Origin of the sequence: Thioalkalivibrio sp. ALE19 (genome assembly GCF_000428605.1) — a bacterium.
Taxonomy (GTDB): Bacteria; Pseudomonadota; Gammaproteobacteria; order Ectothiorhodospirales; family Ectothiorhodospiraceae; genus Thioalkalivibrio.
Genome location: NZ_AUAG01000030.1, coordinates 1 through 42,027, shown reverse-complemented (window position 1 = coordinate 42,027; position 42,027 = coordinate 1). Strand labels below are relative to the sequence as shown.

Genomic DNA, 42,027 nt, shown 5'->3' with positions numbered 1-42,027 from the left:
CGTACGACGCCGGGTGGGCCGGTAATAGACGCTCCGGCGTGGGACCTCCAGCCAGCGACACAGCCGGCTCAGCGATACCGCATGGCCTTCCGCTTCCATCTCCGCCTGCAGCGACCTTACGAGTTCTCCTCGTCGTCGAGCAGGCGCCGCCACTTTTTTAGTGCATAGATCTGCAGGTGGGCCTCACCCAGCGCCTCCCGCGTCTCGCGCAGCTCCGACTCGTACTGCTCGCGCAGATCCTTCGGACGGGACTTGAAGCCGTTCTCCATGTTCTTCTGCGCCTCGTCCATCCAGCTCTCGACGTCGGACACCGCCAGATCATGCTGGCGCGCCACCTCCGCCACCGTGGTCTTGCCCTTGAAGATGTCCCTCACCACGGCCGTCTTGCGCTTCGCCGTCCACCACTTCACCGGTGCTTCTTCGCTCATCATGCCCTCCTGTTGGCCCCACAATAACCTGTGCAGCCGTCGAGGGGGTCACTTCAATTTTCAATCAGGCGATCAGGTAGGAGGTGCTGAAGGCCTGGACGGCCAGCATCTGTCAGCGGATGGATATGTGATAATGCAAATTATACCAACGGTAGGTGGTCAGTACGATTACGACGTAAAGTCCAATTCAGTGGGCCAAGCTGCCTACGGCTGGGGTTACGGTTATGGCATAAGCTTCCCCGTCAAGAGGACAAGTCATTCTTAGAGTCCTCGGCCGTTGAATGGAGCTGGGCGTAGACCACCGGGGGGGGTAGATCACCGAGGGCGTCATGCGCCCGCCCCTCGTTGTAGTCCAGGACCCAGCAGTGGGTGATCTCGCGTTCTCCTCGAGGTCGTTGGACAGGTATAGTTCCAGGACCTCGCTATCAATCGCAGGGAAAAGCTGCCTTTAATCCTCTTAGTAGTACAAGAGCAATCGGAATGTCGTCCTCAAGGTAGACCCGACTATTCGCATCGAATTCTTCGTTCAGGATTGACAGATGCATGTTCGCATCCGCTCTGAGGTCACTAGGGGGGCAATACAATGGGCTGTCACCTTCATGCTGAATGGCAATATTTGCCCACGAATATGCTAAACCCATTCCATGAATCATTAGCCTGAATGCATCGTCATCCTTGTAGCTCTGGTAATCTCTAGCGCTAATTTCGGCACTCGCATTCCCAGGCAAAAACGCCAAATAAAACAACGATAAAATCAGCGGTATAAACACTTTCTGCATTTGTCTGCTCTCCGTCACAATAGATGATTTTTGTCCATGCTTTTTAGTTGCGCAATTGCAGTCGCAACTTAAACCCGTCACCATTCACAAGAAAGTAATGAATTCAGGCCCCCTAAAACGCTGGATGCTCGTATGCACTCATTTCATGCAGCTATGGCTGGCTCAGCCAAGTGGGCCGTGCGCACCTGGGCCGGTATCCGATGGCTATGGCGCTGGAGCAACCAATGCCGGTTGAGCCGCTCTTTGAACGCCGTAAGCTCACAACGCAGCTCCTCGGCGGTCTCGAACCGCCGGATCCGCAGCAACTGCTCTGTGTGGGTACGGATGAAACGCTCAGCGCTCTCGTTCCCCTGCGGCGAGCGCGCTAAGCTGGGACTCGACTCGATACGGTGAAACACCACTTCGTTTTGGCAATGGCCACTGATGTACTGCGGCCCGTTGTCGTGGCGCAGAGTCAGCCCCATGGCAACCTCTTGCCTCAATGCTCCCGAATGCCCTGATAAATCGGCTCCAGCGCCTCGTGGCGCGTGCCGGGGCGGGCAGCATGAATACCGACCACGTCGCCCACGAAGAGATCGATGGCCACGAAGATGGTCGCCATCATCCCCTCGCCAGTCAACGCCTGCGTCGCGTCCGTTCCCCGCATCTGGTTGGGTGCCTCGGAGATGATGGTGCCATGGTGGACCTGCAGCCCCCAAGCCGTCCCCTGTCGATGAGGGGCCTGCAGTCCATGGTCGGGCAGCAGCCGAAGCAGTCGTTTCTGGCAGATGGCTACATCCAGGCCCTTCAGCCGCGCCCAGAACTTGCGGCAGCCCTCGCCGGTTATGCCCAGTGCCTCGGTATCGCGAATCACCCCCGCGCACCAACGCCAGCAGTGTTTCATCTGGAACAACCGACGGGTGCGCCGAGCGTTGAGGTGTGCTCGTGCTCACCGAAGCCGCTCGGCGGGCATACACCGTCGATCGGGGTACGTCCCATAGCCGGCATAGCCGAACCTTGCCATACGGCCGGCGTGCGGAGATCGAGCAAGCACGGATTATGGATTCGATCTCCGCTTCCCTTCATGCCGGCCACCAGCTTCTCCAGCAGTTTCTTGTCCTTTGGCAGCTCGCCGACCTTGGCCTGGAGCGCCTTGCGCTCCTGCTCCAAGGCCTCGACTCGCGGATCGCTGCTACGCCGCATGAGACCCGAAAGGCCCCTCTCCAAGAACGTGTCGCGCCATTCCGAATGAAACGAGGCCGGCGGCCCGGTCTCCCGTGTCCACTCATCCAGACTTTCGCTCCGCAGCAGCCTCAATACCACCTCCTGCTTGCACTCGGCTGACTAACGCTTTTCCTCGCTCATGAATACCTCCTCTCGTCAGACTAACCTGATAACTCTGGTGTCCAGGATAATCCATGGGCAACCCAACAAGACGCAGCCAGGCGGCATTGGTGTATTGGCACCCACCGGTTCTCGTGCAGGGGAGCTTACGGTCACAGACACCCAACAGGCCGCCCCGGCCCAATGTCCTTCCAACAATGCGTTGGCGGACCAAGGGCCCGGATGCAAAGCCATTAATCAGTGCTTATCTAGGGAGGGCCGCAAGTAAGGGTATCATGTCGACTGTGTATTGTTTGGTGGAGAGATGCGCCCACCATGTTTCCAGCTTGAGTCTGTTGTTATTCTGATTTAGGGTTTCCGCCGACAACATATGAAGGGGATGGAGAATGAGGTGGAATGTTACTTTTGAGCAGGGTGGCGAATCTCATAGCCGTGAGCTCTCGGCCCCGAATGCTCGTGCTGCGGAAGTGATTTTAAAACAGAGCTATCCCGATGCGTCGGTGGTCGAAGTGGAACCGCTGGACGGTGAGGCGGACGCGGCAGCGGTAAAGTCAGGTCCGCAATCAGGTGATGGAGGCGATCCGGCTGAAGAGGCGTTGCGGGCTCGAGACGCGCTCGGCCCAGCTCTGAATGTTATCGGATTCATTGTGATCGCCATTGGCGTGATTGGAGGATTTGTCAATGCTGCGCACCTTCCGGAACAAGCGAGTGGGCTGGCAATTGTGGCGTCGGTTCTCAGCGTTTGGTTCTATGGTGTGGTCAGTGGCCTTCTGATCCTCGGAGTTGGGGCGATTGTCACCTATCTGCATCGCATTCAGGCGATGATGGCGCGCGATCGGCTGCAGTAATGCAACAAATGTAGAGCTCGTAGGCTTGTCTCATGCGGTGGGGCAGTGCCTATAGCTGGCAGAAACGTGGCGATGATTACGTCATCTTCTCATGGTGTTCTTGGGCCCAGGCGAGGAAAATTGCGAGCTGCACTGCGTACGGGCTGAGCGAGACGGCTTTCTGTGCGTCGGGATGGAAGGTGACGATGACTTCACCTCGGGCGGCGGTAGCTTCCCGGGATGGGTGGCCCATCCGACCGTGCTCGATGGATAGAAGGTGGCCAACCTTATGACGCCAATGCTGCAACTGCTCCGACGGATTCGCGGCCCGGGAGCCGGGTTTGGCGGTGTGATACCCGATGAACAGCTCCCGGAGCTCCAGATGGTCCAGCAGACGTACCCAGCGTTTGAGGTCGGGTACGCTTTTGAGCTGGAGCGTCAGTAGTGGGGCTGTGGGGACCATGGCGTGGGTGAAAGTGTCCAGCAGTTTTTTTCGGTCGCGTGGCGTCAGCGCGGGCGTCTGTTCGTTTCCATACAGGTAGGACCAGGTCGTTTGGAAGGTTGGACGCTCGTTGACATGCGGCGGTGCGAGCAGGCAGTCGGGGTCATCAGGGCGGCTGCGGCGCAGGCGGAGCTCCTCGGGAAGGGTCCGAAGCAAGGCCGCGTAGCGCTCGAGGGTAGGTCTGTCCCACGGAAATGCGAATTGGCCGGTCGGGGACCCGGTGGAACACTCGGTCTCGTTGATGGCCCGGATCAGGAGGCATGCCCGGTCCAGTGGGTCCGCGGGTTCCTCCATCGGTATGGGAGTGCCGCAGTGGGTGCCGGCCGCCGTCCGCTCCCGGAGTTTCGTCAGGGACGAGCCCGAGGGCAGTAGACCGTCGGTGATGCGGTCCATGGCCTCCGCCGGGGTGCCGAAGTTCGTCTCCCGACGAACTTCACGGATCCGCGGCGCGCTCCGCCCGGTGATCGCCTCGATCTGTCGGGTGTCGAGTCCGTCGATCATGCGGCGGACGGCACGTCCGAGAATATCGTCCAGGGTGTGGACGTAATGCTCGATGGTGATCTGGGTGTCGGAATGGCCCATAAGCCGCGAGACCAGACGCAGCGTCCGACGCTGCGTGGGGCTTTGGTCGCCAATGAGTTCGCGGCGAAGCTTTCGGGGATCGGTCGGGGCCGCCATCGAACGGGCCTGTGACCAGGGAGGGAGCGGTTCCTCGCCTTCGCCTTCCAGTTCCCAGAAGTGTAGCAGCGTTCGGGATGCGAACGAGTGGCGCAGATGGTGAAAGCGGATATCGGGATCGCCCGTCACCTGGGTCATGGCCCGGGTTGCCGCATCCAGAAGCTGATCGTTGGGGCGTATCGGCCCGCGGTCTGGCAGCGCGAACAGTGGCGCATCTTCGGACCCATCCGGCTCGGCCCGTCGGTGCTCCTGCCATCTCGTCAGCCGTTGCAGTAACGCCTCCGGCAACATGGCGTGAAGGGGTAGGACGCGCTGCGCGTTGCCGCTCTTGAGCAGACGCAGGCCGTTCGGCCGCACCAGCAGCGAGTATTCCGGTGGGCTTTCGACGTCGCCAATCAGGATGCCCGCGGCCTCACTGCGACGTAGACCGCCGTAAAATCCCAAAGCCATGATCAGGGTTAGCACGGTGCCGACCGCGGGATTGTCACGGTACAGCTCGTCCACCCAGTCGAGGGTGCGCTGAAACAGGGCCTCGTCCAAGTAGTTGGCGTCGGGCGGGCCGTGGGTCACAACATGCTGCGGCGACTCCAGCGTCTCCAGCGGGAGTGGCGACCGGGAGTGCGCTTCCATCAGGAATTGATGGAAGCTGCGAAGGCCTCGGGCCACGCGTTTGCGGCTGCGCGCGTTCGGCGTGTCCTCAAGGGCGCTGGTGTAGAGTTCGATGAGATCGTCCGCCGTGAGGTCTGCCGGATCCGTATCGCCAAGCTGACCGGCGATGCGGCCGGCTACGGCGTTGTAGAGTTCATAGACGGTGCGGCGCCGCGGCTTTCGGCCCGCTCGTGCGGGTGTGCACAGCCGGTTTGCGACCCAGTCGGCGAGCCGCCGGACACTCGGGAGCAAGGGTAGGGGAGTCCGGCCCCCTGTCGGGTTGGCGGTCGGATGCGCCTCGATCCAGTCGCGAATGGGCTGTGGATCCGGGGGATCGTTTTTTCGGATCAGACGGGTGAGATCGAGCAGTTGCGCGGGCCAGGCTTCATGGCCGTGCGGGTCGGCGTCTTCCTCCGTCGTGGCGCCTTCTGCAGGAGCAGAGCCGTTCTCCGAGATTTCGGACCGATGGCCCGGCTCCGTGGCTCGTGGAGGCAATGAAGTCCGGATCCGGTCCGGTGGAAAGATCAGTCGTTCATGCACGCTGACCGGAAGTGACGTGGCCACCCGCTCACCCGCGGCGTGGGCGAGGAGGTACGGCGGGACGTAAAGCGCCAGATGAAGGCGGGCGACCTTCTGCAGTTGACTCCAGTTGCGCGGGAGCTGGTCGGAGAAGCCCAGCGTCTCGGCGCATTCCCTGATCCAGCGGTAGAGGAGCGGCCCGTCCGCCCGCGTCCCCGGAAGGCCGGGAGGCAGGCCTTGGTTTCCATCGCGGACGAGCAGATGGCGCGTGATCGGGTCCGGATACCAGCGCAGGTGCAGTGGCATCGTTTCGTCCTTGAGATGGTGATACAGCTCCATCCAGTGGTGGTGTGCGGGAGCCTGATGGAGAGAGTGGCCGAGAGCCCAGAGCCACCGCGGGCGCAGAAGGCCGCCGAAGAGCAGGGCGCTCAGGAAAATCCGGCCCCACCGGGCCTGAATCCGTTCCGGGTCGATCGGAGAGGCGAGTTGGTTCAGAAAGGTGTCCACCAGGTCCTGATGGCGGACCATGTCGAGAAAGTCATGGTGCTGGAACGGCGAGGAAGGCGCCGGCGGTAAAGGGACGGGCAGGTCCGGAATGACGATCCGCCACCGACCGACGCGGTTGCCGGTATCGAGGATTTCGGCGACGCGTCGCTGGGCAACGAAGCTGCGGCCCGCAGGCGCCTCGGCGCGGACCTGTAACATCAGTGTGCGCGTGTCGCTTTTCGTCCACTCGAGGTCTTCGGGCGGCTCGACCGAGGTGAGCCTCGGGTATTGCTCTTTGAGGATGCGCCAGACGCACAGGAACTCGTCACCATCCTGTGGTTCCTCCCGGGTCGCTTCGGTGGGATCGGGCTGGCGTTCCCCGATCGGGTTCCAGAGGTGCCTCCAGCCGGCCCAGATCGCGCGAAGATCGTCGTCGAGCCCGCCGTCGCCCGGTTCGCCAGACATATCGCTCATGGCGCCACAACCCTGTAGCCGATGTCCTGCATGAGTCTGTCCAGATACGGACGGATCGCCTTTCGGTAACGGACCGGATCGAACGCGGAGGGAGCACCCCAGGGTTCCTCGCCGTAGCTCCAGTGGCCGAGATGCGTGTTGATGATCGTGGCCGGACAGCCCTGAGCGGTGAGATAGCTGCGCAAAAGGTGACGGCCGGCGTTGTCGAGTGGCCAGGCGGCGGGGAGCACGCGATTGCATTCCTCACGCAGACGTCTGCCCGTCAGTTCCACGGGGACCCAGGTCGTCGGATCCTCGGGATCCCCGGCGTCCAGGAAAAAACAGGTGGAGCGAAGCGCCAGTTCATACTGATCGCTCTGATATGCGCTCCGATCCCGGTGCTTGGTGGCGGGGCAGGTGAGGCTCGTGGGCAGCCCTGGAAACGTGGTGAAAAGGACGACCAGGTGCTCCATGTAGGCCTCGATCTGCTGGATCACCTCGGGCGGTAGCACCACGAGTCGGGCATGGGACCCATCCGACCGGTCCTTCTCCTGCAGGGCGATGGTCCCGGTGGCGTGGTGCCGGGCCGAAAGGTCCGGAACCGGCGTCCGGATGGCGCGACCGCCCACCGCCAGGGTCAGTCCGAGGGCGGTGTACGCCGTCATCAGGTTGTGAGCGTTCAACCAACCCGCCGCATCGCGACGGTGGGGCGGGCCTTGGCTGTGGAGTCTGCCGCTGAGTTCAGCAATCAGATCCGAAATGGATTCGGCCCGAGGTAACCGATCATTCCCTGTCCAGCTCTCCGGGATGGCGGTGCCTGGCGCGCGGTAGTTCCAGAGTCTTTCGTACGAGTGGTCGCGTTCTTCATCCAGTCCGCTACCCGCGAGCGCCGTTTCCAGATGCTCATGGTAGATACGCGCCAGCTCCCCACGTTCCCACGCCGTGTAGAAATGGTGGGTCCGGGCGAGCGGGTCATCGGTCCCGAATAGCAGGGCCGGCGCAAGATGCTGACCTTCCTCGGCCCAGGCGAACCAGCTTGGCATGATGGTGGCCAGATTTTTGAACTGACGCCATCGTGGTTCCACCCCGGCCTGTTTCAGACGCGGGACGATGTGACTGTCCCACAGTTTTTCGTACGTGCTTTCGTTGTGGGTGAAGTGCCGTTGGGTCTTTCGGTCGGAAGGCGTGCGGTTGAGGTGCTGGCCAACCCCGAGGATGTCCTCGAAGACAACGCGGGGCCAGTGTTCGATCGCCTGCTTTCGCTCTTCCTGGGCGAGTGGATGTCGGGGCGGAGGGTTGTAGGGCCGCATCCACATCCGGTAACCGGGGTTGTACGCCAGCTTGAACTCCGCCGGCAGTTGGCTTATGCCGTCGACGCACTGGGTTCTCCTGACGGTATCGGGCGGGGACCCGGTGACGAGGGCGATCGCCGCGAGCAACACCGTTTCGCGACGTTTGTTCCGCTCTTCGCGTCGGCTTGCCGGCTCGTCATGCGGCCCATCAACGGAGGCCTCGGAAAAAACTGCTTCGAGGGTTTGAAGAATCCGGTGGAGCTGGGTAAGCCGGATCCGTCGGAGCTCAACACGAAAGCGCTGGCTTTCCATCGCGATGCGCCGGCCTATGCTCCGCGCCCGGGCATAGACCGATCCCAGAGGTGGCAGATCCTTCAGATCGAGCGGTGTCCGATCCTCACCCGGTTCATGGCCGAGTATGGCCTCGAACGTGATCTCGGCGCCTTCATCAACCTCATACTCTTCCGGCGCGAGTCCGCTGGTGAGCAGCTCGTTCTGGTGTTCTTCGCTTGGAACGTGGCGGTTTGCCCGGTATTCGTCGGTGCCCCAGCTCGCCTGGAGCAACCGATTGTCTTGGTGGTGCTGGAATCCATGATGGTCCGGCTCCATGGCGTCGACGTCCCGACCGCGTGGCGAGCCGGTTCTTTGGCCCCCAGATCTGCCGGTCCGGGTCCTTTCGGAGATGCCTCGGAAGGGCAGGTCGTGCGCCAAGGCCATGATCTCGGCCAGGTACCCGCCGTACTGCGTTATGAGAGTTTGGCGCTTGTCGGCGGCCGGTTGGCTGTCGGATGGCGACGCCTGTTCCTTGATCTCGAGGAGTGTTTCCGCAAGCCTTCTGGGGTCCTCCCGCACGTGACGGACCTTGAGGATCAGCCAGCGGAATGTCGGCTCATGGGCCCATCGGACCACCCTGCTTGCATGGTATGGGTGCTGATCATGACGAGGGCGCAAGCCTCTCAGGTACAGCAGGATATGGGCAGCCAGCAGATGGGCCTGTAGCCATTTATAGGTGTCGGGCTCGGGACCTTCTGCATCGTCATGGACGTACCAAAGGGCGCACCAGACCGGATGGGTCGTCAGTATCCCTGTGAAAGGGTGCTGCACTCGTTCTCCAGGCTTATCTTCCCGATACAGGTGCGTAGCCCCCGACCACAGGGGGTCCCCGCGCGGAATGGCGCTTAGGGCGTCATGCCATTCGCGTAAGACGTCCACCGCGCCGCCCCCTTCTTCCCCTGGAAGGAGCTTCTGGACCCGGGGAAGAAGGTGACCGAGGTTCTGCGCGATTGGACACACTCCGGCCAATGAATCGGGCATTTGTAGAAGGGGGCGGACTCGTTCGACCAGGTTCTCCGGGGCGGGGTGGTTGATACGTCGCAGCGCCCCGTAGAGGTTCTCCACCTGGGAGTCGGAGAGAAGGACCTTTTCACTTCCCGCCATGGCCGTACCGATCTCTGCAGTGGCTTTTGTAGGTGGACAGCGATACACCGAGGAAGCGCGCGATCTCGGGTTGGGTCGGCTGCCTACCCAACATGATCGGGAGTACTCCATCCGTATGTGCGGTCTGCCACCGTTTCGGTAGCTCCGCGCTACCTGAATGTTCGACGGTCGGGACGAGTAGATCGTCGACCGCATGCCTCAGATCGCTATCGGAGTCCGGAGCACTCAGGACAGGGATTTGTTCGTCCGCCGACAGGCACGCTTTCGCGACGCTGAGGCTTGGTATGCCGGCGACCGGACGGTAGACACTCTTCCCGTGGGCGGTGTCCGGCACGGCGATGATGGGGCGCTGAATGAGGAGTTCCTTCACCGCGTCGGCCGTGAGGCTGGGCGCAACCGGTATGGGAGGGCGCATCGTCACCGGGTCGTCCAGCAGCTCGCCTACAGGCACTCGGATCCATCGTGGCAGGGAGCTTGGCATAGCGCCCTCGTAGCGATCAGGTGGTGCTCAGTCTGTCAGGTCAGGATTCGGCTAGCAATGCGATGGCTCTAGAGCCTTTTCGAAAACAGAATTGTGGATTCCTGTGTGACCCAGGATGACCCTAAATTCCAAGAAAGTCGATTATGGCGGGCTTTTTGGGGCTTGTGGGGCGGGGGGTCAGGGGCTTCCGCGGACCATGTCAAGGTGGTGCAACCAACTGAGCTACGCGCCTGTCGTGTCCGAGACGCGTATTCTACAGCGTCTTTAGGGTGTGTCAAAGGATGCTGTAAGTCGATGATTCCTTGAGCTCCTTCGTGCGGAACATGTCGCGTTGACCACGGACGTCGGGTTGCAGTCCGGTCATCGATCGCTCAGCTTTTGCGGCTGCCGTAGGTGACGACGGACTCGATGCGTTCGGCGCGTTCGGGGTCGAGGACATCGGTCCGGGCAAGGGTGGCGGCGTCGGCGTTGATGACGTCGCGCACGCTGCCGAGGCTGCGCAGCAGGTCGCGGGCGTCGTCCGCGGCGACCCCGGGCAGGCCGCTGAGGATGAATTCGGCGACCTTGCGCCGATTGTCCGACTCGGCCTCACGGTCGACGGGATCCGGCTCGATCTGTGCGTTCAGGCCGGTCAGATAGATGAGCATGCCGCTGTTGTCGGCATCGGGGCTGGGCAGCACGCTGATGCCGAGGGCGATGGTCAGGTGGGCCAGGGCGCGGTGGATGTCCAGCGCCTGCTGGTAGAAGCGGGGCTCGTACAGGTCCCCTTCGACGATGTAGATCACCTGCCGGTAGTTGGCCTTCAGTTTCGCGGCGTTCTCCCAGAGGCTCTTGTCGACCACGCTCAGGACCATGTCGGCCGCGGATTTGCGTTCGATCACGACGCCGTTGGGCAAGACGTAATCGCCCACGTCCAGATCGGTGAATTCCAGTTCCACGCCCTCCAGCTCTTCGATGCGCTGGATGATCTTGCCCTTTTCGCGCTTGTCGACGCGGATTGGCAGATGAAGGTTTTCCATTGGGGACTCCGATTGTGTGACCCGCACGCAGTCTAGGCGGAGCGGAGGGGGTAACTCGCAATCCCTCATGCAGTCTCGGATACCGGCCGGGTCCTTGTATTCAGGAAATCAGTCGGCCCCGGCGGCACGGAGCTGCTGGTAGACCTCGTCCGATTCGCTGATGTGGAAGTTGTCGTCCAGAAAGTCGTAGGCAGTCTGCCCTTCCTTGTTGGTCAGGCCGGGGTCGGCGCCGAGCGCCAGCAGGGCCTCGACCATGGACGGAATGTTGTGGGCCGCGGCGTCCATGAGGGGAGTGGAGCCGTTTTTGTCCCGCGTATTGATGTCTGCGCCGTGCTCGACCAGGGTCTCGACCATGGCCGGGTCGTCGCGCAGCGCGGCCTGCACCAGGGACGTCCAGCCGTGTACGTTGCGCACCTCGATGTCCGCGCCGTGGTCGATGAGAATGGTGGCCACTGCCGGCTCGTGTTGTGCGGCGGCGACCATCAGGGCAGTCCAGCCTTCTTCGTCCCGCGCATCGACTTCGGCGCCGTGTTCGATCAGGGTCTCGATCATGGCCGGTTCGTTGTTCCCGGCGGCGACCATGAGGGCGGTGCTCGCAAAATCGTCCTGCGCGTTGACGTCGGCACCCAGTTCGATGAGGGTCTCGGCCATCGCCGGTGTCTGGTGCTTCGCGGCGTCCATGAGCACCGTCCAGCCAAAGTCGTCCCGCCCTTCGACGTCGGCGCCCTGGTCGATCAGAAACTCGGCCATGGCCGGTTCGTTGTCTGCGAGTGCGAACATCAGGGGCGTGACGCCGTTATCGTCCCTTGCATTGACGTCGGCACCCGCCTCGAGCGCAGCCGTGGCCTCTTCGGGAGTGCCTTGCGTCGCGGCCTCGAAAAGCCGGTCCGTTGGGTCGGCAGCAAAGGCGGTTTGCAGGGACAGGGCCAGGAGGGCGCCCAGGGTGATGGTCGGCAGCAGGGGGCGTTGGGTACGGGACATCCTTCTCTCCTTTGAATGACGCGGTTCCGGGACACCCGGGCAACTGTCGCGCCCCCCGGGTTTGGCGGAAATACGGTGAGATCGATCATGCCACATCCGGCGGCGCATCGCCGCTGAGCGCATCCCGCAGGGCTTGGCACTTCCACACCTGGTTGCTCGAAAGGCTGAACGCCCTGACCCGTGGACGTGATGCAGAAGCATTTCTGGCGCACTACCGCAACAAATACCACGGAGGACCGGACCAGCCGCCGATCCGGATGGCCGTGGGAGACGATGGCTCGCTGGTTCTCGACCAGACCCGAGCGCTGCAGAATGTGATTGACGGTTACACCTGCGTCCGAGAAGGCGACGTCGCGGTGGCGAAGATTACTCCGTGCTTCGAGAACGGCAAAGCCGCCATCATGCGCGGTCTCACCAATGGGGTCGGGCTTGGCACGACAGAACTGACCGTGCTTCGGCTACGAGGCCCGGTTACCACGAGCAGCTAGCGATGATCGAGGAGCAGCGGCGGCTGATCGAGTCGAAGCAGTCCCCCTGTCTTTCAACCTGCAGCGACCTTACGAGTTTTCCTCGTCGTCCAGCGATGCGCCGGCCTGTTCGAGGAAGCGGCGTACTTGCTCTTGCCGGCGGAAGGCGCCCTGGCCCGATCTGCGCGTTCGCGTGAGGGGGATGGATTCCCCGGATTTCAGATAGATGACTGGCCTGTGGGCGGGTTTGCTATGGCCGGAACGCTGTGACCTCGACCAGGTCGTCTCTACGGCCACCCGGCTGATGTCCTGCAAGGGGATGTCGCGGATCTTGCCGGGGCTCCCCGGCTGCCACCAGCGCCGTTCGGCGACCTGTAGCTGGTTAACTCCGGGCGGCAGCCACAGGGCCACTACATTGCGCTGGAACAGCAGCAGGTAGAGACCCAGCACGCTCATCGCCAGGGGCATCCACAGGCCGAACGTGACCTGGTGGCTCATGTGGAAGTCTCCGCCCTGACGGACATCGTCGAGGCCGGTGTTGACCTCGTCCACGATGGATTGAACGCCGGATCGGCCGCTCCGGCTGTAGCCCAGGATATCCACCGAGCCGTCGTCCAGCTGCAGGTTGGCGGAGTAGGTGCGGTCGCCGTCGCTGTTCCGACTCTCGCCCAGTGTGGCCTGCTGGATCTCGTCCAGGGGGTAGCGGCCCTCGGTGGATTCATGGATGCCGAACGGGGCCGATCGGGTGAGTTCGCAGTAGCGCTCCTCCGCCCCGCAGGCGAGATGCGTGCTGCGGCCGAACGTGGTCAGGAAGATCACGCTCATCACGAGCACGAAGAGCCCCATGAGCGGAGTGCTCCAATTCTTGAATACCAGTTGGTTATCCACGGTTTCGCTTCTCCTTGTGGCTGGCCTGAGCATGTGCGTCGGGGCGTGGCGTGAACCGCACCATCGACCGAACAATGAAACCGGATGTCAGCCCGGCCGAGACACCTCCGTTTGGAGGGGGCGACATTGCCTGACGGCCTTTGATGATCTCACTCGAAATCCGGAACCCTCGGGGTTTCGTTCAGGCGCTCGGTCGGATTCGCCTCCGGTAGCAACACAGTCGTGCGTCATCTTCCGCGGCGGCCGACGGTGCTTGAGATTCGGAGGAGGCTGCGGTAGAAAGACCCTGTAATGGAAGAGGTTGTGTGATATGGATATCGGGGAGGAGCGTCGATGAACATCAATATCCACATGTTGATCGGCGGCGTGTTGGCGCTGCTGGTAGTGCTGTGGGTTTGGCAACGGCGCCGTCTGCTGCGGCGTGCCGAGGCCGAGCAGGCCGAATGGCAGGCACAAAGCCGCCAGGTAGACGCGATTCAGGAGGCCACGAAGGAACGGGAAGACGTCGCCAACCGGCTGGCGGAGCTGGAGCGATCCGGCTGCGACGAGGACGCCCTGAAGTCCCTGCGCGTCGAGCTGGAGGCCATCGACGTGCGATTGACGGAGCGGCTGGAAGCGATGACCGGCCGTAGCGAAGGCGCTGCAGCTGGAAAGCCTCGCGGCTGACTACGATGCCCGTGCGAAGCCTGTGTCGATACGGGCTGTGCACATTCGGGGATGTCGACAGGTTGCGGGCCCGGGATCGAGTCCGGGTGTCTTTGGGTCCGCCCCCCGCCTGTGGGATACTCCCGCACCTAACCGCCCGAGCATTATCCATTCCGGAGGCAAACCGTGGACGAGAATCGCAAGAAGGCCCTGACGGCCGCGCTGGGTCAGATCGAGAAACAGTTCGGCAAGGGTGCCGTGATGCGCATGGGGGACCGCCAGGCGGTGGATGTGCCCTCGATCTCCACCGGTTCGCTGGCGCTGGACGTGGCGCTGGGTATTGGCGGCGTGCCGCGCGGGCGCGTGGTCGAAGTCTACGGGCCGGAATCCTCGGGCAAGACGACCCTGACCCTGCAGGTGGTGGCCGAGGCGCAGAAGGCCGGCGGTACGGCGGCGTTCGTGGACGCCGAGCATGCGCTGGACCCGACCTATGCCGAGAAGCTGGGCGTGAACGTGGATGATCTGCTGGTCTCGCAGCCGGATACCGGCGAGCAGGCCCTGGAGATCGCCGACATGCTGGTGCGCTCCGGCGCGGTGGACGTGGTGATCGTCGACTCGGTGGCGGCGCTCACGCCCAAGGCCGAGATCGAGGGCGAGATGGGCGATTCGCACGTCGGTCTGCAGGCGCGCCTGATGTCGCAGGCGCTGCGCAAGCTCACGGCCAACATCAAGCGCTCGAACACGCTGGTGGTGTTCATCAACCAGATCCGCATGAAGATCGGCGTGATGTTCGGCAGCCCGGAAACCACCACCGGCGGCAACGCGCTCAAGTTCTATTCCTCGGTGCGCATGGATATCCGCCGCATCGGTGCGATCAAGAAGGGCGACGAGGTGATCGGCAACGAGACCCGCGTGAAGGTGGTGAAGAACAAGATGGCGCCGCCGTTCAAGGAGGCGCATTTCGAGATCCTGTACGGCGAGGGGATCTCGCGCGTGGGTGAGCTGATCGAGATGGGCGTGAAGGAAGGCCTGATCGACAAGGCCGGGGCCTGGTACAGCTACAACGGCGAACGTATCGGGCAGGGCAAAGAGAATGCCCGGCAGTTCCTGAAGGACAACCCGGACAAGGCCGAGGAGCTCGAACGCAACCTGCGCGAGCGTTATCTGCCGTCGGCCGGCGGCAAGGGTGCGGACGACGCCGAGGCCGCGGTCGAGGATGCCGAAAGCCCGTCGTAAGGGCGGGGCGCCGGTCGACCCGGCCGATCCCGAGGCGGCCCTGGAGGCCGGGCTCAAGCTCCTGGTGCGGCGCGAACACGCTGCACCGGAGCTCGCGCGCAAGCTGGCGGAGCGCGGCTTCGAGCGGGACGCGGTGGATGCCGCACTGGAGCGTGCGCGCGAACTGGACTACCTCAACGAGACCCGTTACGCCGAGTCCATGGCGCGCCACCGGGTCGGGCAGGGCTATGGCGAGCAGCGCATCCGTGCCGAGCTCGCGCACAACGGGATCGATGGCGACACCGTGAGCCTCGCCATCGAGGCGCTGGAGGTCGACTGGGTCGAACAGGCCCGCGGCCAGCTCGAACGGCATTTCCGTCATCCCCCCGCGGCCCGCGAGGACGAGGCCCGCATGCTGCGTCATCTGGCCGGTCGCGGCTTTCCCGGCGATGTCGCCCACCGGGCGCTGGCTGCCTGGAAGGACGAGGCCCCATAGGACGCAGGACGCAGGAGGCCAGCCCTCTGGCCGATGGGGCATTATTGACGTCGAATCGGCCAGGGGGCTGGCCTTCTGCAGCATGGCCCGAGGCTGCGGGCGGCAATACGCGGGTCCGGGGCGAGCGTGATACGATTCCGCTTTTGACCCCATACCCGACCGGACACGCATGAAGAGCGCCGAAATACGCCGGAGTTTCCTCGATTTCTTTGCGCAGCACGACCATACCGTGGTGCCGTCCAGCCCGTTGGTGCCTGCCAACGATCCCACCCTGCTGTTCACCAACGCGGGGATGGTCCAGTTCAAGGATGTGTTCCTCGGCCGCGAGAAGCGCCCGTACAGCCGCGCGGCGACCAGCCAGCGCTGCGTGCGCGCCGGCGGCAAGCACAACGACCTGGAGAACGTGGGCTACACCGCCCGGCACCACACGTTCTTCGAGATGCTGGGCAACTTCTCGTTCGGGGACTATTTCAAGCGCGATGCGATCCACTACGCCTGGGATTTCCTTACCGACGTGCTGGGCCTGCCCCCCGAGCGGCTGTGGGTCACGGTCTACGAGACCGATGACGACGCCTACAACGTCTGGGCCAACGAGATCAAGGTCCCGGCCGAACGCATCATTCGCATCGGCGACGATCCGGACGGTGGCTCGGACAACTTCTGGCAGATGGGCGACACCGGGCCCTGCGGTCCCTGCACCGAGATCTTCTATGACCACGGTCCGGAAGTGGCGGGCGGACCGCCCGGTTCGCCGGATGAAGATGGCGATCGGTACATCGAGGTCTGGAACCTGGTGTTCATGCAGTACGACCGCGACGCGGACGGCACGCTGAATCCGCTGCCCAGCCCGTCGGTGGATACCGGCATGGGCCTGGAACGTCTGTCGGCGGTGCTGCAGGGCGTGCATTCCAACTACGAGATCGACCTGTTCCAGGATCTCATCGCCGCGGCGCGGCGGGTGACCGGCGCGCAGGAAGCCGATTCCGCCTCGCTGCGCGTGATCGCCGACCATATCCGGTCGATCGCGTTCCTGATTACGGACGGCGTGCTGCCCTCCAACGAGGGGCGCGGCTATGTGCTGCGGCGCATCATCCGCCGGGCGGCGCGTCATGGCTTCCAGATCGGCTCCGAGGATGCGTTCCTCTACCGCCTGGTGCGCCCGCTGATCGACACCATGGGCGAGGCCTATCCCGAGCTGGTCAAGGCCGGCGAGCAGGTGGAGAAGGTCCTGGAGAAGGAGGAGCGCAAGTTCCTCGAAACCCTCGACCACGGCATGAAGATCCTGGAAGAGGACCTGAAGGATCTGCAGGGACGGGTGATCCCGGGCGAGACCATCTTCCTGCTCTATGACACCTACGGCTTCCCGGTGGACCTGACCGGCGACATCGCGCGCGAACGCGGCCTGGAACTGGACATGGCCGGTTTCGAGGCGGAGATGGAAAAGCAGCGCGAGCGGGCGCGCGCCGCCTCCCGCTTCAGCATGGATACCGGCAACCTGCCGGGGCTGGAGGACCACACGACCGAGTTCTGCGGCTATGAATACCTGGAGGGCGACGGCCACGTGCTGGCGCTGTTCCGCGAGGGCGAGGCCGTGGACCGCCTGGAGGTCGGCGAAGAGGGCATCGTGGTGCTTGACCGCACGCCGTTCTACGCCGAGTCCGGCGGCCAGGTGGGCGACATCGGTACCCTGTCGGGCTCCGGCGTGCGTTTCCAGGTGCAGGACACCCGCAAGCAGGCCGCGGCGCATCTGCACGTGGGCCAGGTCCGCGCCGGCACCCTGGAGGTCGGTCAGAGCCTGTCCGGCTCGGTGGAGGGGCCGCGGCGCGAGGCCATCAAGCGTCACCACTCCGCCACGCATCTGCTGCACAAGGCCCTGCGCGACCAGCTGGGCGATCACGTCCAGCAGAAGGGCTCGCTGGTGGACTCCGAGCGCCTGCGGTTCGACTTCACCCACATGGAGCCGCTGACCACCGAGCAGCTGAAATCGATCGAGGATCAGGTCAACGCCGAGATCCTGGCGAACGAGGCCACCGACACCCGCATCATGGACATCGACTCGGCCATGGAGTCGGGTGCCGTGGCCCTGTTCGGCGAAAAATACGGTGACGAGGTGCGGGTGCTGAAGATCGGTTCCTCGGTGGAGCTGTGCGGTGGCACCCACGTGGAGCGCACCGGCGACATCGGGCCGTTCCGGATTACGGTCGAAGGCGGGGTCGCCGCCGGGATCCGCCGCATCGAGGCGGTGGCCGGCGAGGTGGCCCTGCGCTGGATGGACCAGCAGCTGGGCCATCTGGATGCGGTGGCGGACCGCCTGCGGGCCGGCCGCGCCGACGCCCCGGACAAGGTGCGCCAGCTGCAGGAGCGCAATCGCGAGCTGGAGAAGGAGATCGAACGCCTGAAGGGCAAGCTCGCCAGTCAGGCCGGCGACGACCTCTCCAGCCGCGCGGTGGAGGTCGACGGCCTGAAGGTGCTGGCGGCCCCGGTGGAGGGCGTGGAGCCCAAGGCCCTGCGCGACATGGTCGATCAGCTCAAGCAGAAGCTCGGCCGTGCCGTGGTGGTGCTGGGCACCGCCACCGAGGAAGGCAAGGTCTCGCTGGTCGCCGGGGTCACCAAGGAGGAAACCGACCGGATCCGCGCCGGCGATGTGGTCGGGCGCGTGGCCGCTCAGGTCGACGGCAAGGGCGGTGGCCGGCCGGACATGGCCATGGCCGGCGGGCAGAGCCCCGATAAACTCGAGGCGGCGCTGGCCTCGGTGGAGGACACCGTTCGCGAATTGCTGGGCTGACCAAATTCCGGATTGGAAGGGCGGGTTTGCTTTGGATGCATCCCGATTTCGTGTTTAATGCGCCGCCTTCGGGCCGGACAGGGATTCTGCAATGGCGTTGCTGGTACTGAAATTTGGCGGCACCTCGGTCGGGACGACCGAACGCATCCGGGCGGTGGCCGAACGCGCGCTGCATCTGCGCGAGGAGGGCCATCAGCTGGTGATCGTGGTGTCCGCGATGAGCGGCGAGACCGATCGCCTGCTGGGGCTGGCGAACGAACTCAACCCGCGGGTCGACGGGCGCGAGCTGGATGTCCTGCTGTCCACCGGTGAGCAGGTCACCATCGCCCTGCTGGCGATGGCACTGGAGGCGAAAGGCTGTCCGGCGCGCTCCTATACCGGTGCCCAGGTGACCATCCGGACCGATAGCGCCTACAACAAGGCGCGGATCCGCAGTATCGACGACGCCCGCGTGCGTGATGACCTGGAGGCCGGCCGCATCGTGGTCGTGGCCGGCTTCCAGGGCGTGGACGAGGACGGGGCGATCACGACCCTGGGGCGTGGTGGCTCCGACACCACGGCGGTGGCGCTGGCCGCGGCCTTGAAAGCGGACGAATGTCGCATCTATACGGATGTGGACGGAGTCTACACCACCGATCCGCGACTGGTGCCCCACGCACGGCGCCTCGAACGAGTGACCTTCGAGGAGATGCTGGAGATGGCGAGCCTCGGTTCGAAGGTGCTACAGATCCGGGCAGTGGAATTTGCGGGCAAGTATAACGTCCCCTTACGTGTCCTTTCGTCGTTTGGCGAGGGACCCGGGACACTCATCACCACGGAGGAGGATGCAGCGGTGGAACAGGCGCTGGTCGCGGGAATCGCGTTCAATCAGAACGAGGCGCAGCTGACGGTGGGCGGCGTGCCGGATCAGCCCGGGGTCGCGCATCGCATCCTCGGGCCGGTGGCGGATGCCAACATCGAGGTGGACATGATCGTGCAGAACGTCGGCGAGGACGGCCGCACGACCGATTTCACCTTCACCGTGCATCGCAACGACTACGAGAAGGCGCTGGAACTGCTGCAGGGGGCAGCGGACGAACTGGGCGCCCGCGAGGTCTCGGGCGACGTCCATATCGTCAAGATCTCGGTCGTGGGTGTCGGCATGCGGTCGCATGCGGGTATTGCCAGCCGGATGTTCGAGGCCCTGTCGCGGGAAAACATCAACATCCGGATGATCTCGACGTCGGAGATCAAGATCTCGGTGGTCGTGGACGAAAAATACCTCGAACTGGCGGTGCGTGCGCTGCACGATGCCTTTGAACTCGAAGAGGAGCCAGCCGGTCTACCAAAGGAGCAGGGGTGACGACTCAATCAACGGATTCCGGGCGACCGACCTCGTCCGACACAGGTACTGTGGAGAAAAGCATGCTCATACTGACGCGTCGGGTGGGGGAGACCCTCATGATCGGCGATGACGTCTCCGTCACCGTTCTGGGTGTGAAGGGCAACCAGGTCCGGATCGGCATCAATGCGCCCCCGGACGTGGCGGTTCATCGCGAAGAGATCTTTCAGCGGATTCAGGACGAAGATTCGGAACACGGCTCCGGCGACAATCGCGGGAACGAGTGACGTCCGACGCTGCGATCTCCGTGCGGCCCGAATGAAGGTAAAATCATCAATTCGGGGCCGCGCGGGCTTTCATTCCGCGGCGTGAATCCGTATCCTCTGCACCGCAGTTACGGAGAGTTGGCCGAGTGGTTGAAGGCGCTCCCCTGCTAAGGGAGTATGGGTCAAAAGCCCATCGAGGGTTCGAATCCCTCACTCTCCGCCAGAACGCAAAAGGCCCGCACGGCAAGTGATGCTCGTGCGGGCCTTTTTTGTGGGCACGTAAGCCGGGATCGGTCAGTTCATCGCGCGGCGGCGTTCCTCACGCTGATAGAACAGCAGGGCGACGTTGATGGCACGTTCCAGGCGGGCCGACATCTCGATGATCGCGCAGCCGGCATACGAATGGCCTTCGCGAGTGGAAGGGCGCGAGTTGGCCAGTTTGACGGCGCCGGAGACCCTTTCCTGCACGTCCGGGAGCAGCAGGTTGGTGAATTCCAGGCGGCTGCCATAGGGGATCTCCTGCAGCACTTCATTCGGCAGTTCCACGCACATGCCTTCGGCTGAAAGGTCCACCACCGATCCCTCGATCGGTTCTTCGTGCATCTCGCCCTGGATCTGCAGGGTCGGGCGGTTGCTCAGGGGGATATGAACGCGGAAGGTCTCGCGACGCTGCAGGTATTGCAGTTCGGCGGGATACGGACACTCGTAGAGGTCTCCCGGCGATTCGCTCACGATCTGGCGGACCTCGGTGGTAAACCGCACGGCCACGCCGCGCAGGGTCGCGAAGACGCGCAGGGGCTGGCCGGGCCGGATCCGCTGGTGGAGGGAAGGGGGTTGCAGCTGGTCGAGGTAGAGACGTCGCGCGTCGGCATCCAGACGGATCAGCGCCGAGGTGTACAGCGGGCCGCTTTCTTCCAGGCGGATACTGACCAGGGTCAGGCCATGGTCCAGGTCGCGCAGGATCTGGCCGATGCGTTCCGGGGTGTCGACGGTATAATCGTTGTCATCCATGAGGGCACGTCGCGTCCGAAGTGGGTTCGCGCATCATACACCCTGTGACGGAGTTCACGCCTGTCCGGACCAACCCGGGCTCAGGCGCGGGTGATGGTCTGGCCGGTGGTACGACGGTGGCGGGCCTTGCCGTAGGGATCGTAGGTCGTGGCCGGGCCGCTGTCCTCGCCGCGCAGGATCTGCATGGACATCTGCACCCGGCGCTGGTTGCGTTCGATCAGCCGGGCATTGCCCTGGTTGAGTTCGTTGCAGCGTTCGATCGTCGCCCGCAGCGCCTGCCAGCGGTCATTGAGGTGCTCCCCTCCCTCCAGCCGCGCGAACAGCCGCGCCACCCCTTCCGGGGTGAACTCGGCCCCGCGGGCCTCGATCCATTGCTGCTGTTTGCGGGTTTCGGTTTCCAGTGCCTGCAGCAGTTCCTGCTTGCGCTGGACCGCGGCCTGCAGCCGATCCGGTTCGCGTGACTCAATGGCCCGGGTTTCCTCCAGCAGGATATCCTCCAGCCGTTGTCCGAGACGGATGGATTCCTCCAGGGAAGGACGAATTCCGGTTTCGTCGGTCACCATCGGATCACCGCAGCAGGCCTTCGATTTCCATCATGCGATCGGCCAGCTCTTCGTTGTCGATCGGGTAGTTCCCCTGAGCGATCGCCTCGCGGATCTCGGCCACCTTCGCCTCGTTGAACGGTGCGGCCTCGCTGGCTTCGCCGCTGCCGTTCATGGCCTGGGCGGCGCCGGTCAGGGTGACGGCGTCGCCGCTGGCGGCATCGCCATTGCCGGCGCGATCCACCCCGTTACCGCCGGTGCGGGCGTCGTCGTCACGGCCGCGGACTCCGCCGTTCTGGCTGTCGGGGCGCAGGCCGTTGATGTTGGGGCCTTTGATATCCATGACTTTGTCCTGTCGTTTTACTGGTCTACCGCGTGTATCGGCCGGAATGCCCGAAACTGTAGGGTCGGTTGCGGGATTTCCGTCACATTTTACTACAGGGCGACGCGAACCGTGCCCGATGGCTGGACCTCGCCCTCGATCTCGCGTCCGGAGGAGGTGTTGCGCACGCGGATCCAGTCGCCGGCCGTGGCGTCCTCCAGGGCTTCGCCCTGCATGCGGATAGTGACGCTGCCGCTGTTGGCGAGGATGGTAACGCGCTGGCCGCGCTGGATCACCTGACGTTCATTAACGTGCTGCTGGCCGATGACCTGGCCCTGGCGAATCGCGCGGCGGGTCTGCAGACCGACCACCTCGGATGCGTCCTCGAAATAATGGCTGGCCTGGCGCGACGTCTCGATGCGCTCCATGCGCAGATCGCCCGGCCCCAGGGTCTGCTGGCGCGACAGGTTGCGGCGGGCCACCACCACCTCGGCGTGGCGTTCCACGGTGGCCGGAACGTACACCGACCAGGTCACCGGCCCGGGACAGCGGATGTTGACCGCGGTATTGCCCCTCGGGCGGCCGCCGGGCGGCAGCGAGGCCTCCAGGGGTTCTTCGCAGCGCTTGAGGCGCAGGCGGTCGTCGACATGACCGAGTTGCACCTCCACATCGTCGCCGTTGTGGTCCCCAAGCTGCTGGTGCAGGAACCGTTCCGCGCTGTCACGAATGTTCTGCACCGGCTCGATCTCCGCTTGCGCGGTCGGGGCGAGGAGCGCGAGCATCAGAAGAAGCGCACCCCCGCTGCGGCCCGGGCTGCGGTACGGGAGCAAAGCCTGTAACTTGAAAAGGTGCATGTCCGGTCACCGTTGACCCTGTGTCTTCGTCACGGAATACATGCAGATTCTGTGCCATGGCATCCGGCGCCTGTCCTGCGCGTCCGATGCGTGGTTCAAGCTCCCGCCGGCGCGGCCGTTAGCAGGGAGAACAACCCAGGGGGCGAGAACCGTGAGTCAGTTTATTGACGACGTGAACCAGCGCACGCAGATGGTCGGGCAGAACCGGATGGAGCTGCTGCTGTTCTATCTGGGCGGCACGCAGACTTTCGGGATCAACGTGTTCAAGGTGCGCGAGGTGATTCCGCTGCCGCAGTTGCGCCAGATTCCCGGGTCCGCCGGGGTGGTGCGGGGCGTCACCACCCTGCGCGACAAGACCGTGCCGATCATCGATCTGGCGCGGGCGATGGGCATGCAGTCGACGCGGGCCGGGGCGGACGGGCAGCAGAAGGTTGTGATCACGGAGTTCAACCGCTCGGTGCAGGGCTTCATGGTGTCGGCGGTGGATCGCATCGTGAACGTCAACTGGGACCAGGTGAAGTCGCCCCCGCGCGGCACCGGTCGTGAGTCGTTTCTGGTGGCGGTCACCGAACTCGACAACAAGCTGGTGGAGATCATCGACGTGGAGCGCGTGCTGTCGCTGGTCAATCCGTTGCCCACCGAGGTGTCGGAAAGCGTGCGTTCCGCAGTGGCCGAGCAGACACCCGAGCGTCGGGAAATCGTCATCGCCGACGACTCGGTGGTGGCCCGCCGCCAGATCGAAAGCGCCATCCAGGGGCTCGAGTGGCCCTACGTGCTGTGCAAGGACGGGCGTGAAGCCCTGGATTACCTGGAGGAGAAAGCCGCCGAGGGTCCGATCCACGACACGGTCGAGCTGGTGATCTCGGATATCGAAATGCCGCGCATGGACGGTTACACCCTGACGGCAAAGATCCGCGAGAACGAGCGGCTGCGGCCGCTGCGGGTGCTGCTGCATTCCTCGCTCAGCGGCGAATTCAATACCGACATGGTGCGTCGGGCCGGTGCGGATGCGTTCCTCTCCAAGTTCAACCCGGACGAACTGGCCAGTGCGATCCTGGAACAGATCAACAAGACCGCCTGAGATGTCGGTGGTTGCCGGGGGCGAACGGTTGCCGGCCCGGCCGGGGCGGGTGGCCGGCGCTTGCCGCCCCTTTGCAGGCTGCGGACTCCCGCAAGGCCGCCTCGAAGCCCTATACTGTGGCGGCATGGAATCATCGAACCGAACAACCAGCGGACGGCGGACGGGCCCGGCACGCGTCAAGGCGGAGATGTGTGCGTGATCGATTCCCGTGACTACGAAGAATTCGCGCGCTTTCTCTCCGAGTGCTGTGGCCTGGTGCTGGGGGACAGCCGCCAGTACCTGGTGTCCAGCCGGCTGTCCCGCCTGCTGGATGAATTTGGCTACAAGGACGTGCCGGAACTGCTGCACGCGCTGCGCAAGGCGCCCAGCCCGAAGCTGCGCACGCGCGTGATCGACGCGATGACCACCAACGAAACCTCCTGGTTTCGCGACGGTTTTCCGTTCGAGATCCTGCGCCACGTGATCCTCCCGGAGCTGGCGTCCACTCGGTCGTCGATCAAGGTCTGGTCGGCCGGGTGTTCCAGTGGCCAGGAGCCCTACAGCATCTCGATGGTGGTCTCGGAATGGGAGGCCTCGCGCCCGCGCCGGGTGGTGCCCGTCAGCATTCTCGGCACGGACCTGTCCGAGGGCGTGCTGGAAGACGCCCGCAAGGGAGTCTATGACGGTCTGAGCATCGTGCGCGGGCTGAGCGAGTCGCGGCGGTCCCGGTTCTTCCAGACCGTGCCCGAGGGGCACAAGATCATCCCCGAGGTGCAGCGCCGCTGCCGGTTCCAGAAACTCAATCTGGTCGACAGCTACGCGGCGCTGGGCAAGTTCGACATCGTGTTCTGCCGTAACGTCCTGATCTATTTCTCCGCCGAGACCAAGCGTCAGGTCCTTGACGGTATTGCGAAGCAGCTTAACCCCGGTGGCTATCTGTTTCTTGGCGCTTCCGAGACGGTCGGCCCCTACAGCAAGGCCTACGAAACCGTGCGCACCGAGTACGGTTCGGTCCTGCGTCTGAAGGGCTGAACCCCGCCCGCGCCGGGCCTGCAACGGGCCCGGCGGTCGTTTCCGACGCGGTGATTCGCCGCGTGGCCGACCGCGCGCCGGCGTCCCTCCCAATCCTTTTCCCCTTTTGCCGGCAGCCAATGGCACGGCGATTGCATCGTCGTGGTCAGGCAACGGATGCCCGCCATGCGCGGGCCGGACGGAACGGGATGAGCATATCGCTGGACAAGGCACTCGGGATTCTGCCGGAGTCGGTGAACCTGCGTTCGCAGCGCATGGAGGTTCTGAGCTCGAACATCGCCAATGCCGACACCCCCGGCTACAAGGCGCGGGACCTGGATTTTCGCAGCCAGCTGGAGGCGGCTTCGGGGGGTGGTGGCCAGCTGCAGCTCAGCAAGACCCGGGCCGGTCATCAGGATCCGGGGACGGCCGCCGCGGGCACCGGGGCCGAGCTCAAGTACCGCATCCCCTCGCAGCCGTCTCTGGACGGCAACACCGTGGATCCGCAGATGGAACGGGCCGCGTTCGCCGAGAACTCGGTCAAGTACCAGAGCAGCCTCGAATTTCTCAATCGCCGGGTTTCCGGCATTCGCGATGCCTTCCGGGGCAATCGCTGAACCTGACGGGAGGCCACTGCCGTGAGTGATCTGTTCAATCTGTTCAATACCTCGGCTTCGGCGCTGACGGCACAGTCGGCGCGGCTGAATACGGTGTCTTCGAACCTGGCCAACGCCAACACGGCGGCCGGCAGCGCGGAGGAGGCCTATCGCGGGAAACACGTGCTGTTCCAGGCGGCGATGGACCAGGCCAACCGCGACGGTACCGCGACGCCGGTGCGGGTGGCCGGGATCGAGGAGTCGGATGCCGAGCCGCAGATGCATTACGAGCCCCATCACCCGAAGGCAAACGACGATGGCTACATCTTTCGCCCGGCGGTCAGCGTGGTCGAGGAGATGGCCAACATGATGTCGGCCTCGCGCAATTACGAAGCCAACGTCGAAGTCATGGACACCACCCGCCAGTTGATGATGCGCACGCTGCAGATGGGCGGACAAGGCTAGGAGACCGGAAATGAACGGATTGACACCCGACATGCTGGAAGGGGCGGGGATTCGCACTGACCGCCAGGCCCAGCGAGACCGTCAGGAGAAGGAAGGCGGGCCGGATCAGCTGGGACAGGAGGACTTCCTCAAGCTGATGACGACCCAGCTGCAGAACCAGGACCCGTTCGAGCCGATGGAAAACGGGGACTTCATCGCGCAGATGGCGCAGTTCTCGAGCGTCACCGGGATTCAGCAGCTGAACGAGTCGTTCGAGGGCTTCGCCCAGTCGATGGGTCAGAACCAGGCGGTGCAGGGCGCCAACCTGGTCGGCAAGGACGTGCTGGTGCCGGTGGAGTTCGGCCAGCTGGGCCCCGAGGGCGGCATGAGCGGCGCGTTCGAACTGGGGGCCTCGGCCGAGTCGGTGGAGGTCGAGATCATGAACGGGGCCGGCGAGCGCGTGCGGCGCATGAATCTCGGCGCGATGGGCGCCGGGCTGCAGGACTTCCAGTGGGATGGCATGACCGACAACGGCCAGCGCGCGCCGGCCGGGGTCTACGAGGTACGGGCGACCGCGCGCAGCGGGGAGCGCACCGAATCGCTGGAGACCTTTCTTAACCAGCGCGTGGACAGCGTCTCCATGGGCGGGGAGAAAAACGGCCTGGCACTGAATGTGCAAGGCGTGGGCGAGATCGATTTTTCGGACGTACGCCGGATTTCCGGCTGACGCCCGACACAAAAACAACCGGAGGAACGGAACATGCCCTTCAACATCGGATTGAGCGGACTGAACTCGGCCCAGGCCGATCTGGACGTGACCGGCAATAATGTCTCCAACGCCGGGACCACGGGGTTCAAGCAGTCGCGCGCGGAGTTCGGGGATGTCTACGCCCAGTCGTTCGGCGGCACCAACCAGACGACCGTAGGCGCGGGTTCGCGCCTGCTGGCGGTGACCCAGCAGTTTACCCAGGGTCAGACGGAATTCACCGAAAACGGACTGGATCTGGCGATCGACGGAGAGGGGTTCTTCCAGCTCAATGACCGTGGCAACACGGTGTACAGCCGCGCCGGAGAATTCCAGGTCGATCGCGACGGGTTCCTCGTCAACAGCCAGGGCCAGAACCTGCAGGGCTATGTCGCCGAGGACGGCGATGCGGAGCCGGCGGATCTCGGCGGTACCCCCGGCAATCTGCGGCTGGACACGGGCGAGGGCGCGCCGCGGCGCACCGAGGAGATCGACGCCCAGCTGAATCTGCGTTCCGACGCCGAGGTTATTGCGGGTGGTTTCGAGACCGACAACGGCGCGGCCGTGCCGGACAGCTACAACTTCTCCACTTCGCTGACGGTGTACAACGGCCAGGGCGAGGCCCAGGACGCCGAGGTGTATTTCACGAAGGTGGATGACAACGAGTGGGAGGCCTACGTCGCGGTCAACGGCGAGGTGGTTAACGAGAACGATCCCAAGGAGCTGGTTTTTGATGCCAACGGAGAACTGGATTTCGACGAGATGCCGGATGACGATGCGACGTTCACCTTCGATCCCGGTGATGCATTTGATGACGGCACCGAGATCGAGATCGACTTTGCCGGCACGACCCAGTACGGCACCGATTTCGGTGTCAGCGACCTGAGCCAGGACGGCTATGCCCCCGGCACGCTGACCGACATCGACATCGACAACGAAGGGGTGGTGTTCGCGCGTTACAGCAACGGCCAGTCGGACGTGCTGGGCCAGGTGGTGCTGGCGAACTTCGACAATCCCCAGGGCCTGGAGCAGCTGGGCAACAACAACTGGGCGGAGACCTTTGCTTCCGGCGGGCCGACGGTCAATGCCCCGGGAGCGGCCGGTACGGGATTGCTGCAGGCCGGGGCCCTCGAGGCCTCCAACGTGGATATCGCACAGGAGCTGGTGAACCTGATCACCGCTCAGCGCAACTTCCAGGCCAATTCCCAGACGATCTCCACGGCCGACACCGTGACCCAGACCATCATCAACATCCGCTAGGGCGGTAACCGGAGGATCCTGCGGGAGGCCGAACCATGGATCGTTTTCTCTACATCGCGATGTCGGGGGCCCGGGAGGTCGAGCACGCCCAGGCCGTCAACAATCACAACCTGGCGAACGCCAATACCGACGGCTTCCGGCAGGCACTTGCCACCGCGGACACCGTCCCGGTGCGCGGCCCGGTCTACGACACGCGCGACTACGTACAGGTGGGGAACGAGGCGGCCGACTTCTCTCACGGGACGCTGCGCAGTACGGGGCGTGATCTGGACGTGGCCATCCAGGGCGAGGGCTTCATCGCCGTGCAGGGGCCGGACGGGCAGGAAGGCTATACCCGCGCCGGCAACCTGCAGGTGGATGGCTTCGGTCTGCTGCGCACCGCGGACGGGATGCAGGTGATGGGTGACGGCGGGCCGATCGCGATTCCGCCGGCGGAGAAGGTGGAGATCGGCACCGACGGGACCATCAGCGTCCGGCCCCAGGGCGCCCCGGCGGATGCCCTCGCGGCGGTGGAGCGCATCCGTCTGGTCAATCCGGATGTCGAGGATCTCGAACGGGGCGAGGACGGACTGTTCCGCCTGCCGGACGGTGAAGAGGCCGCGGCAGACGCGGACGTGACGCTGGTATCCGGCACGCTCGAGAGCAGCAACGTGAACACCGTCGAGGCGCTGACGCGAATGATCGAGCTGTCGCGAACCTTCGAGACCCAGATCAAGATGATGGACACCGCCAACACGCTGGAACAGAGCAGCAACCGGCTGCTCGGCATGGGCTGACCGGGATGATCCCGACGCGGCCCCGACTGACAGGAGAAACGCCATGAACCAGGCACTGTGGATCGCCAAGACCGGACTCGACGCGCAGGACACGCGCATGTCGACCGTGGCCAACAACCTGGCCAACTCGAGCACCACCGGCTTCAAGAAGGACCGGGCGGTATTCGAGGACCTGATCTACCAGACCGTGCGCCAGCCGGGCGCGCAGGCGACCCAGGATCAGCAGCTGCCTTCGGGCCTGCAGATCGGCACCGGCGTGCGCACGGTCAGCACGGAAAAGATGTTCGAACAGGGCAACCTGCAGCAGACCGAGAACTCGCTGGACGTCGCCATCGAGGGCGACGGTTTCTTCCAGGTGCTGATGCCCAACGGTGACATCGGCTATACCCGTGACGGCAGCTTCCAGGTCAATTCCGACGGCCAGGTGGTGATGTCCAACGGCTATCCGCTGCAGCCGGGCCTGTTCGTGCCGGATGATGCCGAGTCGATCGACATCGGCAAGGACGGCACCGTGACCGCGCGCATTACGGGACAGGCCGAACCGGTGGACCTGGGGCAGATCCAGCTGGCGGACTTCGTGAACCCCGCGGGCCTGGAGGCGGTGGGCGAGAACATCTTCAAGGAGACCGCGGCTTCCGGCGTGGCGCAGCAGGCCAACCCCGGGCTCAACGGCGTGGGCACGGTGATCCAGGGCTCGCTGGAGACCTCCAACGTGAATATCGCCGAGGAGCTGGTGAACATGATCGAGACCCAGCGGGCCTACGAGGTCAACTCCAAGGCCATCTCCAGCGCCGACCAGTCGCTGCAGTTCATCAACCAGACCATCGGGTGATCACATGAACCGCGCGACGCTTCCCCTCGCTCGCTGGCTGGCTCCGCTGGCCCTGGTCCTGCTCGGCGGCTGCGCCAGCATGCCGCACGACACCACCCCCGGCGATGCGCCCGAGTATCACGCCGTGCAGCCGCCGGAACCGGTCCCGCAGGCCCAGAACAACGGCAGCATCTATCAGGCTTCGCATTCGCACGGCCTGTTTACCGATCCCAAGGCTGCCCGGGTCGGCGACATCCTGACCGTGGTCCTGGCGGAGAGCACCGACGCGCAGAAATCGTCGTCCACCAGCACCAACAAGGACTCGGACCTGAATCTGGGGACCCTGGAAGCCTTTGGCGGCGAGGCGACCCGTGGCGGGCGGCCGCTGTTCGGGGTGAGCAACAACAGCTCGCGCGGCTTCGACGGCGGCGGCGATTCGAGCCAGAGCAACCAGCTGGAGGGGGAGATTACGGTCACCGTGGCCGAGGTCCTGCCCAACGGCAACCTGGTGATCCAGGGCGAGAAATGGCTGGGTATCAATCAGGGCGAGGAATACGTGCGGCTGCGCGGGATCGTGCGGCCGCAGGACGTCAATGCCGACAACACGGTGCTGTCGGGACAGGTGGCCGACGCCCGGATTTCCTATGGCGGCAGCGGCTTCATTGCCGACAGCAACACCCCCGGGTGGATCACCCGTTTCTTCAACAGCCCGCTGTGGCCCTTTTAGGACGAGGTGGACATGAACGCACAAACGCGCAACGGGTTTCGTGAGGGGATCCGCGAACGGATGCGTCAGGTCGCGTGGCTGGCGGGCTCCGCCGGTTTCCTGGTGGCCCTCGGGCTGCAGGGTGCGGCCGCGCAGACCGCGATCCAGCAGCAGGCCATGGCACAGCAGCCGCACCACGGCGGTTCGGGCATCGTCGAGCGGGTGAAGGACCTGGCCAGCGTGTCCGGCGTGCGCGAGAACCAGCTGATTGGCTACGGCCTGGTGGTGGGGCTGGACGGCACCGGTGACCAGACGACCCAGACCCCGTTCACGGTGCAGAGCCTCAACAACATGCTGACCCAGCTCGGTCTGACCCCGGACGAGGGGGCCAACCCGCAGCTGCAGAATGCCGCGTCGGTGATGGTGACCGCGGACCTCCCGCCATTCGCCAAGCCGGGCCAGGAGATCGACGTAACGGTGTCGTCCATGGGCAATGCCGATTCGCTGCGCGGGGGCACCCTGCTCATGACCCCGCTGAAGGGTGCCGATGGCGAGACCTACGGCATCGCCCAGGGCAACCTGATCGTCGGCGGCTTCGATGCCGAGGGCGGCGACGGGTCGAGCATCACGGTCAACGTGCCGAGTGTCGGGCGCATCCCCAACGGGGCCACGGTGGAACGTGAGGTGCCGACCGCGTTCGCCTCCGGCGACACCGTGACCCTGGATCTCAACCGGCCCGATTTCACCACGGCCACGCGCCTGACGGAGACGGTCAACGAGACCTTCGGCGCGGGCACCGCTCGGGCGCTGGACGGTTCGTCGGTGCAGGTTCGGGCGCCGTCGGACCCCAGTCAGCGGGTCAGCTTCGTCGCGGAACTGGAAAACCTGCCGGTGGAGCGCGGCGAGGCCCCGGCCCGAGTGATCGTCAACTCGCGCACCGGCACCGTGGTGATCGGTTCCAGCGTGCAGGTATCGCCGGCCGCGGTGTCGCACGGCAGCCTCACGGTGACCATTACCGAATCGCCGGAAGTGGTGCAGCCGCTGCCGCTGGCCCCGGGCGAGACCGCAATCCAGCCGGAGACCGACATCGCGATCGAGGAGGAGAACAACCCGATGTTCCTGTTCGACGCGGGGACCTCGCTGGACGAGATCGTGCGTGCGGTGAACAACGTCGGGGCGGCTCCCAGCGACCTGGTGGCCATCCTGCAGGCCCTGCGCGAGGCAGGCTCGCTGCGCGCGGAGCTGGTGGTGATCTGATGATCGGGCCGAGCGGAGAAAGCCGGATGCAGGCGCAGTCGGCGATGGCGTCCGATCCGTCGGGGCTGCACGAGCTCTCGCGAGCCGCGCGCGGCGGGGGTCGCGAGGGCATGGAAGCGGTCGCGCGCGAGTTCGAGGCGATGCTGGTCGGCCAGATGCTCAAGCAGATGCGCGAGGCTTCGCTGGGCGACGGGATCTTCGAGAACGAACAGACCGAAATGTATCAGGAGATGTTCGACCAGGAGGTCGCGCGCTCGGTCAGTCAGGGTGAAGGTCTCGGGCTGCGCGAGGCGTTGATCCGTGACATGGAACGCAATGCACCCACCGATCCCGAGGTCCTGCACGATCCGGAACGCCAGCAGAACCTCGAGGCGCCACGGCGCAACGAGAGCCTGACCCCCATGCAGCCGCGCGGGGACGGGGAACGGCCCGCGGCGCCTGCGGATGAGTCGGATGCGTTGGATGGGGCGGGCCCCGGCGGGACGGCGGAACAGGCCGAGGCGGGGGATGCGCCGCGGTCGATGCCGGAGGCGGCCGGGGGAGCCCCGGTCGACTGGCCGCCGCGCAATCCGGACGAATTCCTGGAAAAGCTCGGGCCGGCGGCTGAACGGGCCGCGGCCGAGCTGGGTGTGGATGCATCGGTGCTGCTGGCGCAGAGCGCGCTGGAAACCGGCTGGGGGCAGCATGTGCCCAGCCGTACGGACGGCGAGCCCAGCTTCAACCTGTTCGGCATCAAGGCCGATCGTTCGTGGAGCGGGGAGGCGGTCTCGGTGGGTACCCTGGAGTACCGCGACGGTGTGGCGCAACGCGAACAGGCTCGTTTCCGCGCCTATGACGATCCGGAACGCTCGTTCGCGGACTACGTCGACTTCATCCGCAGCAATCCGCGCTACGAGCGGGCCCTGCAGGCAGGCGACGACGCGACCTACGTGCGCGAACTGCAGGCCGCGGGTTATGCCACGGATCCGCGCTATGCCGAAAAGATCCTGGATCTGCGTGACCGGGTGGCGCAGGCCCGCGAGCCGGTCCATGCTCAAGTCTCGGCCGGCGCGGCCGATAACCCGGTCGAGGGGTGAAGCATGCATAACACGGATCGCGTACAACAGGGTTGCCACCGGCCACGGAGGATGGCGTCATGAGTTCCCTCAACATCGGGACGTCGGGGCTGCTCGCCTATCAGCGGGCGATCAGCACCACCAGCAACAACATCGCCAATGCCTCCACCGAAGGCTACTCCCGGCAGTCGACCTCCCTGGCGAACCGGCCGCCGCAGTTCCTGGGCGGCAACTTCCAGGGGCAGGGCGTCGAGGTCGACAACATCCGGCGGATCTCCGACCAGTTCGTGAACAACCAGCTGCGGGATGCGACCTCGGAGAACGCGAATGCCGAGACGCGGGTGCAGATCGCCAACCGGATCGACAACCTGCTGGCGGACGAGGCCTCGGGACTGCAGCCGGTGCTGCAGAGCTTCTTTGATGCGGCCCAGGATGTCAGCAGCGATCCGACTTCCAGTTCCGCGCGCGAGGTATTCCGCACCGAGGCCGAATCGCTGGTGGAGCGACTGGGTTCCATCGACAGCCGCCTGCAGGAACAGCGCCAGATCGTCAACGGCCAGATCGAGACCGGGGTGCAGGAGGTCAACGACCTGGCCGATGCCCTGGCCGACGTGAACCGTGCGATCGTCTCGGGTTCGACCCAGGGCACGCCCAACGACCTGCTGGATCAGCGCGACCGGCTGATCAATGACCTCGCGGAAAAGGTCGACGTGCGCACCGTGGAGCAGGATGACGGGGCTCTGAACGTGTTCGTCGGCAACGGCCAGGCGCTGGTGCTGGGGGGCGATGCGCGCGAACTGCGCGCCGAACCGCTGTCCGGCGATCCGGAACGCCTCGACATCGGCGTTGCCAGCGGCGACGGCACCGCGAGCATCTCGCGGTTCATCCGGGGTGGCGAGCTCGGCGGCCTGCTGGAGATGCGCGGTGGCATGCTGGATGAGGCGCAGAACACGCTGGGCCAGATCGCGCATGCGGTGGGCGAGAGCTTCAACGAACAGAACCGGCGCGGGCTGGACCTCAACGGCGAGCAGGGCGAGGCGATCTTCGGCCTGGGCGAACCGCAGGTCTGGGGAGCCGGGGATCCGAAGCCGGAGAGCAACCCCGAGGTGAGCATCGCGGACGCCGGGGCTCTGACCACCAATGACTACCGCCTGCGACGCGACGAAAACGGAGATTACGAGCTGCGTCGGCTGCCGGACAATCGGGTCATTGATGACGATGATTACGAAATCGACGATGTTAATGACGAGATCCGCGTGGATGGCATGGTCATCGACGTCGGCGAGCTCGAAGACGATGGCGTCACGGGGGAGTGGCTGATTCAGCCGACCCGTAGCGGCGCCAGTCAGATGGAAGTCCTGATGCAGGACGGCGACGAGCTCGCCGCCGCGGCGGCGCTGCGGGCCCGGGAGGGCGACGGGAATCAGGGTGATGCCACGGTGAGCTCGATCGCGGCTACGGATCCGGATTCCGAGGCGTTCGACGGCAGCATCGACGGTCTCGAAGTGAGTTTCAACGGTACCGAGTTCGAGCGGGAGGGCGGCGGCACCATTGATACGGAGGAAGTGGATGATGGCGTCTACCGGGTCAGTGGCGACGGCTGGGAGATGGAAGTCCGCGGAACCCCCGAAGATGGCGATGCGTTCCAGGTGTTCACCAACGAGAACCGCGAGGGTGACAACCGCAACATGCAGGCGATGAACGCGCTGGCCGAGGAGGACCTCGTCGAGGGGCGGCGCAATTTCGGTGACGCCTACAACAGCCTGATCGCCAGCGTTGGCACGCAGACCCGTCAGGCGCAGGTGGCGGAGGAGTCGGCCAGTGCCCAGCTCGATCAGGCGCGCGAACAGCGCGAGGCGGTGTCCGGCGTGAACCTGGACGAGGAGGCGGCGGACCTGCTGCGTTATCAGCAGGCCTATCAGGCGTCGGCGCAGGTGATCCAGATCGGCAACAGTCTGTTCGACAGCCTGCTGGGCGCGGTGCGTGGCTGATGCCCCCGCACGCGGGCAGCAATGACAAGAAGCGAACGGGATGCCACGGCATTCGGGGATGAAACGATGCGTGTATCGACGACCCAGATCTTCCAGACCGGAATCGACCAGATCCAGCGTAATCAGGCGGAACTCAACCGCACGTCGCTGCAGCTGGGCTCGGGGGAGCGCATCCTGACGCCCTCCGATGATCCGAGCGGGGCGACCCAGACCAACCAGTTCGAACGCATCATCAAGGCCACCGAGCAGTACCAGCGCAACATCGACAATTCCCAGCCGCGGCTGCAGCAGCAGGAATCCCTGATGCAGTCGGGAACCGATGCCCTGCAGCGGGCGCGCGAGCTGGTTATCGCCGGCAACAACGACAGCCAGACCGACGAGACGCGGCGCTACCAGGCGAACGAGCTGCGCCAGCTGCGCGACGAACTGTTCGAGATTGCCAACACCCGCGATCCCAACGGCGAGTACATCTTTGCCGGGACCAATTCGCTGGAGCAGCCGTTCAAGCAGGATGGCGAGGGGACGGTCCGTTACGAGGGTGCCGAGGGCACTGGCAGCGTGCGTGAGGTCGAGATCTCGCCGACCCGAACGGTCCCCGTCGGCGATACCGGCGCCGACGTGTTCATGAATATCCCGGAGAACGATGGTCGCACCACGGCCGATGTAACCAACCGGGAGGCGGACAGTCTGCTGATCGTCGACAAGGCCGAGGTGTACGACGTACGCGAACTGGATCGGGAGGACTACACCATCGAGTTCGCAGAGAATGGCGCCGGCGAGATGACCTACAGCGTGCTGGACGAGGATGGCGACGCCATCCAGGGCCGGGACGGGGATCTCCTGGAGGATCAGCCGTTCGTGTCGGGTGAATCCATCGATTTCGCCGGGCGTTCGGTGACGATCAGCGGGGATCCGGCCGACGGCGACGAGGTGGTTTCGCGGTCGGCCGAAAACAAGGACGTCTTCTCCACGCTGGACGACATCATCGCCGCGCTCGAGGAAGGGACCGGGACCCGCGAGGCTCGGGCCAATCTGGCCACCGCCACCAATACGGCCCTGGCCGACATGGACGCCGCGCTGGGAAACTTCAACGAGATCCGGGCCGACGTGGGCTCGCGGCTGAAGACCATGGACGACCAGAGCGAGCTCAACGAGGACCGGCTGCTGGATCTGGAGACCGCCGTTTCGGAGATCCGCGATCTGGACTATGCCGAGGCCATCAGCCGCTTCAACCAGCAGCAGGTGGCGCTGCAGGCCGCGCAGCAGACCTACAGCGAGACCAGCCGGCTGTCGCTGTTCGATTTCATTTGACGCGCCGCGAGCCCGGGCCGATGATGCCGGCGGACCTTCCTCGAGATCCCTGACATGGCTCAACGTGATTCCTCCGGCAAGGGTGTGGCCGGCTCCACCGGCCGCCCGCCGCGCTATCTTCTGATCCTGCTCGGCCTGGCGATCATCTGGGCGGGCTTCTGGGGCTGGGTGCAGTTGCAGTCCGGCGAGCCGAAGTCCGTGGAACTGGATGTTGTGGAGCAGGAGGCGCTGGACGAGAAGCTGCAGGCCCTGGAACGTACGCGTGAACCGGCGCGGCCGCGCCCGGATGCGGATCGCGGCGAGGCCATGGTGGACCTGGACGATCCCGATACCGAACCGCTGGTGCCCGAACTCTATGAAGAAGAGCCGGCTGCCCGGCGCATCTCGTTCTCCGAGCGCGAACTCAACGCCCTGATCGCCCGTGATCCGGACCTGGCCAACCGGGTGTCGGTGCGGCTGACGCCGGGGCAGGTCAGCACGCGCGTGCGCGTGGATGTCCCCGCGGACGTACCGCTGCTGGGCGGGCGCACACTGAACGTCAATTCCGGCGTACATTTCGAGACCACCGAAGACGAAGGCGTGCGTGCGCGCCTGGTCGGGGTCAGCGTGGCCGGGATCCCGCTGCCGGATGCCTGGCTGGGCGGGCTGAAGGGCGAGGACCTGCTGGCTCTGGAACCGTTCCGGGGACTGGGCGCCGGGATCGAGTCGGTGGAGGTCGACGAGGGGGTGATGACCCTGCAGCTCGCCCCCTGACTCTTCCGGCCCGGACGGATCAGGCCCTGAAGAGTCAGGTGATCACGTCGGGGCTCCGGCGTCCGGTCAGCCCGGGGATATCGCCCAGTTCGCCGGCGGCGTCGATCAGCGGCCGCAGCACTTCCTGAGGATCCAGGTCGAGCCGCTCCGGGGCGGTTTCGTGCTGTTCGATGTACAGGCGCAGCGTTGCTCCCTCCGTGCCGGTGCCCGACAGCCGGAAGACGATGCGCGCGCCGCTCTCGAACATCACCCGCAACCCCTGGCCCTCGGCCACCGAGCCGTCCACCGGATCGGTGTAGGCGAAGTCGTCGGCGGCCCGGACCGTCTGTCCGGCGAGCGATTGCCCCGGCAGGGTGGCCAGCCGGTCGCGTACGCGCTCCATCACCGCCTCGGCGTGTTCGCTGCGGATCCCCTCGTAATCGTGCCGGGTGTAGTAGTGCCGGCCGAAACGCTCCCAGTGCTCGTGCACGATGCTCTCGACCGACTGCCGGCGCACGGCGAGGAGGTTGAGCCAGAACAGGACCGCCCACAGGCCGTCCTTCTCGCGCACGTGGTCGGAACTGGTGCCGAAGCTCTCCTCGCCGCACAGGCGGATGCGCCCGTCGTCCAGCAGGTTGCCGAAGAACTTCCACCCGGTGGGCGTCTCGTAGCAGGGGATGCCCAGGGCCTCGGCCACGGTGTCCACCGCCTGGCTGGTGGGCATGCTGCGGGCGACGCCGCGCAGACCATCGGCGAAGGCCGGGATGTGGTGGGCGTTGGCCGCCATGATGGCGAGGCTGTCCGACGGGGTGACAAAGAAATGGCGCCCGAGGATCAGGTTGCGGTCCCCGTCGCCGTCGGAGGCGGCACCGAAGTCCGGGGCGTCGCGGCCGAACATGGCCTCGCGAAGCTGCCGTGCGTGGGTCAGGTTGGGGTCGGGGTGGCCGCCGCCGAAATCGCCCAGCGGTTCGGGTCGCAGGAGACTTTCCGGGGCCGCCCCCAGGCGTTCGACCAGCAGGGTTTCGGCATACGGGCCGGTGATCGCGTGCATGGCATCGAAGCGCAGGCGGAAATCGCCGGCCAGAAGCTCGCGGATGGCGTGGAAATCGAACAGCTTGTCCATCAGCTCGGCGTAGGCGGCGACCGGATCGACCACTTCCACGTCCATGCCGTTCAGGGTGGTCGCATGCAGGTGATCCAGATCCACGTGCACTGCTTCCTTCAGGATGCGGTAGTGGGTGATCGCCTGGCTGCGGGCGTGGATGGCGTCGGTAACCGAGGGCGGAGCCGGGCCGCCGGCGGCGGTGTTGAACTTGATGCCAAAGTCGCCCTCCGGCCCGCCCGGGTTGTGCGAGGCGGACAGGATCAGAGCGCCGGCGGCGCCGCGGCTGCGGATCAGATGACTGGCGGCCGGTGTGGACAGCAGGCCGCCGCGCCCGACCGCCACCCGGCCGATGCCATTGGCGGCGGCCATGCGCAGGATGGTCTGGATCGCCTCGCGGTTATGGAAGCGTCCGTCTCCCCCCAGCACCAGTTCGGCCCCTTCCAGCGCGGGCTGGCTGTCGAACACGGACTGGACGAAGTTCTCCAGATAATGTGGCTGGCGGAAGCGGGTGACGCGCTTGCGCAGGCCGGAGGTGCCGGGTTTCTGGTCTTCGAACGGATGGGTGGTGACGACGCTGATGTCCATGTGGTCCGCTGCTCCCTTGGCTTTGTTCCGACGTTAGCAGAAACCTCCGGGGGTGTCCGCCCCGGGCACGGGGTCGCCGGACGGTGCTGGCGCAGGGCTGTTAGACTTCGCCGCCATGTTGCTGGACAGCCGTACCCCCGCGTATCTCCAGCCGCGGCCGGTGACCTTCGCCGCGTTGATGGAGCTCTACGAGGACAACTATCTGCAGTTGCGCCGCCTGTGTCCCGATCCCGCCGCCGTGGGCGGACGGGCCGTCTCGCGCGTGGACGGGGCCCTCGATCTCCATCTGGAGGTGCTGGAGCGCACCCGTTATACCACTACGCTGCGCCTGACCTACCGCTTCGGCGAAGGCGACCGGGTGCGCGAGCAGCCGGACGTGCGGGTGCGCATGTTCCACGACGCCCGCCAGGCCGAGGTGCTGGGGCGCTACTGCCGCAGTACCGGGGAGGACCGGATGATCGATACCCTCGCGGGTCAGCCGGGCCTCGGCTGTCGCTGGCGGCACAACCGCTTCCTGTACAAGTGGCTGCGCTACTGCCTGCGCCAGGGGCATCGCTTCGTGGCCGACGGCTCGGCGGCCCCGGCCGCGCCGGTCAGTGGCGAGACCCCGGAGGTCTGAGCGCCGCCCGGGTCATCCCGGGGAATAGTCCAGCGGCAGCGCGGTGCGGTCCAGCACCCGGCGCAGCACGAAGCTGGAGTGCACGCTGTCCACCCCCTCCAGCCTGGTGATGCGCCGCAGCAGGAATTCCTGATAGGCATCCATGTCCGGGACCACCACCTGCAGCATGTAATCGGCCGCCTGGCCGGTGATCAGGTAGCACCGCTGCACCTCTGGATAGGTGGCGACCGTTTCCTCGAAATGGGCGAAACGTTCCGGGGTGTGCCGATCCATGCCGATATGGATCAGCGCGGTCAGTTCCAGCCCCAGACGCCGCCGGTCCAGCAGGGCCACGCGCTGCAGGATGATCCCCGCATTCTCCAGCGCGCGCACCCGGCGCAGGCAGGGCGAGGGACTGAGCCCCACGCGCTCGGCCAGCGCCTGGTTGGAGATGCCGGCGTCCTCCTGCAGGATCTCGAGGATGCGGCGGTCGTAGCGATCGAGGCGGTGCAGTTCGTTTTCCATGAGCCGAATCTTGCGCGCAAGCGTCATCCGGCGCAATCCCGTGGCGAAAAAGAAGCGGCATGGGGGTAATTCGCAATTCCCTGCGGCGAACTCTGCGTTATTCTGTTGTCCCAACAGGAAAGCCGTAAGCATCCGTATCAGGAGACCGATCGTCATGAGCTTCGATCACACCAAGTACGCCCCCTTCCCGCCGATCGACAAGTCGGACCGGCGCTGGCCCGCGCGCCGCACGACCGCGGCCCCGCGTTTCTCCGCGGTGGACCTGCGCGACGGCAACCAGGCGCTGGTGCACCCGATGAGCGTGGAGCAGAAGATGCGCTTCTTCGAGGTGCTCGTGGACATCGGGCTCAAGGAGATCGAGATCGGCTTTCCGGCCGCCTCGCAGATCGACTTCGACTTCACCCGCCGGCTGGTGGACGAGCAGCGCATCCCCGAGGGCGTGTACGTACAGGTGCTGACCCAGGCGCGCGAGGATCTGATCGCGCGGACCTTCGAGGCCCTGGAGGGCGCGCCGCGCGCGGTGGTGCACGTGTACAACTCCACCAACCCGGCGCAGCGCGAGCAGGTGTTCCGCATGGACCGCGACGGCATCCGTGGCATCGCCGAGAACGGCGCGCGCTGGGTGCGCGACTACGCCGCGAAGTACCCGCAGACCGACTGGATCTTCCAGTACTCGCCGGAGAGCTTCTCCACCACCGAGCTGGACTACGCAGTCGAGGTGGTCGACGCGGTGACCGCGATCTGGCGCCCGGATCAGGGCCAGAAGGTAGTCATCAACCTGCCGGCTACGGTGGAGTCGGCCACGCCCAACGTGTTCGCCGACCAGGTGGAGTGGTTCTGCGATCACGTGCAGCGGCGCGAGCACATCTGCGTGTCGCTGCATACGCACAATGACCGCGGCACCGGCGTGGCCGCGGCCGAACTGGGCCTGCTGGCCGGGGCCGACCGCCTGGAGGGCACGCTGTTCGGCAACGGCGAGCGCACCGGCAACATGGACCTGGTCACCGTCGGCATGAACCTGTATTCGCAGGGCATCGACCCGACCATCGACCTGTCCGACATGGAGCGGTTGATGGAGGTGTACAAGGAATGCACCGACATGCCGATCCATCCGCGCCATCCGTGGGCCGGCGAGCTGGTCTACACGGCCTTCTCCGGCAGCCACCAGGATGCGATCCGCAAGGGTCTGGCGCATTACCGCGAGCATGGCGGCCACTGGAACGTGCCCTACCTGCCGATCGACCCGGGCGATCTGGGACGGCGCTACGAAGAGGTGGTGCGCATCAACTCGCAGTCCGGCAAGGGCGGCGTGACCCACGTGCTGGAGCGCGACTACGGCATCGAGCTGCCGCGCTGGCTGGCGGTGGAGTTCGCCCGCATCGTGCAGCAGGACGCCGAGACTTCCGGCGAGGAAGTGACCTCGCAGCGCATCCACGAGCTGTTCGAGAAGCACTACCTGGCGCCGGTGCCGGGCTGGGATCTGGTGCGCTACGAAATGGAGAAGGAAGGGCCGGTGGTGCGCCTGGATGCCACCGTGGGCCCGCCCGGACAGGAGACCCGCCTGAACGGGGCCGGTCACGGCGCGGTCGAGGCGCTGGCCGAGGCGCTGCACGCCAGCCGCAGCGTGGAGGTGCGCGTCAGTCATTTCGACGAGCACGCGGTGGAGGCCGGGACCGAGGCGCGCGCGATGGCCGCGGTGGATGTCTCGGTGGACGGCGAGCGCTCGGTGGGCGTGGCCCTGGGCGAGGACACCACCGCCGCGACCCTGCAGGCGGTCCTGAACGCCGCCGGCCGGCGCCTGGGCAACGAGGCCCCGCGCATACCGGATGCGGTGATGGCCGCGGCCAGCGCCTGACCGCCCGGCGCAGACGGCCCGAGCGATCGTGGCGCCGCGGTCGCAGGGGCTTCATGGCGGACCCCGTGTCGCACGAGCGGCACGGGGTTTTTTGGTGATCTGGCGCCTGTGTTCCGGTGAGTGGTCTACCTTCGATGAAGCGGCCGAGGGCCGCGCAACGGCGGGAGGTGGAACATGAAACGGTGGATTCTGTTTTTGCTGCTGCTGGGCTGGACTCCCGGCCTGATGGCTTCGCCACCGGATGCGACGCAGGAACCGGAGCTCGATCGCGAAACGCTTCAGCAGATGGTGCGGCACAGCGCCGAGGTGTTCCGGATCGAGGACGGGGTGAGCGTCGAGGAGGCGGTGGAGTCGATGCAGTTGCGGGCCAATCTGCGCAACTTTCAGGAAGTGGCGAACCTGCCGCTTTCCGAGCAGGTGACGGCCATGGGCGGCGAGGGCAACTACATGCGCATACTGGCGTTCTGTGATGCCCTGATCGCCAATCAAATGGTGCAGCACGACATCATCTTCGCCAGTTTCCTGCCGTGTCGCATCGCGGTGGTGGAGGACGACGAGGGCCAGGGCTGGATCGTGACCACCAACATGGACATGATGCTGCATGCCACGGATCTGCCCGAGGATCTGGAAGAGGTCGCGCGCGAGGTGAGAGACACCATCTACAGCATCGTCGAAGCCGGCCGCACCGGCGATTTCTGAGCATGAGTCGACGGCCACGGCGGGGTGCGCGTTGCCCCGCCGTGGCGTAATGTGGCGTTCATGCTTTTTCTCTACACTCCCCGCCGCGATGAGCAAGGCGGCTCCCAGGGAAACACTGATCCATGTACACGCTTGCGTTGGCACCCCGGGTTTTCCGAGACAAGGCGCGGTGCGCAGCCGGTAGTGGTTCTACCGGCAAGGGCCGCAACGCAGGATCGGGGAACCCGGGGTGCCAACCCC

Annotated in this window: 41 protein-coding genes and 1 tRNA gene; 26 read left to right on the top strand and 16 right to left on the bottom strand. The window is 65.1% G+C overall.

Translation table 11 applies throughout. The features are described 5' to 3' along the window. Nucleotides 1–116: 116 nt before the first annotated feature. The 5 genes from F787_RS0112070 to F787_RS16150 all read right to left on the bottom strand — a co-directional run bounded on the left by F787_RS0112070 (nucleotide 117) and on the right by F787_RS16150 (nucleotide 2,503). Complete coding sequence (locus F787_RS0112070) at nucleotides 117–428, bottom strand: transposase (RefSeq protein ID WP_028492336.1); 312 nt, start codon at nucleotides 426–428, stop codon at nucleotides 117–119. 425 nt (nucleotides 429–853) lie between these two features. Further along, nucleotides 854–1,207 carry a hypothetical protein gene (locus F787_RS16815; protein WP_155989610.1) on the bottom strand — a complete coding sequence of 118 codons (354 nt, stop codon included), beginning with the start codon at nucleotides 1,205–1,207 and terminating at the stop codon, nucleotides 854–856. Nucleotides 1,208–1,350: 143 nt separating this feature from the next. Then, nucleotides 1,351–1,671 (bottom strand): hypothetical protein, encoded by a 321-nt coding sequence (locus tag F787_RS16160; RefSeq protein WP_051246141.1) that lies wholly within the window; start codon nucleotides 1,669–1,671, stop codon nucleotides 1,351–1,353. Nucleotides 1,672–1,685: 14 nt separating this feature from the next. Next, nucleotides 1,686–2,090: a hypothetical protein gene (locus F787_RS16155; RefSeq protein ID WP_155989609.1), complete on the bottom strand. Its 405-nt coding sequence runs from the start codon at nucleotides 2,088–2,090 to the stop codon at nucleotides 1,686–1,688. Then, entirely contained in the window at nucleotides 2,087–2,503 is a 417-nt protein-coding gene (locus tag F787_RS16150; protein ID WP_028492335.1) for a hypothetical protein, read from the bottom strand. Before F787_RS16150 ends, F787_RS16155 begins: the two co-directional genes overlap by 4 nt. A 413-nt stretch (nucleotides 2,504–2,916) precedes the next feature. Here F787_RS16150 and F787_RS16810 point away from each other — a divergent pair, with 413 nt between their 5' ends. Continuing rightward, nucleotides 2,917–3,378, top strand: coding sequence for a hypothetical protein (locus tag F787_RS16810; protein ID WP_155989608.1), 462 nt, complete (start codon nucleotides 2,917–2,919; stop codon nucleotides 3,376–3,378). Between the two features lie 76 nt (nucleotides 3,379–3,454). Here the strand turns inward: F787_RS16810 and F787_RS0112045 are convergent, their stop codons facing one another. The 4 genes from F787_RS0112045 to F787_RS15690 form a co-directional block, all read right to left on the bottom strand. Next, nucleotides 3,455–6,664, bottom strand: a complete 3,210-nt coding sequence (locus tag F787_RS0112045; RefSeq protein WP_028492334.1) for a site-specific integrase — start codon at nucleotides 6,662–6,664, stop codon at nucleotides 3,455–3,457. Further along, nucleotides 6,661–9,039: a hypothetical protein gene (locus F787_RS16505; RefSeq protein WP_231373437.1), complete on the bottom strand. Its 2,379-nt coding sequence runs from the start codon at nucleotides 9,037–9,039 to the stop codon at nucleotides 6,661–6,663. The genes F787_RS0112045 and F787_RS16505 overlap by 4 nt, the downstream gene beginning before the upstream one ends. A 1,185-nt stretch (nucleotides 9,040–10,224) precedes the next feature. After that, nucleotides 10,225–10,872, bottom strand: a complete 648-nt coding sequence (locus F787_RS0112030; RefSeq protein WP_019590392.1) for an ERCC4 domain-containing protein — start codon at nucleotides 10,870–10,872, stop codon at nucleotides 10,225–10,227. A 108-nt stretch (nucleotides 10,873–10,980) separates the two neighbouring features. After that, nucleotides 10,981–11,853, bottom strand: a complete 873-nt coding sequence (locus F787_RS15690; RefSeq protein ID WP_019571075.1) for an ankyrin repeat domain-containing protein — start codon at nucleotides 11,851–11,853, stop codon at nucleotides 10,981–10,983. Between the two features lie 11 nt (nucleotides 11,854–11,864). Between F787_RS15690 and F787_RS17205 the strand changes: the two genes are divergently transcribed. Further along, nucleotides 11,865–12,341, top strand: coding sequence for a hypothetical protein (locus F787_RS17205; protein ID WP_231373436.1), 477 nt, complete (start codon nucleotides 11,865–11,867; stop codon nucleotides 12,339–12,341). 69 nt (nucleotides 12,342–12,410) lie between these two features. Here the strand turns inward: F787_RS17205 and F787_RS0112010 are convergent, their stop codons facing one another. Further along, on the bottom strand, nucleotides 12,411–13,208 hold the full coding sequence (locus F787_RS0112010) for a hypothetical protein (protein WP_026331510.1): 798 nt from the start codon (nucleotides 13,206–13,208) through the stop codon (nucleotides 12,411–12,413). A gap of 333 nt (nucleotides 13,209–13,541) precedes the next feature. Here F787_RS0112010 and F787_RS0112005 point away from each other — a divergent pair, with 333 nt between their 5' ends. The 7 genes from F787_RS0112005 (at nucleotide 13,542) to F787_RS0111975 (ending at nucleotide 20,159) form a co-directional block, all read left to right on the top strand. After that, nucleotides 13,542–13,874, top strand: coding sequence for a hypothetical protein (locus F787_RS0112005; protein WP_028492331.1), 333 nt, complete (start codon nucleotides 13,542–13,544; stop codon nucleotides 13,872–13,874). Between the two features lie 165 nt (nucleotides 13,875–14,039). Continuing rightward, nucleotides 14,040–15,089, top strand: coding sequence for a recombinase RecA (gene recA, locus F787_RS0112000; protein ID WP_019022264.1), 1,050 nt, complete (start codon nucleotides 14,040–14,042; stop codon nucleotides 15,087–15,089). Then, complete coding sequence (locus F787_RS0111995; protein WP_028492330.1) at nucleotides 15,070–15,564, top strand: regulatory protein RecX; 495 nt, start codon at nucleotides 15,070–15,072, stop codon at nucleotides 15,562–15,564. The genes recA and F787_RS0111995 overlap by 20 nt, the downstream gene beginning before the upstream one ends. A gap of 169 nt (nucleotides 15,565–15,733) precedes the next feature. After that, complete coding sequence (gene alaS / locus F787_RS0111990; protein ID WP_028492329.1) at nucleotides 15,734–18,349, top strand: alanine--tRNA ligase; 2,616 nt, start codon at nucleotides 15,734–15,736, stop codon at nucleotides 18,347–18,349. Between the two features lie 91 nt (nucleotides 18,350–18,440). Further along, a complete protein-coding gene (locus tag F787_RS0111985) occupies nucleotides 18,441–19,691 on the top strand; it encodes an aspartate kinase (protein WP_028492328.1) in 1,251 nt (416 codons plus the stop codon). 62 nt (nucleotides 19,692–19,753) lie between these two features. Beyond that, nucleotides 19,754–19,957, top strand: a complete 204-nt coding sequence (gene csrA, locus F787_RS0111980; protein ID WP_019022261.1) for a carbon storage regulator CsrA — start codon at nucleotides 19,754–19,756, stop codon at nucleotides 19,955–19,957. A gap of 111 nt (nucleotides 19,958–20,068) precedes the next feature. Then, a tRNA-Ser gene (locus F787_RS0111975) sits at nucleotides 20,069–20,159 on the top strand. Nucleotides 20,160–20,230: 71 nt separating this feature from the next. On the opposite strand, the gene F787_RS0111970 is transcribed toward F787_RS0111975, so the two are convergent. The 4 genes from F787_RS0111970 to flgA form a co-directional block, all read right to left on the bottom strand. Then, nucleotides 20,231–20,947: a flagellar brake protein gene (locus F787_RS0111970; RefSeq protein WP_024328322.1), complete on the bottom strand. Its 717-nt coding sequence runs from the start codon at nucleotides 20,945–20,947 to the stop codon at nucleotides 20,231–20,233. A gap of 80 nt (nucleotides 20,948–21,027) precedes the next feature. Beyond that, nucleotides 21,028–21,510 carry a flagella synthesis protein FlgN gene (locus tag F787_RS0111965; RefSeq protein WP_028492327.1) on the bottom strand — a complete coding sequence of 161 codons (483 nt, stop codon included), beginning with the start codon at nucleotides 21,508–21,510 and terminating at the stop codon, nucleotides 21,028–21,030. A gap of 4 nt (nucleotides 21,511–21,514) precedes the next feature. Then, nucleotides 21,515–21,832 carry a flagellar biosynthesis anti-sigma factor FlgM gene (flgM, locus tag F787_RS0111960; protein WP_018871227.1) on the bottom strand — a complete coding sequence of 106 codons (318 nt, stop codon included), beginning with the start codon at nucleotides 21,830–21,832 and terminating at the stop codon, nucleotides 21,515–21,517. Between the two features lie 92 nt (nucleotides 21,833–21,924). Then, the gene (flgA, locus tag F787_RS0111955) at nucleotides 21,925–22,593 is read right to left on the bottom strand and encodes a flagellar basal body P-ring formation chaperone FlgA (protein WP_028492326.1); all 669 of its coding nucleotides are present in this window, start codon (nucleotides 22,591–22,593) and stop codon (nucleotides 21,925–21,927) included. Between the two features lie 223 nt (nucleotides 22,594–22,816). On the opposite strand from flgA, the gene F787_RS0111950 reads away from it, so the two are divergent. The 14 genes from F787_RS0111950 to F787_RS0111885 all read left to right on the top strand — a co-directional run bounded on the left by F787_RS0111950 (nucleotide 22,817) and on the right by F787_RS0111885 (nucleotide 36,441). Further along, the gene (locus F787_RS0111950; protein ID WP_028492325.1) at nucleotides 22,817–23,746 is read left to right on the top strand and encodes a chemotaxis protein; all 930 of its coding nucleotides are present in this window, start codon (nucleotides 22,817–22,819) and stop codon (nucleotides 23,744–23,746) included. A gap of 195 nt (nucleotides 23,747–23,941) precedes the next feature. Next, on the top strand, nucleotides 23,942–24,757 hold the full coding sequence (locus tag F787_RS0111945; RefSeq protein WP_019022256.1) for a protein-glutamate O-methyltransferase CheR: 816 nt from the start codon (nucleotides 23,942–23,944) through the stop codon (nucleotides 24,755–24,757). 188 nt (nucleotides 24,758–24,945) lie between these two features. Further along, on the top strand, nucleotides 24,946–25,353 hold the full coding sequence (gene flgB / locus F787_RS0111940; protein ID WP_019570793.1) for a flagellar basal body rod protein FlgB: 408 nt from the start codon (nucleotides 24,946–24,948) through the stop codon (nucleotides 25,351–25,353). A 21-nt stretch (nucleotides 25,354–25,374) separates the two neighbouring features. Continuing rightward, nucleotides 25,375–25,797, top strand: a complete 423-nt coding sequence (gene flgC / locus F787_RS0111935) for a flagellar basal body rod protein FlgC (RefSeq protein WP_024328327.1) — start codon at nucleotides 25,375–25,377, stop codon at nucleotides 25,795–25,797. 10 nt (nucleotides 25,798–25,807) lie between these two features. Further along, on the top strand, nucleotides 25,808–26,503 hold the full coding sequence (locus F787_RS0111930; protein WP_028492324.1) for a flagellar hook assembly protein FlgD: 696 nt from the start codon (nucleotides 25,808–25,810) through the stop codon (nucleotides 26,501–26,503). A 33-nt stretch (nucleotides 26,504–26,536) separates the two neighbouring features. Continuing rightward, nucleotides 26,537–27,781 carry a flagellar hook protein FlgE gene (flgE, locus tag F787_RS0111925; protein ID WP_028492323.1) on the top strand — a complete coding sequence of 415 codons (1,245 nt, stop codon included), beginning with the start codon at nucleotides 26,537–26,539 and terminating at the stop codon, nucleotides 27,779–27,781. A gap of 35 nt (nucleotides 27,782–27,816) precedes the next feature. Beyond that, nucleotides 27,817–28,557, top strand: coding sequence for a flagellar basal-body rod protein FlgF (gene flgF, locus F787_RS0111920; RefSeq protein ID WP_019570797.1), 741 nt, complete (start codon nucleotides 27,817–27,819; stop codon nucleotides 28,555–28,557). Between the two features lie 43 nt (nucleotides 28,558–28,600). Then, nucleotides 28,601–29,389: a flagellar basal-body rod protein FlgG gene (gene flgG, locus F787_RS0111915; RefSeq protein ID WP_019022250.1), complete on the top strand. Its 789-nt coding sequence runs from the start codon at nucleotides 28,601–28,603 to the stop codon at nucleotides 29,387–29,389. A gap of 4 nt (nucleotides 29,390–29,393) precedes the next feature. Next, on the top strand, nucleotides 29,394–30,095 hold the full coding sequence (gene flgH / locus F787_RS0111910; RefSeq protein ID WP_028492322.1) for a flagellar basal body L-ring protein FlgH: 702 nt from the start codon (nucleotides 29,394–29,396) through the stop codon (nucleotides 30,093–30,095). A 60-nt stretch (nucleotides 30,096–30,155) separates the two neighbouring features. Further along, on the top strand, nucleotides 30,156–31,331 hold the full coding sequence (locus F787_RS0111905; RefSeq protein ID WP_028492321.1) for a flagellar basal body P-ring protein FlgI: 1,176 nt from the start codon (nucleotides 30,156–30,158) through the stop codon (nucleotides 31,329–31,331). Beyond that, complete coding sequence (gene flgJ / locus F787_RS0111900) at nucleotides 31,331–32,407, top strand: flagellar assembly peptidoglycan hydrolase FlgJ (RefSeq protein WP_028492320.1); 1,077 nt, start codon at nucleotides 31,331–31,333, stop codon at nucleotides 32,405–32,407. Before F787_RS0111905 ends, flgJ begins: the two co-directional genes overlap by 1 nt. A 59-nt stretch (nucleotides 32,408–32,466) precedes the next feature. Further along, a complete protein-coding gene (gene flgK / locus F787_RS0111895; RefSeq protein WP_028492319.1) occupies nucleotides 32,467–34,377 on the top strand; it encodes a flagellar hook-associated protein FlgK in 1,911 nt (636 codons plus the stop codon). A 66-nt stretch (nucleotides 34,378–34,443) separates the two neighbouring features. Continuing rightward, the gene (flgL, locus tag F787_RS0111890; protein ID WP_028492318.1) at nucleotides 34,444–35,688 is read left to right on the top strand and encodes a flagellar hook-associated protein FlgL; all 1,245 of its coding nucleotides are present in this window, start codon (nucleotides 34,444–34,446) and stop codon (nucleotides 35,686–35,688) included. 54 nt (nucleotides 35,689–35,742) lie between these two features. Then, nucleotides 35,743–36,441 (top strand): hypothetical protein, encoded by a 699-nt coding sequence (locus F787_RS0111885; protein WP_028492317.1) that lies wholly within the window; start codon nucleotides 35,743–35,745, stop codon nucleotides 36,439–36,441. 34 nt (nucleotides 36,442–36,475) lie between these two features. On the opposite strand, the gene F787_RS0111880 is transcribed toward F787_RS0111885, so the two are convergent. After that, nucleotides 36,476–38,110 (bottom strand): alpha-D-glucose phosphate-specific phosphoglucomutase, encoded by a 1,635-nt coding sequence (locus F787_RS0111880; protein ID WP_028492316.1) that lies wholly within the window; start codon nucleotides 38,108–38,110, stop codon nucleotides 36,476–36,478. 115 nt (nucleotides 38,111–38,225) lie between these two features. On the opposite strand from F787_RS0111880, the gene F787_RS0111875 reads away from it, so the two are divergent. Then, nucleotides 38,226–38,729 (top strand): DUF1249 domain-containing protein, encoded by a 504-nt coding sequence (locus tag F787_RS0111875; protein WP_018871210.1) that lies wholly within the window; start codon nucleotides 38,226–38,228, stop codon nucleotides 38,727–38,729. A 12-nt stretch (nucleotides 38,730–38,741) separates the two neighbouring features. Here F787_RS0111875 and F787_RS0111870 read toward each other — a convergent pair whose 3' ends face one another. Beyond that, nucleotides 38,742–39,233, bottom strand: a complete 492-nt coding sequence (locus F787_RS0111870) for an Lrp/AsnC family transcriptional regulator (RefSeq protein ID WP_019022242.1) — start codon at nucleotides 39,231–39,233, stop codon at nucleotides 38,742–38,744. Between the two features lie 154 nt (nucleotides 39,234–39,387). Between F787_RS0111870 and F787_RS0111865 the strand changes: the two genes are divergently transcribed. After that, nucleotides 39,388–41,088 (top strand): 2-isopropylmalate synthase, encoded by a 1,701-nt coding sequence (locus tag F787_RS0111865; RefSeq protein WP_028492315.1) that lies wholly within the window; start codon nucleotides 39,388–39,390, stop codon nucleotides 41,086–41,088. A 174-nt stretch (nucleotides 41,089–41,262) separates the two neighbouring features. Beyond that, complete coding sequence (locus tag F787_RS0111860; protein ID WP_019022240.1) at nucleotides 41,263–41,787, top strand: DUF302 domain-containing protein; 525 nt, start codon at nucleotides 41,263–41,265, stop codon at nucleotides 41,785–41,787. Nucleotides 41,788–42,027 lie beyond the last annotated feature (240 nt).

What these genes read in the sequence shown, in the direction of transcription:
- F787_RS16160 (WP_051246141.1), bottom strand. Translation starts at nt 1,671, where the DNA reads ATGGGGCTGACTCTGCGCCACGACAACGGGCCGCAGTACATCAGTGGC.
- csrA (WP_019022261.1), top strand. Translation starts at nt 19,754, where the DNA reads ATGCTCATACTGACGCGTCGGGTGGGGGAGACCCTCATGATCGGCGAT.
- F787_RS0111870 (WP_019022242.1), bottom strand. Translation starts at nt 39,233, where the DNA reads ATGGAAAACGAACTGCACCGCCTCGATCGCTACGACCGCCGCATCCTC.
- F787_RS0111970 (WP_024328322.1), bottom strand. Translation starts at nt 20,947, where the DNA reads ATGGATGACAACGATTATACCGTCGACACCCCGGAACGCATCGGCCAG.
- F787_RS16815 (WP_155989610.1), bottom strand. Translation starts at nt 1,207, where the DNA reads ATGCAGAAAGTGTTTATACCGCTGATTTTATCGTTGTTTTATTTGGCG.
- F787_RS0111860 (WP_019022240.1), top strand. Translation starts at nt 41,263, where the DNA reads ATGAAACGGTGGATTCTGTTTTTGCTGCTGCTGGGCTGGACTCCCGGC.
- flgA (WP_028492326.1), bottom strand. Translation starts at nt 22,593, where the DNA reads ATGCTCGCGCTCCTCGCCCCGACCGCGCAAGCGGAGATCGAGCCGGTG.
- F787_RS0111995 (WP_028492330.1), top strand. Translation starts at nt 15,070, where the DNA reads ATGCCGAAAGCCCGTCGTAAGGGCGGGGCGCCGGTCGACCCGGCCGAT.
- F787_RS16155 (WP_155989609.1), bottom strand. Translation starts at nt 2,090, where the DNA reads ATGAAACACTGCTGGCGTTGGTGCGCGGGGGTGATTCGCGATACCGAG.
- flgK (WP_028492319.1), top strand. Translation starts at nt 32,467, where the DNA reads ATGAGTTCCCTCAACATCGGGACGTCGGGGCTGCTCGCCTATCAGCGG.
- flgB (WP_019570793.1), top strand. Translation starts at nt 24,946, where the DNA reads ATGAGCATATCGCTGGACAAGGCACTCGGGATTCTGCCGGAGTCGGTG.
- F787_RS0112045 (WP_028492334.1), bottom strand. Translation starts at nt 6,664, where the DNA reads ATGAGCGATATGTCTGGCGAACCGGGCGACGGCGGGCTCGACGACGAT.
- F787_RS0111865 (WP_028492315.1), top strand. Translation starts at nt 39,388, where the DNA reads ATGAGCTTCGATCACACCAAGTACGCCCCCTTCCCGCCGATCGACAAG.
- flgL (WP_028492318.1), top strand. Translation starts at nt 34,444, where the DNA reads ATGCGTGTATCGACGACCCAGATCTTCCAGACCGGAATCGACCAGATC.
- F787_RS0111985 (WP_028492328.1), top strand. Translation starts at nt 18,441, where the DNA reads ATGGCGTTGCTGGTACTGAAATTTGGCGGCACCTCGGTCGGGACGACC.
- F787_RS0111905 (WP_028492321.1), top strand. Translation starts at nt 30,156, where the DNA reads ATGCGTCAGGTCGCGTGGCTGGCGGGCTCCGCCGGTTTCCTGGTGGCC.
- F787_RS16810 (WP_155989608.1), top strand. Translation starts at nt 2,917, where the DNA reads ATGAGGTGGAATGTTACTTTTGAGCAGGGTGGCGAATCTCATAGCCGT.
- alaS (WP_028492329.1), top strand. Translation starts at nt 15,734, where the DNA reads ATGAAGAGCGCCGAAATACGCCGGAGTTTCCTCGATTTCTTTGCGCAG.
- F787_RS0112070 (WP_028492336.1), bottom strand. Translation starts at nt 428, where the DNA reads ATGAGCGAAGAAGCACCGGTGAAGTGGTGGACGGCGAAGCGCAAGACG.
- F787_RS0111930 (WP_028492324.1), top strand. Translation starts at nt 25,808, where the DNA reads ATGAACGGATTGACACCCGACATGCTGGAAGGGGCGGGGATTCGCACT.
- flgH (WP_028492322.1), top strand. Translation starts at nt 29,394, where the DNA reads ATGAACCGCGCGACGCTTCCCCTCGCTCGCTGGCTGGCTCCGCTGGCC.
- flgJ (WP_028492320.1), top strand. Translation starts at nt 31,331, where the DNA reads ATGATCGGGCCGAGCGGAGAAAGCCGGATGCAGGCGCAGTCGGCGATG.
- F787_RS0111885 (WP_028492317.1), top strand. Translation starts at nt 35,743, where the DNA reads ATGGCTCAACGTGATTCCTCCGGCAAGGGTGTGGCCGGCTCCACCGGC.
- flgG (WP_019022250.1), top strand. Translation starts at nt 28,601, where the DNA reads ATGAACCAGGCACTGTGGATCGCCAAGACCGGACTCGACGCGCAGGAC.
- flgF (WP_019570797.1), top strand. Translation starts at nt 27,817, where the DNA reads ATGGATCGTTTTCTCTACATCGCGATGTCGGGGGCCCGGGAGGTCGAG.
- F787_RS0111965 (WP_028492327.1), bottom strand. Translation starts at nt 21,510, where the DNA reads ATGGTGACCGACGAAACCGGAATTCGTCCTTCCCTGGAGGAATCCATC.
- F787_RS0111875 (WP_018871210.1), top strand. Translation starts at nt 38,226, where the DNA reads ATGTTGCTGGACAGCCGTACCCCCGCGTATCTCCAGCCGCGGCCGGTG.
- flgE (WP_028492323.1), top strand. Translation starts at nt 26,537, where the DNA reads ATGCCCTTCAACATCGGATTGAGCGGACTGAACTCGGCCCAGGCCGAT.
- F787_RS0111880 (WP_028492316.1), bottom strand. Translation starts at nt 38,110, where the DNA reads ATGGACATCAGCGTCGTCACCACCCATCCGTTCGAAGACCAGAAACCC.
- F787_RS0112005 (WP_028492331.1), top strand. Translation starts at nt 13,542, where the DNA reads ATGAACATCAATATCCACATGTTGATCGGCGGCGTGTTGGCGCTGCTG.
- F787_RS15690 (WP_019571075.1), bottom strand. Translation starts at nt 11,853, where the DNA reads ATGTCCCGTACCCAACGCCCCCTGCTGCCGACCATCACCCTGGGCGCC.
- F787_RS0112030 (WP_019590392.1), bottom strand. Translation starts at nt 10,872, where the DNA reads ATGGAAAACCTTCATCTGCCAATCCGCGTCGACAAGCGCGAAAAGGGC.
- flgM (WP_018871227.1), bottom strand. Translation starts at nt 21,832, where the DNA reads ATGGATATCAAAGGCCCCAACATCAACGGCCTGCGCCCCGACAGCCAG.